Annotated in this window: 54 protein-coding genes (2 of these 54 only partly in view); 47 read left to right on the forward strand and 7 right to left on the reverse strand. The window is 44.7% G+C overall.

What is annotated here, in order from left to right:
- From SCJ97_04825 to SCJ97_04880, 12 genes are all read left to right on the forward strand, one after another.
- On the forward strand, positions 1-511 hold the 3' end of the coding sequence (locus SCJ97_04825; protein ID MDW7739366.1) for an ABC transporter ATP-binding protein. 767 nt of this gene lie to the left of the window's left edge; only the last 511 of its 1,278 coding nucleotides appear in the window; its start codon lies beyond the left edge, outside the window; it ends in the stop codon at positions 509-511.
- A complete protein-coding gene (cobU, locus tag SCJ97_04830; GenBank protein ID MDW7739367.1) occupies positions 504-1,100 on the forward strand; it encodes a bifunctional adenosylcobinamide kinase/adenosylcobinamide-phosphate guanylyltransferase in 597 nt (198 codons plus the stop codon). The genes SCJ97_04825 and cobU overlap by 8 nt, the downstream gene beginning before the upstream one ends.
- Positions 1,101-1,107: 7 nt before the next feature.
- On the forward strand, positions 1,108-2,091 hold the full coding sequence (gene cbiB / locus SCJ97_04835; protein MDW7739368.1) for an adenosylcobinamide-phosphate synthase CbiB: 984 nt from the start codon (positions 1,108-1,110) through the stop codon (positions 2,089-2,091).
- Positions 2,088-2,903, forward strand: a complete 816-nt coding sequence (gene cobS, locus SCJ97_04840; protein ID MDW7739369.1) for an adenosylcobinamide-GDP ribazoletransferase — start codon at positions 2,088-2,090, stop codon at positions 2,901-2,903. The genes cbiB and cobS overlap by 4 nt, the downstream gene beginning before the upstream one ends.
- Positions 2,887-3,981 carry a threonine-phosphate decarboxylase gene (locus SCJ97_04845; GenBank protein ID MDW7739370.1) on the forward strand — a complete coding sequence of 365 codons (1,095 nt, stop codon included), beginning with the start codon at positions 2,887-2,889 and terminating at the stop codon, positions 3,979-3,981. The genes cobS and SCJ97_04845 overlap by 17 nt, the downstream gene beginning before the upstream one ends.
- Positions 3,960-5,492 (forward strand): cobyric acid synthase, encoded by a 1,533-nt coding sequence (locus SCJ97_04850; protein MDW7739371.1) that lies wholly within the window; start codon positions 3,960-3,962, stop codon positions 5,490-5,492. Before SCJ97_04845 ends, SCJ97_04850 begins: the two co-directional genes overlap by 22 nt.
- Positions 5,493-5,528: 36 nt before the next feature.
- Entirely contained in the window at positions 5,529-6,638 is a 1,110-nt protein-coding gene (gene cobT / locus SCJ97_04855) for a nicotinate-nucleotide--dimethylbenzimidazole phosphoribosyltransferase (GenBank protein ID MDW7739372.1), read from the forward strand.
- Between the two features lie 3 nt (positions 6,639-6,641).
- Complete coding sequence (locus tag SCJ97_04860) at positions 6,642-7,283, forward strand: histidine phosphatase family protein (protein ID MDW7739373.1); 642 nt, start codon at positions 6,642-6,644, stop codon at positions 7,281-7,283.
- A complete protein-coding gene (locus SCJ97_04865; GenBank protein MDW7739374.1) occupies positions 7,273-7,944 on the forward strand; it encodes a hypothetical protein in 672 nt (223 codons plus the stop codon). Before SCJ97_04860 ends, SCJ97_04865 begins: the two co-directional genes overlap by 11 nt.
- Positions 7,945-8,047: 103 nt before the next feature.
- A complete protein-coding gene (locus tag SCJ97_04870; protein MDW7739375.1) occupies positions 8,048-8,971 on the forward strand; it encodes an RDD family protein in 924 nt (307 codons plus the stop codon).
- Between the two features lie 106 nt (positions 8,972-9,077).
- A complete protein-coding gene (locus SCJ97_04875) occupies positions 9,078-10,508 on the forward strand; it encodes an FAD-linked oxidase C-terminal domain-containing protein (protein ID MDW7739376.1) in 1,431 nt (476 codons plus the stop codon).
- Positions 10,509-10,567: 59 nt separating this feature from the next.
- Positions 10,568-11,764 (forward strand): M20 family metallopeptidase, encoded by a 1,197-nt coding sequence (locus SCJ97_04880; GenBank protein ID MDW7739377.1) that lies wholly within the window; start codon positions 10,568-10,570, stop codon positions 11,762-11,764.
- A gap of 38 nt (positions 11,765-11,802) precedes the next feature.
- On the opposite strand, the gene SCJ97_04885 is transcribed toward SCJ97_04880, so the two are convergent.
- Positions 11,803-13,116, reverse strand: coding sequence for a PucR family transcriptional regulator ligand-binding domain-containing protein (locus SCJ97_04885; GenBank protein ID MDW7739378.1), 1,314 nt, complete (start codon positions 13,114-13,116; stop codon positions 11,803-11,805).
- 300 nt (positions 13,117-13,416) lie between these two features.
- Between SCJ97_04885 and SCJ97_04890 the strand changes: the two genes are divergently transcribed.
- The 22 genes from SCJ97_04890 (at position 13,417) to SCJ97_04995 (ending at position 35,495) form a co-directional block, all read left to right on the forward strand.
- A complete protein-coding gene (locus SCJ97_04890; GenBank protein MDW7739379.1) occupies positions 13,417-14,460 on the forward strand; it encodes a hypothetical protein in 1,044 nt (347 codons plus the stop codon).
- A gap of 33 nt (positions 14,461-14,493) precedes the next feature.
- Positions 14,494-16,071 (forward strand): lysine 5,6-aminomutase subunit alpha, encoded by a 1,578-nt coding sequence (locus tag SCJ97_04895; GenBank protein ID MDW7739380.1) that lies wholly within the window; start codon positions 14,494-14,496, stop codon positions 16,069-16,071.
- A gap of 1 nt (position 16,072) precedes the next feature.
- On the forward strand, positions 16,073-16,822 hold the full coding sequence (locus SCJ97_04900) for an OAM dimerization domain-containing protein (protein MDW7739381.1): 750 nt from the start codon (positions 16,073-16,075) through the stop codon (positions 16,820-16,822).
- A 122-nt stretch (positions 16,823-16,944) separates the two neighbouring features.
- Positions 16,945-18,393 carry a Na+/H+ antiporter NhaC gene (nhaC, locus tag SCJ97_04905; GenBank protein ID MDW7739382.1) on the forward strand — a complete coding sequence of 483 codons (1,449 nt, stop codon included), beginning with the start codon at positions 16,945-16,947 and terminating at the stop codon, positions 18,391-18,393.
- Positions 18,394-18,453: 60 nt separating this feature from the next.
- Positions 18,454-19,683, forward strand: coding sequence for an ArgE/DapE family deacylase (locus SCJ97_04910; GenBank protein ID MDW7739383.1), 1,230 nt, complete (start codon positions 18,454-18,456; stop codon positions 19,681-19,683).
- Positions 19,684-19,834: 151 nt separating this feature from the next.
- Positions 19,835-20,773 carry a DMT family transporter gene (locus tag SCJ97_04915; GenBank protein ID MDW7739384.1) on the forward strand — a complete coding sequence of 313 codons (939 nt, stop codon included), beginning with the start codon at positions 19,835-19,837 and terminating at the stop codon, positions 20,771-20,773.
- 103 nt (positions 20,774-20,876) lie between these two features.
- Positions 20,877-22,004, forward strand: a complete 1,128-nt coding sequence (locus SCJ97_04920; GenBank protein ID MDW7739385.1) for a 4Fe-4S double cluster binding domain-containing protein — start codon at positions 20,877-20,879, stop codon at positions 22,002-22,004.
- Positions 22,005-22,170: 166 nt separating this feature from the next.
- On the forward strand, positions 22,171-23,703 hold the full coding sequence (hutH, locus tag SCJ97_04925; protein ID MDW7739386.1) for a histidine ammonia-lyase: 1,533 nt from the start codon (positions 22,171-22,173) through the stop codon (positions 23,701-23,703).
- A gap of 53 nt (positions 23,704-23,756) precedes the next feature.
- Positions 23,757-24,194, forward strand: coding sequence for a HutP family protein (locus SCJ97_04930; GenBank protein MDW7739387.1), 438 nt, complete (start codon positions 23,757-23,759; stop codon positions 24,192-24,194).
- A 156-nt stretch (positions 24,195-24,350) separates the two neighbouring features.
- A complete protein-coding gene (locus tag SCJ97_04935) occupies positions 24,351-25,016 on the forward strand; it encodes an ABC transporter permease (protein MDW7739388.1) in 666 nt (221 codons plus the stop codon).
- Between the two features lie 17 nt (positions 25,017-25,033).
- Complete coding sequence (locus SCJ97_04940) at positions 25,034-25,999, forward strand: ATP-binding cassette domain-containing protein (GenBank protein ID MDW7739389.1); 966 nt, start codon at positions 25,034-25,036, stop codon at positions 25,997-25,999.
- A gap of 2 nt (positions 26,000-26,001) precedes the next feature.
- Positions 26,002-26,646, forward strand: coding sequence for an ABC transporter permease (locus SCJ97_04945; GenBank protein MDW7739390.1), 645 nt, complete (start codon positions 26,002-26,004; stop codon positions 26,644-26,646).
- Positions 26,647-26,664: 18 nt separating this feature from the next.
- Positions 26,665-27,621, forward strand: coding sequence for a glycine betaine ABC transporter substrate-binding protein (locus SCJ97_04950; protein ID MDW7739391.1), 957 nt, complete (start codon positions 26,665-26,667; stop codon positions 27,619-27,621).
- 15 nt (positions 27,622-27,636) lie between these two features.
- Positions 27,637-28,263: a cyclodeaminase/cyclohydrolase family protein gene (locus SCJ97_04955; protein MDW7739392.1), complete on the forward strand. Its 627-nt coding sequence runs from the start codon at positions 27,637-27,639 to the stop codon at positions 28,261-28,263.
- A gap of 54 nt (positions 28,264-28,317) precedes the next feature.
- Positions 28,318-29,103 (forward strand): alpha/beta fold hydrolase, encoded by a 786-nt coding sequence (locus SCJ97_04960; GenBank protein ID MDW7739393.1) that lies wholly within the window; start codon positions 28,318-28,320, stop codon positions 29,101-29,103.
- 22 nt (positions 29,104-29,125) lie between these two features.
- Complete coding sequence (locus SCJ97_04965) at positions 29,126-29,584, forward strand: CBS domain-containing protein (protein MDW7739394.1); 459 nt, start codon at positions 29,126-29,128, stop codon at positions 29,582-29,584.
- A 3-nt stretch (positions 29,585-29,587) separates the two neighbouring features.
- The gene (locus SCJ97_04970) at positions 29,588-30,796 is read left to right on the forward strand and encodes an MFS transporter (GenBank protein ID MDW7739395.1); all 1,209 of its coding nucleotides are present in this window, start codon (positions 29,588-29,590) and stop codon (positions 30,794-30,796) included.
- Between the two features lie 62 nt (positions 30,797-30,858).
- Entirely contained in the window at positions 30,859-31,104 is a 246-nt protein-coding gene (locus tag SCJ97_04975; GenBank protein MDW7739396.1) for a hypothetical protein, read from the forward strand.
- 30 nt (positions 31,105-31,134) lie between these two features.
- Entirely contained in the window at positions 31,135-32,088 is a 954-nt protein-coding gene (locus SCJ97_04980; GenBank protein MDW7739397.1) for a cytochrome c biogenesis protein CcdA, read from the forward strand.
- Between the two features lie 60 nt (positions 32,089-32,148).
- Positions 32,149-33,852: a 2-oxoacid:acceptor oxidoreductase subunit alpha gene (locus tag SCJ97_04985; protein ID MDW7739398.1), complete on the forward strand. Its 1,704-nt coding sequence runs from the start codon at positions 32,149-32,151 to the stop codon at positions 33,850-33,852.
- Positions 33,842-34,684 carry a thiamine pyrophosphate-dependent enzyme gene (locus SCJ97_04990; protein MDW7739399.1) on the forward strand — a complete coding sequence of 281 codons (843 nt, stop codon included), beginning with the start codon at positions 33,842-33,844 and terminating at the stop codon, positions 34,682-34,684. The genes SCJ97_04985 and SCJ97_04990 overlap by 11 nt, the downstream gene beginning before the upstream one ends.
- Positions 34,685-34,715: 31 nt before the next feature.
- Positions 34,716-35,495, forward strand: a complete 780-nt coding sequence (locus SCJ97_04995) for an enoyl-CoA hydratase-related protein (GenBank protein MDW7739400.1) — start codon at positions 34,716-34,718, stop codon at positions 35,493-35,495.
- Between the two features lie 344 nt (positions 35,496-35,839).
- Here the strand turns inward: SCJ97_04995 and SCJ97_05000 are convergent, their stop codons facing one another.
- Positions 35,840-37,003 carry an iron-containing alcohol dehydrogenase gene (locus tag SCJ97_05000; protein MDW7739401.1) on the reverse strand — a complete coding sequence of 388 codons (1,164 nt, stop codon included), beginning with the start codon at positions 37,001-37,003 and terminating at the stop codon, positions 35,840-35,842.
- Positions 37,004-37,015: 12 nt separating this feature from the next.
- A complete protein-coding gene (locus SCJ97_05005) occupies positions 37,016-37,579 on the reverse strand; it encodes an SCP2 sterol-binding domain-containing protein (GenBank protein MDW7739402.1) in 564 nt (187 codons plus the stop codon).
- A gap of 321 nt (positions 37,580-37,900) precedes the next feature.
- On the opposite strand from SCJ97_05005, the gene SCJ97_05010 reads away from it, so the two are divergent.
- The 4 genes from SCJ97_05010 (at position 37,901) to SCJ97_05025 (ending at position 44,287) form a co-directional block, all read left to right on the forward strand.
- Positions 37,901-39,763, forward strand: coding sequence for an aldehyde ferredoxin oxidoreductase family protein (locus SCJ97_05010; GenBank protein MDW7739403.1), 1,863 nt, complete (start codon positions 37,901-37,903; stop codon positions 39,761-39,763).
- A 12-nt stretch (positions 39,764-39,775) separates the two neighbouring features.
- Positions 39,776-41,455, forward strand: a complete 1,680-nt coding sequence (locus SCJ97_05015) for an AMP-binding protein (GenBank protein MDW7739404.1) — start codon at positions 39,776-39,778, stop codon at positions 41,453-41,455.
- A 35-nt stretch (positions 41,456-41,490) separates the two neighbouring features.
- Positions 41,491-41,790: a MoaD family protein gene (locus SCJ97_05020; protein ID MDW7739405.1), complete on the forward strand. Its 300-nt coding sequence runs from the start codon at positions 41,491-41,493 to the stop codon at positions 41,788-41,790.
- Between the two features lie 103 nt (positions 41,791-41,893).
- A complete protein-coding gene (locus tag SCJ97_05025; protein ID MDW7739406.1) occupies positions 41,894-44,287 on the forward strand; it encodes a PAS domain S-box protein in 2,394 nt (797 codons plus the stop codon).
- Between the two features lie 70 nt (positions 44,288-44,357).
- Here the strand turns inward: SCJ97_05025 and SCJ97_05030 are convergent, their stop codons facing one another.
- Positions 44,358-45,695, reverse strand: a complete 1,338-nt coding sequence (locus tag SCJ97_05030; protein ID MDW7739407.1) for a putrescine aminotransferase — start codon at positions 45,693-45,695, stop codon at positions 44,358-44,360.
- A gap of 347 nt (positions 45,696-46,042) precedes the next feature.
- Between SCJ97_05030 and SCJ97_05035 the strand changes: the two genes are divergently transcribed.
- Positions 46,043-48,499: a PBP1A family penicillin-binding protein gene (locus SCJ97_05035; GenBank protein MDW7739408.1), complete on the forward strand. Its 2,457-nt coding sequence runs from the start codon at positions 46,043-46,045 to the stop codon at positions 48,497-48,499.
- Here the strand turns inward: SCJ97_05035 and SCJ97_05040 are convergent.
- Positions 48,486-49,391, reverse strand: coding sequence for a dihydrodipicolinate synthase family protein (locus SCJ97_05040; protein ID MDW7739409.1), 906 nt, complete (start codon positions 49,389-49,391; stop codon positions 48,486-48,488). The two genes, SCJ97_05035 and SCJ97_05040, sit on opposite strands and share 14 nt — an antisense overlap.
- A 223-nt stretch (positions 49,392-49,614) precedes the next feature.
- On the opposite strand from SCJ97_05040, the gene SCJ97_05045 reads away from it, so the two are divergent.
- From SCJ97_05045 to SCJ97_05055, 3 genes are all read left to right on the forward strand, one after another.
- Positions 49,615-50,028 (forward strand): hypothetical protein, encoded by a 414-nt coding sequence (locus tag SCJ97_05045; protein ID MDW7739410.1) that lies wholly within the window; start codon positions 49,615-49,617, stop codon positions 50,026-50,028.
- Between the two features lie 131 nt (positions 50,029-50,159).
- Entirely contained in the window at positions 50,160-50,849 is a 690-nt protein-coding gene (locus tag SCJ97_05050) for a hypothetical protein (GenBank protein ID MDW7739411.1), read from the forward strand.
- A gap of 50 nt (positions 50,850-50,899) precedes the next feature.
- Positions 50,900-51,631 (forward strand): hypothetical protein, encoded by a 732-nt coding sequence (locus SCJ97_05055; GenBank protein ID MDW7739412.1) that lies wholly within the window; start codon positions 50,900-50,902, stop codon positions 51,629-51,631.
- A 60-nt stretch (positions 51,632-51,691) separates the two neighbouring features.
- Here SCJ97_05055 and SCJ97_05060 read toward each other — a convergent pair whose 3' ends face one another.
- The gene (locus SCJ97_05060; protein MDW7739413.1) at positions 51,692-51,895 is read right to left on the reverse strand and encodes a nitroreductase family protein; all 204 of its coding nucleotides are present in this window, start codon (positions 51,893-51,895) and stop codon (positions 51,692-51,694) included.
- A gap of 98 nt (positions 51,896-51,993) precedes the next feature.
- On the opposite strand from SCJ97_05060, the gene SCJ97_05065 reads away from it, so the two are divergent.
- The 5 genes from SCJ97_05065 (at position 51,994) to SCJ97_05085 (ending at position 57,108) form a co-directional block, all read left to right on the forward strand.
- Positions 51,994-52,371, forward strand: coding sequence for a Rid family detoxifying hydrolase (locus tag SCJ97_05065; protein ID MDW7739414.1), 378 nt, complete (start codon positions 51,994-51,996; stop codon positions 52,369-52,371).
- A 43-nt stretch (positions 52,372-52,414) separates the two neighbouring features.
- Positions 52,415-53,845: a 4-hydroxyphenylacetate 3-hydroxylase N-terminal domain-containing protein gene (locus tag SCJ97_05070; GenBank protein ID MDW7739415.1), complete on the forward strand. Its 1,431-nt coding sequence runs from the start codon at positions 52,415-52,417 to the stop codon at positions 53,843-53,845.
- A gap of 54 nt (positions 53,846-53,899) precedes the next feature.
- Positions 53,900-54,796, forward strand: coding sequence for an MBL fold metallo-hydrolase (locus SCJ97_05075; protein ID MDW7739416.1), 897 nt, complete (start codon positions 53,900-53,902; stop codon positions 54,794-54,796).
- A gap of 19 nt (positions 54,797-54,815) precedes the next feature.
- Positions 54,816-56,090 (forward strand): cysteine desulfurase-like protein, encoded by a 1,275-nt coding sequence (locus tag SCJ97_05080; protein ID MDW7739417.1) that lies wholly within the window; start codon positions 54,816-54,818, stop codon positions 56,088-56,090.
- Positions 56,091-56,154: 64 nt separating this feature from the next.
- Complete coding sequence (locus tag SCJ97_05085; protein ID MDW7739418.1) at positions 56,155-57,108, forward strand: NGG1p interacting factor NIF3; 954 nt, start codon at positions 56,155-56,157, stop codon at positions 57,106-57,108.
- Positions 57,109-57,136: 28 nt separating this feature from the next.
- Here SCJ97_05085 and SCJ97_05090 read toward each other — a convergent pair whose 3' ends face one another.
- On the reverse strand, positions 57,137-57,671 hold the 3' portion of the coding sequence (locus SCJ97_05090; protein ID MDW7739419.1) for an acetate--CoA ligase family protein. 1,577 nt of this gene lie beyond the right edge of the window; only the last 535 of its 2,112 coding nucleotides appear in the window; its start codon lies off the right edge, out of view — the gene reads right to left on this strand; its stop codon occupies positions 57,137-57,139.

Genomic DNA, 57,671 nt, shown 5'->3' on the forward strand with positions numbered 1-57,671 from the left:
TGTAATCAGAAGTAAAGATTCTGAAAAGCAGCAAAACTCAGGGTTTAAAGTGCATGTAATCGGTGGTGGGGAGGAAGCCCTACCGGTTTTGGAATTGCTAAACCAGGAAGGATTTCGGATAACAATTGGCCCGGTTTCGACCCAGGACAGCAGCTGCCGGTTTGCCCATTTTCATAGTTTGCCGGTAATAATATTCCCCCCCTTTACCAGCATGAATAGCTCTCATAAGGAGGAGCATCTTAAACTTTTAAGGGAAGCCAGTGTGGTAGTTATACCGCCAATTCCCTTTGGTGAAGGGAACCTGCCGATTTTTGAAGAAGTAGAGACGGTCTTAAAAGAAGGAAAGCAGTTATTTCTTATTGACCCCGCCGGAGTAGCAAAAAGGGATTATAGTGATGGAAGAGCTGCAGAGATGGTCAAGCGATTTATTGATGAAGGGGCGATACCTCTGGCCGATATAAACGAACTGTCATCGGTTTTATCAACAGGAGGATATTTAAAATATGAATGAATTCCGGAAGGGTCAGTTGATATTGATTACAGGCGGCGTTCGCAGTGGGAAAAGCACCTTTGCCGAAGGGCTGGCCGCTAATAGTGGGAAAAAGACGATATATCTTGCAACATCCCGGATCGAAGATGATGAGATGCGCGAACGGGTGGCCCGGCACCGGATGAGAAGGCCTGCAGATATGAAGACAGTTGAAGAAGCGTTTAAACCGGATCGTGTTTTGACTGAAGAGGGTAAGGAGGGAACCTTTATACTGATCGACTGCCTGACTATGCTTTTGAGCAATCGTCTTTTAGAAGACCTGAACAGCCATGGAGCGGTAATGCAGGGAGAAGATATTTTTGCTGATGAAAAGTTACTGAAAGATTCTGCTCAACGAGTGCTGAGCTATATTAAAAATTTTGCAGAAATAGCAAAGAACTGTCCTGCAGATGTCGTTATTGTTACAAATGAGGTAGGGATGGGTGTCGTACCGAATTATCCGGTTGGGCGTGTATTCCGCGATCTCTCAGGCTGGGCCAACCAGGCAATAGCAGCTATTGCCGATCAGGTTTGGTTGGTTATCTGCGGTATTCCGCAGCAGATCAAGTAGAAATTAAATGGACCGCCTCGGTTTATTTTTAACAGCATTGATACTAGCCGGTATTTGTGATTGGTTATTCGGTGATCCCCCCGGGCTTCCACATCCTGTTCGCCTTTTGGGCCGGGTTATTACCAGACTTGAAAGTATTGCAATCAGATTGTTCGTATCGCCCGGAAATTTGATCTTCGCTGGATTTTTGATTACCGCTGTTACAGCAGGCGCTTCGGTATCAGTGGTGTTGTTGGTCATTTCAGCTGCATATAAAACGCATCCTATCGCCGGTTTTGTTGTAGAAACTTACTTAATCTTCACCGTGATCGCCGGTGGAGATCTCAGAAATCATGTCGTCAGGGTTAAAGAGGAGCTTGAAGGGGAAAATCACGTAAGGGCCAGATCACAGGTGGCCATGCTGGTCAGCAGGGACACTGAAATGCTTGATGAAAACGGTATTTCAAAAGCTGCATTGGAAAGCTTGTTTGAAAATAGTGCAGATGGATTTGTTTCCCCATTATTCTATATAGCATTGGGCGGACCGGCCGGGGCAGTTTTATTCAAAACTGTGAGTACGCTTGATTCAATGTTAGGTCATAAAAGCGGGCATTATTATTATCTCGGAAGATTCCCTGCCAGGTTGGATGATCTGCTGAATTTTATACCGGCGAGACTTACAGCGCTATTAATATTACTGGCCGGGGCTGGACAGGGAAGATTTACCAGGGGATTAAAGGTTTTGCAGCAAGATCACGGCAAACATGAAAGCCCAAACAGCGCCTGGCCTGAAGCTGCAGCTGCCGGAATTCTCAATGTCAGACTTGGTGGGGTTGATAGCTACAAGGGCAGGGTAAAAGAACGGCCTGTGATCAATGAAACGGGAGATATGCCCCGTAAGGATGATCTGGGTAAAGGTCTTTCATTATATTTTCGAACAACCCTAATTGCTTTTCTATTATTAGCAAGCCTGGCCTGGTGGCTGAGATATATGGAGGGAGTTTATTTTTGAAAAATTACCTGCGAGCATTGAGCTTTTTAACCGTTTTACCTCTGCCTTTCGTTTTGTTTAAGGAAGGAAGTGATGACCTTTCATCATCTGCTTCTGCTTTTCCACTGGCTGGTGCAACAATTGGCCTGATTATCGGTTTTATTTCCCGGGTATCATTGAATGTTCTTCCAGCAGCCTTTGTTGCAGTACTCTATCCCGTTTTCAGTTTCTTTCTGACCAGGGGAATTCATTTTGACGGGATGGCCGATACAGCCGATGGTTTGATCGGAACTACCAGCAAAGAGAAAGCTTTGAAAGCGATGGAAGATAGTGCTGTCGGTGTAATGGGCGCTGTTTCTGTATTTTTAATCTGCCTGTTAAAAATATCCTTACTGGCCAATTTACAGCTTCAGGCTTTTTTGCTCGCAGTGTTATTTATGCCTATGGCTGGAAGGTGGGCGATTGTTTACAGTGGTACCTGGTATCAGCCTGCAAGGAACAAGGGATTAGGCGATCTATTTTTAAGGGGGCTTACCGTGCCGATCTTGTTGAAGGCTTCTCTGGGTGCCCTGGTCTTACTAGTTGCTATTCTCTGGTTTAACGCTTCCTATGCAGTATCCGTCCTGGCCGGATTTGCAGCTGCTCTCGCTTCAGCTCATCTACTCGCGTGGTATGCCTCCCGGCGACTTGGCGGCTTAACCGGAGATATCCTCGGTGCGGCAAATGAGATAGGGGAACTGTTCTTTATAATTTTCTTTTATATACTGCTGAATAGTTCTCTTGCTGCAGATGGTTCAAGTTGGGTGGTGAATATAGTTGCTGCTATTATTTAATGAGGAAACAGGTGGGCACGGTGGAGATTTAGCGGAGGCTTTGGAAAAATGGAATCCACCGGGAGGTAAATTCATCGATTTCAGCAGCAATATCAACCCACTCGGTCCGCCCCCCGGTTTACTTAAACATCTGCGCAATGTCATGCCTGAAATGATCTCCTATCCTACTCCCCAGGCCCGGATACTCCGTGAGGAATTGGCGCGATTTTTTGAAGTCTCAGCTCAAAGACTCGTGGTGGGCAACGGGGCGAATGAATTAATACACTTCATCATCCTCCACAACAAACCGGGAAGGGTATTTGTCCCCGCGCCATCTTTCTCGGAATATGAAAGAGCAGCAAATTTATCCGGATCTGAGGTAATCTATTATTCAATCTTTCCGGAAGAGAAAATATACCTGGAAAAGCTCCCGGTAAAACCGGCTGAACAGGACCTGATTGTAGTCTGCAACCCAAACAATCCAACCGGCACTATTTTCCCCCGTTCTGATTTGCTTGAATTAATTGATCATGCCGAAAAAGCCGGTGCTTCAGTTATGCTGGATGAAAGTTTTATGCTTCTGACTGGAACAAATAGTGATAGCCTGTGTAATTTCCCCTCGGATAACTTGTGGGTGGTGGTTTCTTTAACAAAGCTTTGGGGTTTGCCGGGCCTGCGCCTGGGGTGTATGATTGGCCCCGCTGAAGAAATAAACCGGATAACCCGTTACAGCGACCCCTGGCGGGTTAATACCATTGCTCAGAAAGCCGGACTCTACTGTATTAAATGTCATGATTATCTTAATAAAACTCTCGAATTGATCAATACTGAACGAAGCTACCTTGTTCATCAGCTAACGGGATTGAAATGTTTTGAGATATATAAGGGTGCGGCCAATTACCTCTTAATTAAAGGAGTTAGCGACGGCTTTAATGTGATTGAGCTGCAATCCTACCTTGCCGGCAAAGGTATTCTGATCAGAAGAGCTGATAACTTTAAAGGTCTGGATCACCGGTTTTTCAGAATAGCCATCAAAAAAAGGATTGAAAATAAAGAGTTAGTCCGGGAGTTGACCAGATGGGTTCAAAAAGAAGTTTAAAAACAAATAATAAGATTATGGTTCAGGGTACCGCTTCTTCAGTGGGGAAAAGTGTTTTATGTACTGCATTATGCCGCATATTCAAACAGGATGGTTATAGTGTAGCACCCTTTAAATCTCAGAATATGGCATTGAATTCTTATGTTACCGCAGATGGGGGTGAGATGGGTAGAGCCCAGGTAATGCAGGCCGAAGCAGCCGGAATCGCGCCGTTGGTTGAAATGAATCCACTATTGTTGAAGCCAACCTCTGATCAGGGCTCACAGGTTATAGTGATGGGTAAACCGGTAGGCAATATAACTGCGATGGATTATCAGGAGTGGAAGAATAAATTACTGCCGGTAATTGACGACGCCTACAATAGACTCTCCAATCAATTTGATGTTATCGTAATTGAAGGTGCAGGCAGTCCGGCCGAGATAAATCTGAAAGATAATGACTTTGTTAACATGGGGCTGGCGAAAAGAATCGGAGCCCCGGTTTTATTGGTCGGGGATATCGATCGCGGTGGTGTGTTTGCTTCGCTTTTCGGTACGGCTGCTCTTTTAGATGATGATGAAAGAAGCTTGCTGAAGGGAGTGGTTATTAATAAGTTCAGGGGAGATCCGGAAGTGCTTAAACCCGGATTGAAGCAGCTTGAAGCACTGATTAACCTGCCGGTATTGGGTGTAATCCCTTATTTTAATATTGTTTTGGATGATGAGGATAGTGTAACGGATAGGTTTAAAAATAATCGTATGGAAAAAGTCTTAAATATTCAGGTAGTACTTTTACCGCGTATTTCTAACTTTACTGATTTTAACCCGCTTGAAATTTTTGAAGATGTGAATCTGGCATATATCCACAAGCCGGAGGAGATTGACAATCCGGATCTTTTAATAATACCGGGATCCAAAAACACTATAGAAGATCTTTTATTTCTGAGGGAAACCGGCTGGACAAAGCCTATTCATGATTATGTTCAAAATGGTGGTTTTCTGATGGGAATATGCGGTGGATTTCAAATGCTGGGAATGAAATTATCAGATCCCCGAGGCATGGAAAGTTCATTAGCTGAAATAAGCGGTTTTGGCTTTCTTGATTTTGAAACAAAAATAGAGAAAGAAAAATTAACGCAACAGGTAGAAGCCTATTGGGGTTACAGTGATGATCGGTTTTTCACCGGAATGAAAGGGGAAAAGATAACCGGATACGAAATTCACATGGGTCAGACTACTTATTTTGATACAGATAATATTATTTTAGTGCAACCGGAAAACAGGTGGGATGGTGCTGTCGGAGTGAATGGCCAGGTTTTCGGTACATATATTCATGGAATTTTTGATAATCTTTCATGGACAGAAAAATTGTTGAATCGGCTAAAAGCGCTCAAGGGGATAAGTAAAAAAAGCCAATCGCCCTATAAAAATTTCAGAGAATTCAAGGAAATAGAGTACAACAAACTTGCAGATCTGGTCCGGGCTAATATTGATATGAATGAGATTTACAAAATAATTGGTTTAATTAACTAACAAAACTTCAATGATCGTGAAAGGAGATTGATGCAAATGGAAGAAATAAAAATTCTTGAGCATAAATTAATGGAGACTGTTAAGACCATAACAATACTTGATGAGACTGCCACAGAAAAGACAAGGGCACGGATGGACATCCTGACAAAACCGCAGGGCAGCCTGGGGCGGATGGAAGACCTTGCCGTTCAGCTTGCTGGAATACATGGTGATTTTTTCCCCTGCGCAACACGTAAACGGGTAGTGGTAATGGCAGCCGATCACGGGATTACCGAAGAAGGAATAAGCGCCTACCCTTCTGAAGTTACAGCTCAGATGGTAGCCAATTTTACTGCCGGTGGAGCAGCCATAAATGTTTTGGGCCGCCAGGGAGATGTTGAGGTTCAGGTAGTTGATGTTGGTGTAAAAGTTGATAATGTACTGCCTGAAGTAAAACGGGTGAGGATAAAAGCGGGAACAGATAATTTCCGTAGAAAAAAGGCAATGAGCCGCAAAGAAACACTGCAAGCTTTACTGGCTGGAGTAAAATGTGCAGAGGAGGCAGCAGAAGAAGGTGTAATGATACTGGCTACCGGAGAAATGGGTATAGGTAATACCACTGCCAGCAGCGCAGTCATGGCTGCACTGACCGGCTATGATATTTCCCTGGTTGTCGGTCGCGGAACGGGGTTGGATGATCAGAAATTACTGCATAAACAGAAAGTTGTTGCAGAAGCCCTTGAGTATCATAAGCCGGATCCAGCCGATCCAATAGAGGTACTCAGCAAAGTGGGAGGACTCGAAATTGCCGCTTTGGCCGGCCTGATTTTAGGGGCAGCAAGAAATCGAATTCCAGTGGTCATAGATGGTTTCATTTCAAGTAATGCTGCTTTAACGGCAGTAAAAATCTCTCCGCTGGTATGGCACTACCTGGTGCCGTCCCATCTTTCGGCTGAATCAGGTCATGCTCTACTTATGGATTATCTTAATTTGAAACCTTACATTAATATGGGCATGCGCCTTGGTGAAGGAACGGGAGCAGTACTGGCCATGCATCTGCTTGAAGCAGCCGCCCGGATTACTCTTGAGATGTCTACATTTGAGGATGCAAAGGTCAGCAATAAAGAAGACGAGAATATCGGTTCAGATCTGAAGGGAGCAAACTAAGAGATGGAGTTATATCTTGTTCGCCATGGTGAAACAGAATCAAACCTGGAAAGGCGATATCAGGGATGGACTGAATCACCCCTTTCCGACAATGGTATTCGCCAGGCCGAACAAACTGGTTTTTTCCTGGCCGGCGAAGGAATAGAGCTGCTCTACTGCAGCGATTTGAAAAGAGCTGTGAATACTGCCAAAGTGATCGGTTCAAGCTGTGGAGTTCAGCCCGAGATTTCACCGCTACTCAGAGAAATTAATTTTGGAAAATGGGAAGGACTGACCTTTAATGAAATTGAAGCAGCCTGGGGAAAGGATATCAGCCTGTGGTTGGATGATCCCTTTCGGCGCTCCGCACCCGAAGGCGAAACCCTGGGGCAGGTTTGTTCCAGAATGTATACCTTTCTTGAAAATCTAGACTCAACAATACCGGAGGGAGCCCGAATTGCTGCAGTCAGCCATGGCGGGTCAATTAGAGCCTTGCTCTTCAGGGTTCTCAATCTTGACAACGCAAGCTTTTGGGATATAAAAATTGATAATGCTTCGGTGAGTCTTATCCAAAAAGAAAACGGCCGCTTCAAGGTTGCTTATTATAATCGAACCCAACACCTGGAAAGCGGTAATTATTCGGAGGAAATAATAGATGCTGATTAATAGTAAAACAGGTGATAAAGTTTTTATATCCTGGAGCGGCGGTAAGGATTCATACCTCTCACTGCTTATGGCCAAAGAAAAAGATTTACAGATTGCCTGCCTGCTAAGTTTTGTAGGAAGTGACGGGTTTAGCCGTTCTCACGGTTTGAAGAACAACATCCTCTACGAGCAGGCAAATTCCCTGGGTATTCATCTCGAAATTGAAGAAGTAACCTGGGAAAGCTATGAAGAAGGGTTTGAAAATGCTGTAAAAAGGTTGAAAGATATTTACGGAATTACCGGAGGGGTTTTTGGTGACATCAACCTTAAAGAACACCGGGAATGGATCGAAAAGATGAGCGATCGCTGTAATATAAGCTATAATTTGCCACTGTGGATGATGGAAGAACGGGATGTTTCTGATGAACTCATCCGGCGTGGTGGTAAAACTTTACTGGTTTCAATCAGAAATGATCTGGTTGATGAAAAATGGCTGGGTAAAGTGATGGATCCAGGTTACGTGGAATATTGCGAAAAGATTGGAATTTCACCATGCGGGGAAAATGGAGAAGCCCATACCCTGGTTGTTGACGGTCCCATGTTTAAATACCCGCTTCCCTTTAAAACCGGAGATATAAAGCGGAAAGAGAAAATGTCCCGGATAGAAATTATTTTAACCTGAATCAGGTTTATGCCAGGAATGCGCCATGCGGCAGGAAACGTTCCTGATCAAGGAGAACTATACCCAGGTTATCCTATCAAATATCATGAAGGAGGCTTTTATTATGGCTGAAAAACGGGAAGTAAAAGATTGCCCCTATTGCGGTGAAGAAATACTGGCCAAAGCAATAAGGTGCAAACACTGCAGGTCTGATCTTGAACCGATGGAACCCAAAGCAGCAGAAACACCACAGCAAACCTTGATACCGGCTACACCGCCACCAGTACCGGATATGCCTTCAGATCCAACACCACCTCCGGTTACACCACCACCGTCACCAGTTCAACCTGCTGCTCCCACTCCACCACCGGTTACACCGGAAATGACTGCGCCTGAACCTCCGGCAGCTTCGCCACCAACTTTAAGCCAAGGAAGTATACCAACCCCACCTCCTGCACAGGGAGAATCTCAATCATCAGGCAGCGGTGGAGTAACACCCCCGGCTGGTCCTGTTCAGGGTTCGGGTGGCTTATATGAATACCCCAAGGCAAACATCGGCAAGCGGATTCTGGCCTACATTATAGATGCTCTTATCGGAGGGTTACCGATTGCCATCCTGACGCCGATAGCCCTTATTCCGGTATTCAGGCATGCTTCGACTTACAGCTATTACGGTGATTACTATTCAGTCGGTCCCAATATAGGTTTAATTATATTTGCGGTGATAGCTTCAGTTATCGGCGGGGGTTGGGCTCTGTTTTACTTCCTGTTCCGTGACGGTTTTGCCAACGGCCAGAGCTGGGGTAAAAAAATCAGCGGCTTGATGGTTGTTAACCTTGAAGACAACAACCCGTGTACAAAAGGTAAATCTTTTGTCCGAAATGTATTTGCCTGGATCATTGCCATTGTTCTTGGATGGATACCGGTTTTGAATTTCCTGGCCGGAATTGCCGAGCCGGTTATTGCCTTGATTCATGCCAGGGGACACAGGGTTGGTGATATGGTAGCTAAAACACAGGTGATTGATCTTGAGCATTATAGTAAGTAATTCGCGCCGGTTGTTAAATGTAAATTCTGCCATTAGAAAAGGCGAATCTGATCTACGTGAAAAAACGATCAGTCTTTTGCATATTACCAAAAAGGCGGAGGTTTAATTGCATTCAGAGTGTGCTGCTTTCAACAGGATAACTCCTGATATTCTCAGCGAGCTGATCTCTATTACCGGTAAAGATTTTATTTTATGCGGTGATGCAGAAATACTGGAACCTTATTCTCATGATGAACTCTCCGATCCAGCTTATTTTGCTATGCCTGAAGTTGTAGTAAAGCCGGGCAGCGCTGATGAAATATCCTTGATCATGAAGATTGCTAATCGCGAATACATTCCAGTTACCCCACGGGGAGCGGGAAGTGGATTATCAGGTGGCGCCATTCCTGTCTGTGGGGGGATTTTACTTTCTCTGGAAAGGATGAACAGGATTCTTGAGATCGATCAAGACAATCTTATAGCAGTTGTAGAGCCGGGAGTTGTAACCAATGATCTGAACAAGATGGTCGAAAAAGAGGGACTCTTCTTTGCCGGTTACCCGATGAGCCTTGAATCGTGTTTTATTGGGGGTAATGTTGCTGAAAATGCTGGCGGAGGACGGGCTATTAAATATGGTGTGACCGGGCGTTATATAACCGGCCTGGAAGTTGTAATGCCAACCGGGGAAATTTGTAATTTCGGCGGTAAGAGAGTTAAGGATGTTTCCGGTTATAATATGGTTCAATTGATGATTGGTTCAGAAGGCACCCTCGGTATATTTACTAAAATATTTGTAAGGCTTATGCCATTGCCCCGGGCAAAAATAGATATGCTGGTAATGTTTAAGGATATTGAGACGGCAATAAGTGTAGTACCCATAATCATGACTAAGACAAGAATCATTCCAACCGGAATTGAATTTATGGATAAACTTTCACTTGACACAGCCAGCGATTTTATTGGTGAAAAAAAGCGTTTCAATGAATGTGGGGCAATATTAATTATAGAATTGGATGGCAATGATCCGGACCTTGTCCGCGAAGATTGCCTTTCAATCGGAGAACTCTGCCTCGATAAAGGGGCTCTTGATGCTTTTATAGCTGAAGGCCCTGTAGATCAGGAAAAAATCTGGAATGTGAGGCGACGGGTAGCCGAAGCTTTCAAGGCGATCAGCCCTGAACAAAGCTTAGAAGATATAGTAGTGCCCATGAATAATATCCCGAGATTAATGCCGCGTTTAGGTGAGCTATCCGAAAAATACGGGGTTTTAATTCCTTGTTATGGCCATGCCGGTGATGGCAATTTACATGCTACCATCGTAAAAAAACCGGAAACGTCTCTCGAAGAATGGCACAGAACTTTGCCTTCTATACTAAAGGAGTTGTATACAATTACCCGTGAATTAGGTGGAACGATTAGCGGAGAGCATGGTATAGGCCATAAACGCAGAGATTATCTATCGGTTGTTCTTAAGGAAGATGAAATTATGGCAATGAAAAAAATAAAGCATGCGCTTGATCCTTTTAATATTCTCAACCCGGGTAAAATATTTATATGAAGTTTTCTTATTCCGATTTCCATGTTCAACTCAGTTTAACTGGTGAGGTACTCTTTTTTATGGTTCAGGATAACTTAAAGTTAATTCTAAAAGAAGTTAATGAAAAGAGAATTATTGAATTAACTGAAAAACTGATTTCCATTCCAAGTCATCATGGACTGAATGAACCGGAGAAAGGAATAGGGAAATTTATTTATAACTACCTTTGCGAAGAAGGTCTTGATGCAGAATTGATTCCTGTAGCCGGATCAAGATGTAATGTTTTAGCTGGGTATGGTTCAGGAAAGAACAATGAGAAAACTTTAATGCTGGAAGGGCACATGGATACGGTAGATGTAAAAAACATGAGAATAGATCCATTTAAAGCCATTATTAAAGATGGCATGATCTATGGCCGTGGTGCAGCTGATATGAAAGGGGCTCTTGCTGCTATGATCTCAGCCCTGGTTGCCTTGAAAAAAAGAGGAGTTGAGTTGAACGGCAGAGCATATTTTGCCGGGGTGATTGATGAGGAGTTTTGGTACAGGGGTGCTGCTTACCTTGCTCAAAATGGACCAAAAACCAGGTATGCAATAGTCGGGGAACCGACTGGTTTGGATATACATAATGGCCACCGGGGTTTGGTGTGGGTTGAGGTTAAGGTAAAGGGGAAGTATGCTCACGGAGGAACACCTGAACTGGGAATTAACGCGATTGAAAAGATGAATAAGATTATAACCGAAATAAAAGAAGTACTATATCCGAAAATAATAAATAGAACTCATCCGGTCACCGGTCCCTCTTATTTGAATCTTGGCTATATCCATGGTGGAACCCAACCAAGTACGGTTGCCGGAGAATGTATTTTGCAGATTGACAGAAGATGGGTCCCCGGTGAGAGTCAGGATTCGGCTGTTCGGGAAATCCGGGAAATAATTACCGGATTGGTTTCTAAAGATCCGGAATTATCTGCAGAAGTTTCAGTAATGGACTATGGGCTGGGTATTGAGTTTCCACCTTTAGTCTGTGAAGAAAATTCACTCCTGATAAGCGTTTTAAAAGAAGGATCCATTCAGATAACCGGCAGGGAAAAGATATCACATTTTCCGGCCTGGACAGACGGTTCAATATTAAGCAGGGATGGTGGAATAGAAACAGCTGTTTTAGGACCCGGCAACCTGGAATCAGCCCATTCAGATGTAGAATTCTGCCCGGTCCGGGATATAATTAATGCTGCAAAAATATACATTTATTCCATTTTGAGGTTATGTGGTTGAGGCTCTTATTGGACAGGACGGACTCAGTATTGAAGCGATCATAAGATTGGACTGGCCTGATAATGGTCCACCAGGTTTAAGGCGGCCAGGTATTTCAGAATATAAAATCCCAGGGTCAGCTGAAGTAGATCTGAGGGAAGTAATGGGTTATAGCCGGTAAGCAGATTAATCTGCTCCAGCCTGTAGCGCATGGTATGTCGGTGTATGAACAGTTCTTCAGATGACTTTTGAATGTTACAGTGTTTAATATAGGATTGAAGAGTATGAACCAGTGATCCTTTGCAACGCAGATCGTAATCAATCAGGGGTCCGATTGTTTCATGATAGAGTTTTTTCAACGTCTCCGGATTTTTGGTGTCAAGAATTAAACGAAAGAGGCCGAGTTTTTTATACATAATAACTTCAGATCTATCCGCTAATCCGAGTAAACCTGCCTGAAGGGCTTTTTCTGCTTCATCTTTTGCTTGCTTCAATTCAAGGAGATTAGCGTGAATACCGCTACACCCGGTAATAATAATATACTCCGGAAATAGAAATTTTATTTCTTCAATAAGTCTGTAAATAATGCTGTTGCGGGAAGCCCCTGGATCATCATCCAATGCCTTTCCCTGAACCATAAAGCAGGTATAATAATCTGACTGCCCCATTATATAAGGGGTGTAATAGTGTAAAAGTATTCTGGCAGCATTAAACTCCAACTGGCTGAGGAATATTTGCCTGTTATCACCCTGCAGTTCATTTCGGGGATTTCCGGGTGGGCCTATGGATAAGGCGAAGGTCATAATTGGTTCATGATAACTAATGTTATATCTTTCCATGTCAAGCATCGTTTCTTCAGGGTTATCATCCATGATTAATTGGTTCCATAATTTTTTCATATCATCGATCATTAATTCAATTTGTTTGTTTGCCGAGTATTCATCGGGTTTATGAGCGCTTTTCTGATCAGTTTGAACCAGTTCGTTTAATAGGGCCCTGGTAAGGGTTTTAAAACTAACATCGGGAGGAATTTCAATCAGTGGTAACTTATATTCTTCCGAAAAATGTATAAAAGTTGAGGGAATTTCTTTCAGATAGTGTCCTGTTTGTATTGCCATTGCAGCGAGTTTTTTGGCAGCAAAAAACTCTAAAATACCCTGCTGCATACTTATGCTGTGAGAATTAAAATCATGGGCTGTAGTGATTAAAAACTCACCGGGTTCTATGTGGCTGAGATCATCCAGAATTTCAAGAATGTTAACCCATAAAATTTCATTGGTTAACCCTGCCTGTCCGGTTAATAAACGGCAATCTTTAAAAACTTCCATTTTCAATGCTTCGGCAACCGTGATAGACATCCATACCAACTCCATGATCAATTTTGCGCCTGCCGATTATTCTTTGCTTAAATTCTTTTATGGTATCTTTATATCCTCTATTTTATACATTATGTATAAAATAAATGTCTAATTTTTGTCATTGAGAGACAATGTGATTTTGTATCAGGTTTAGTAAACTATAGATGATTCTACTGCTGAAGTAATGATTGCGGTTAAATAGATAGATTATTTTATTAAAACAGATATTGATGGAGATACCGCAACAGGATCATGTACATTTATTCAGCCGCGGTAGAATCTTTTTTTATCAGAAACGCCCAATGGGGTATTGTTATGTCCGAACTTTTTCAATTGATTTTAGACCGAAGTTATAAAAAGATCGCCATTGTTGGGATGACCAAGAATGTCGGTAAAACTGTTACTCTGAACTACCTGGTTCAGGAGTTTGAAATCTCCGGTTTGAAGATAGGGTTGGTTTCAGCGGGCTATGACGGTGAACGTTTTGACAGATTAACATTGAAGGAAAAACCCCGGATCTACGCACCCCGGGATTCTATAGTTGCCACGGCAAAGGCATGCTTCGATGCAGCAGAAGCAGAGCTGGAATTAATTGAATCCAGTTTTTTTTCAACTCCCCTGGGGCCGGTTTGTATTGCCAGGGTAAGAAAAGCCGGTTTGGTTGAACTGGCGGGGCCGGGCAGTGTTAACAGCCTGAAAGAACTGACCGATAGAATGTCCCTTGCCGGAGCAGATTACATCATTGTTGATGGGGCAATTAACAGGCTTGCGTCAGCCTCCCCTAAACTGACTGAAGCTACAATTCTGGCTTCAGGCGCTGCACTTGGTCCGACCATGGATGATGTTATTCGAAAAACCAATTTTCGCAGTGCGTTAATGAATCTTAATCGGGTAGAGAATGAAAAACTTTTCCGGATGGCCCTGAAAGGCTTGGATCATGGTAATGGAGTGCTCCTGCACAGGGAGGGAGAAGATTTCAGAATAGAAACAGTAGAAGCATCAATTCCACTTATTGCCGGAGCTTTACTTATCGACCGGTGCAGGCAGAATACGGAAGCGTTGGTTTTTGGAGGCGCCCTGGTTGACAACAGTTTGGTTGATATCATGGAATTATATGATCGGCCACCGGGAATAATTCTTTTTGATGCTACCAAGTTATTTATTTCACCAGAAACTTACAACAAATATACTAACCGGGGTGGCAAAATAGAAGTTTTAAAGGAGATTGACTTGATTGCTGTAACGGTTAATCCCACGGATCCCTGCGGAAGGGGCTATGCTCCTGAAATGTTTTTGGAAAGGATGCGTGAGAGCCTGGCGCCCTGCCCGGTTTTTGATCTGGTATATGAGAGGCCTTAACAAGTTTTATTAATTTGGAGGGAGAGTGAGTCGGTGGATAAAAAGCTGAATATGGATGAGGCCAAGGTAGAATTGGCCCGCAGGACTGCCGGAAAAATTGCAGATCGTCTTCACTCCTGGATCGGCGATTATACAACTACCACTACAGAACGAGCTGCAGCAAGGCTGCTTGGCATCGATGGTGTTGATAAAGCGGGAGTTCCCCTGTCTAATGTTGTGGTTGACAAACTGCACCGTGAAGGCCTTCTGGATCGTGGAATAGTACCCTGGCTGGCGCAGGCTATTGCTGCCCGTGATGAATCGCCGCAGGTAATCGTAAAAAAGATTTCCGAAGAAAAACTGGAGGTAACTTCTGTCCCGACCAGTTCAGAGGAAGAGTGGCGGGATATTGCAGATAAACTGGCAAAAGAAGCTGCAGAGAAGATTCGGAAAGTCAGAGAAACCAGGGAAGAACTGATTCGGAATGCAGCATTGCCGAAGAAACCGCTCTCGTATGTTATTGTCGCGACAGGTAATGTTTACGAAGATGCGGTTCAGGCCAAAGCGGCAGCTCTTCAGGGGGCGGATATAGTTGCTGTTATACGGCATACCGGCCAGAGCCTGCTTGACTATGTGCCTTACGGTCCAACCACTGAAGGTTTTGGCGGTACATATGCAACTCAGGAGAACTTCAAGATTGTCCGCAAAGCTCTTGATGAAGCTGGAGAACAGGTCGGTCGATACATTAACCTGGTGAACTATGCTTCAGGGCTCTGCATGCCTGAAATATCAGTAATGGGAGCTTTTGAACGTTTGGATATGATGCTTAACGATGCAATGTACGGCATTTTGTTCCGTGATATTAATATGCGCCGGACTTTCATCGATCAACACTTCTCGAGGATGATCAACGCCTATGCCGGTATTACAATTAATACGGGAGAAGATAATTATCTTACCACTGCCGATGCTTTTGAAAAGGGCTATACCGTACTTGCCTCACAATTTATTAATGAGCAACTTGCTTTACGTTCAGGCCTGCGGGAAGAACAGATTGGTCTGGGGCATGCTTTTGAAATAAATCCTGCCATGGAAGATGGGCTGTTAATGGAGATAGCACAGGCCCAGCTCTGCCGGGAACTTTTCCCGAAGTCACCGCTTAAATATATGCCACCGACCAAGCATGTTACCGGTGACATCTTCAAGACGTATCTGATTAACGGTATGTATAATTTGGTTTCAGTGCTAACAGGGCAGGAGATACAGTTATTAGGAATGCTTACTGAAGCTATCCACACGCCTTTCATCAGTGACCGTTACCTCAGTATCAGTAACAGCCGTTATATATTTAATAATGCCCGTCATCTGGGTGAAGAGATAAATTTCAAGAAGGACGGAAGTATCTATAAGCGTGCAGAATACCTTCTTGACGAAGCTTGTCGTATGTTGAAAGAGATTGAAAAGATAGGCATTGAAACAGCTTTGGAAGAGGGTATGTTTGCCGATATTAAAAGGCCAAGAGAAGGTGGAAAAGGCGGAAACGGCGTTATAGTTAAGCACAAAGACTACTATAACCCATTTTATGATTTATTCATGAAGAACCCGGTAGAGACGGAAGGGAGGCTTTCCTGATATGGATGTTGATTTCACCAAAGTAAAAACCTACGGAGATACCCTGAATGATGGTGCTATGCAGGTTAGTTTCACCCTTCCGGTACCGGCCGGGGATGAAGCAAAAGAAGCTGCCCGGCAAATGGCTTTAAAACTCGGTCTTGATGCTCCTGCTGTCACAGAAATGGCCGATTTGGGGGCAGGTTTTACTTTCTTTGTTCTCTATGGTAAATGTATGCACACTGTTGATTATTCGGCGATAAAGATTCCGAAGCAGCAGCAAAAAATAATGAGTTTCAAGGAAATAAATGCAATGATCAAGGAAAAGCTTGGGCGAAAAGTTGTTGTGGTCGCAGCCTGTACCGGTAGCGATGCGCATACGGTTGGTATCGATGCTATCGTTAATATGAAGGGGTATGCCGGTGAATATGGACTGGAACGTTATCCTGAAATCGAAGCATATAACCTGGGCAGCCAGGTTCCAAATGCCGATCTTCTGGCCAGAGCTGTTGAGTTAAACGCGGATGCTATCCTGGTTTCCCAGGTGGTAACCCAAAAAAATATCCACCTGGAAAACCTGACAGAACTGGTAGAGCTTTCTGAAGCAGAAGGAATCAGGGATAAAGTACTGCTTATTTGCGGTGGCCCCAGGATATCTCATGAATTGGCTATTGAATTGGGTTATGATGCCGGCTTCGGTCCGGGCACATTACCCAACCATGTTGCTTCATATATTACTGCCGAACTGGTGCGGCGGGGAAAGAAAAAATAAAAAAACAGCGCAGGGCAGACCGGTAGGTCTGCCCTGCGGGTTTATAGGGGGTGATTACCGGTTTCTTACGAGCTTTACAGTGTTTCCATTAATTAAACTTATTAAACAGGAGGTAAGAAAGCATGACAACTGAGCAAAAATCAGTAACGGACAAAAAACCCAGTTTTGCAGGTGCACTGTTTGTCATCCTGTTTCTCTGTGTGGCTCTCTTTGTCCAGGTTTTCGTTATTGATGAACCCTGGGTAACTCACATTACCCTGATCCTGGCCAGCGTGGTCGCCATAATCGTGGCAACTCGGTCAGGGTATACTTACAAGGAGTGCCAGGATGCAATTTTATATGGATGTAACCTGGCTATGCTGCCGATGATGATCCTGATGATGATCGGGGTTTTAATTGGCTCGTGGATTCCTTCCGGAACCATTCCTTCACTGATTTATTACGGGATGTTGATCTTGACACCGTCAATATTCCTGGCCACTGTTTGCCTTGTTTGTGCGATTGCTTCGGTAACGACAGGCAGTTCATGGACAACCGGCGCAACTTTCGGTGTTGCTTTCATGGGCATAGGGATGGGCCTTGGCATCCCTGCAGCCATGACTGCCGGTGCTGTTATTTCCGGAGCGATCTTCGGTGATAAAATGTCACCGCTATCCGATTCAACAAACCTGGGTGCTGCAGTAGGAGAGGCGGACCTGTTTGACCATATCAAGAGCATGATGTATACTACAATACCCGCCCTGGTTTTGGCCTTAATCCTATATGCAATAATGGGCGCGCGGTTTGCCGGTGGAACGATTGACGCAGCCCAGATCTCTATGGTTCTTGATGGCCTGACAGCAAACTTCCATATCAGTCTTATTCATTTCATTCCCCCTATTCTGGTTGTTGTTCTGGCGGTCAAGAGAATTCCGGGCCTGGCAGTAATGATCATTGCTTCGCTGATTGGTGCAGCCTTTGCCATGATCTTCCAGGGTGTTGGACTTGCCGAAATGCTGAACTACATGAATTACGGTTATATTGCAAATACAGGTGTTGAGGCTCTGGACAGCCTGCTGAGCCGTGGTGGCCTGCAGAGCATGATGTGGACAATATCCCTCGGTTTTATTGCACTGTCTTTTGGGGGCATAATCGAGAAAACCCAGATGTTAAACGTATTGTTGGAAAAAATGGGTTCACTGGTGAAAAGTGTTGGAGGACTGGTTACTACCCATGTCATCTCCGGTATCCTGGTAAACCTCTTTTCTGCCAGTCAGTACATGGCGATTATCATTCCCGGCCGGATGTACCGTCCTGCGTACAAGAAGTTAGGGCTTCTGCCGCAGGTGCTTTCACGGACTTCCGAAGACTCTGGAACTGTAACCTCACCGCTGGTTCCCTGGGGACTGTGCGGGGTATTCTTCTATGGATGCCTGGGAGTACCCACCCTTGAGTATCTTCCATATACCTTCCTTTCATTCCTCGTTCCGATCATTGCTATAATCTATTCCTGGGTAGGATTTGCTATGTTCAAGGAAGGCGATATCAAAAGTGTCAGCCATTATAAAGAAGATGAGGAATCAGCATTTTAATTGTTTTTCCAACTGATGACTGAGGGGAGGCTTGCCTCCCCTCTGAAGGAGGTGTCAGGCATGGCTGTAGATATGAAACTCTATGAAAAAGCCTCGGACATGATTAAACGAGATGACATGGTTAAACTCCTCAGAGAACTGGTGAACATAAAAAGCCCATTTTTTGAAGAAGCGGAAATCATCGATTATCTTCGGGGTCGATTGTCATACTACAACAGGCTTGAAACAAAAATACATCATTACAGTGAGCACAAGATAACAAATTTTAACGGAGAAAACCTGATAGTGAAATTAAAGGGCAGCGGAAGCGGACCTAAATTGCTGATCAATGCCCATGTTGATACAGTTCCCCTATGCGATGGATGGACAGTCGATCCTTACCAGGGGATGGAAAAGGATAACCGGCTTTATGGTCTCGGGTCTCTGGATATGAAGTCCGGGGTTGTTGCTTCGGTATTTTTGCTTGAAGCTCTGGTAGAAGCCGGAATTGATCTGAAAGGTGACATTATTTTCACCGCAGTCAGTGATGAAGAAGGGCCTTTCGGTCTGGGTACGCATTACACAATTATTGATAAGATAGTGACTGATTGTGATTATGCAATTATTCCGGAACCTACAGGACCTTTTGCTCCGGGCGATGAGAAATTTCCCTGCATTGCCCTTGGGAGCCGCGGCACTGCTGTTTATTATGTTGAAGTTAAGGGTAAATCGGCACACGGGGCGACCCCTGAAAAGGGTATCAATGCTATTGAAGATGCAGCCCGAATTATTACTGCACTGATTGAAAATTTGGACCTTGGTCAGCATCCTCTTTTAGGTGAGGGAACAATGTGTATCACAAACCTGCGTGGTGGCGAAAAATATTTACTTGTTCCCGAGGCAGCCAGCTTTACAATATACAGGCATACGGTTGATGGTGATGCCGACATGGCATTGCGTGAAGTAGTGGATATTGTTAACAGCTTGAATTTACAGAGTGAAGTAAAGATAAAACTGCGGGATCTTCCACACCCTGAAGCATATTTTTTACCCTGGATTGTCGATGAGGACGAAGAAATAGTGCAATCCTTAAAACAGGGGAGTGCGGAAATTCTCGGGAAAGAGATGCAGACGACCTATTTCCGTTCAGAGTCTGATGCAAATCATATCGCTTCCCGCTTGAAGATACCAACAGTAATCTTTGGGCCGGATGGAGCCAACTACCATGCTGCAGATGAATATGTAGAGATAGATACCATGGTAAATACAGCGAAAATCATGCTTTATACTGTGCTTGACCTTTTAACCTAATATAATATTATTGTCATCCAGCTTTTGATAAGGGCATTTTATGATCATTAAAAATCTTCTTTCTCTTGCTGTTATCAGAAGGTGTGATACAATATCTTTGTCCGGCTGTTAAGATTTAAGATAGCCGGGCAATATTTTTGTGAGGACAGAGATGAACGAAACAAACGATAGAAAAAAAATGATCCTGGCTGATATATCCCTATTATTCGTGGCATTGTTCTGGGGATCCAACTTTGTGATCATGAAGCATGCTTTCGAGGTTATCGAACCTTTCACATACCTGGGAATAAGGTTCTGTATTGCTTCGGTACTGCTTGCATTATTTTTCTGGAAGCGACTTCGGAAAGCACCTGTTGGAGATTATCTTGCCGGATGTCTGATAGGATTCTTTTTGTTCACCGGTTACCTGTTTCAAACTGTAGGGCTTTTGCATACAACACCGGCTAATTCAGGCTTCATTACCGGGATGGCCGTTGTGATCGTTCCTTTCCTTTACTATATAGTAACCAAACGCTCTCCAGGTTGGTTTGCATTTACCGGCGGCGGCTTGGCGGCTCTGGGGCTCTATTTTCTTTCCACAACCGATACTGTAGGACTTGGGTTTGGGGATGGGCTGACCCTGATCGGTGCTTTTCTTTTTGCAGCTCACCTGATAGCGATCGCAATTCATGTTCGGAAGCGTGACCCGATAGTCCTGGCAGTAACCCAGATCGCATTTACAGGCTTTGCCAGTTTTGTAGTTGCGCTAATTTTTGAACCTAAAACAGGAATGTTCGATCACCCTTACCTGATTTGGGCAGCTATATTATATGCCGTTATCTTCTGCACTATCGGTGCCTTTGTCACCCAAACCGTAGCTCAGCGATATACTTCACCTACCCATGCTGTATTGATCTTGTCGACAGAGGCAATTTTTGCCGGTCTTTTCTCTTACCTCTTCTGGGGTGAGACCTTTTCATTCCGCAAACTCTTTGGGGCAATGATGATCCTGATCGGGATCCTTGCAACCGAACTACAGCCGGTTCTTTCCGCTAAATTTGCAGCCAGACGCGCCGAGATGATCAGCAGAAGTTTACCTCCAGTAAAATAGGTTATTAATAGTCAACCTGATTCATGATATAATTCAGATAAATTCTATATTATCTTATAAATAATAAAGACTCATTCGAAAAGAGTCAGGCCGGGGTAAATCTATGGAAAAAGAGATTCGTGAATATGCCCTTGAAATAGGATTTGATGATGTCGGTTATACTTCAGCTGAACCCTTTGATCAGTTATCTGAAGCACTGGTGGAAAGAATCAGCGGTTACAGCTGGATAACCGATGATTTGATGCAGCTGGCTCGTATTGCAGACCCACGTTACGTGCTTCCTTCCGCGAAATCGGTCGTGGTTATGATTTACGACTACTTCAAACTGGCTTACCCGGAAGAACTGAACGGTTTAATCGGTAAAGCTTACCAGTCACGTTTATATCCCGGGAAAAAACGTCTTTTTGGCAGTAGAATCCGATTGATGAAAGAGTTCCTGGAAAGTAAGGGTATGGAAGTTGGTATGAGACCTGCTATGGCTGATCGTCAATCTGCCGTGAGGGCTGGTGTCGGTAAATTTGGCTGTAATACTTTTGTTTTTGCTCCCGGGAGGGGCAGTTTTGTAGCCATTATAGCCATGGCTGTCGGCAGGGAACTTGAACCTACAGGAACTAATAGACATGAGAAACAAACAACATGCCCTGATGGCTGTAATCGCTGCCTGGAGGCATGCCCGACGGGAGCCCTTTATGAACCTTTCAAGATAAACCCTTTAAGATGTATTGCCTTTAATACATACGGAACGGGGAATTTCCCGGGTGCACCGGAGGATATCCCAATCGATATCCGTGAAAAAATGGGTTCATGGTTATACGGGTGTGATATATGCCAGGATGTATGCCCTCAAAACCAGCGGAGATTAAAAGTAAAACTTGTTCCTGATGCTTTTCTGGAAGAAATAGCCCCGAAATTTGCACCGGAAATTTTACTGAATATGGACGATCATTATTATTTCGAAACAGTCCAGCAGTTGCTTTACGGTTATTTTTGGGAGAAAAAATTTCTTCAACGTAATGCAGCTATTGCCCTGGGCAATAAGATGGATCGAACAGCAGTTGAATACCTGTCGAAGTCTGTAAGAGAACCTGAGAATATGGTTAGGCAGTACAGCTGCTGGGCTCTCGGACGACTTGGCGGCATGAAGAGCAAGAAATTACTGGAAGAAGTCCTGGCAGTTGAAGAATCCGATAGAGTTCGGGAAGAGATTTTGCTGGCGCTTGAGAACTGCTGAATAATTGTTCTGTTGACAGTACCAGTTGGCTGAATTAAGATTAAGTTGATAGTGTAGATAAATGTTATGTTTTATTTATCCTGCTGCTCAAAGTTATTAGACACGAGGGAGCGCCGGGGGTTTAAACCCTGCGCTCTTTTCTATTGATGGGAGGAATCAAGATAATATGGAATTACTTGTAATTAATGGGGTCGGACTTGAAATTCAGGATGTTCTGGATGTCAGCAAAAAGAAACGTATGGTTGCAATTGATGCCAGCGCTCTTGATAGAATAAACCGGTCTAGAAAGATGCTTGAAGATCTTGTTGAAAAAGAGGCCGTTGTTTACGGGATTACTACAGGATTTGGTCGTTTCAGCGATGTCCGGATTTCACGAAAAGATGCTATATTGCTTCAGAAAAACCTGATAGCCAGCCATGCAGCGGCAGTCGGTGATCCACTGCCTGAAAATGTAGTCCGCGCTGTTTTACTGCTGAGGATTAACGCGCTGGCAAGAGGTTTTTCCGGTGTGAGAGCCCTTTTGATGGATAAACTGGTTGAACTTTTAAATCGCGGTATTGTTCCGGTGATACCCGAACAGGGCTCCTTGGGCGCCAGCGGTGATCTTGCTCCACTTTCACACCTTGCCCTGGTCCTGACAGGTCAAGGTGAGGCATTCTTCGAAGGAATCAGAATGAGCGGTGCTGAAGCTCTGACATCTGCCGGTATTGAACCGATTACACTCCTGGAAAAAGAAGGCCTTGCCTTAATAAATGGCACCCAGGTAATGACAGCAATAGGTGCTTTGGCCTATGCCGATGCGGTTAACCTATACAAGGCAGCTCTGATAACCTCTGCTCTTACACTTGAAGCCCAACTTGCTGTTATCGATGCTTTCGACCCTCTGCTTGCCAGAGTCAGACCTTACAGCGGACACCGGCTTACTGCCGCGGCTATACTGAGACTGCTCGATGGGAGTAAATTAATCGGCAGTGATCGAAGCAAGGTCCAGGATGCTTACAGCCTGCGCTGCATACCCCAGGTACACGGTGCAACCGCGAATGCACTTGAATATGTAAGAAGTATTTTATCGGTTGAAATCAACTCTGTTAATGATAATCCATTGCTTTTCCCTGATCAGAATAAAGTTTTATCAGGAGGCAATTTTCATGGTCAGCCGGTAGCACAGGCCATGGATTTCCTGGCCATTGCCACCGCTGAATTGGGCAGTATAGCAGAGAGACGTATTGAAAGGCTTGTTAATCCTGCGCTAAGCAGCCTGCCTCCATTTTTAATCCGGGAAGGTGGTTTAAATTCCGGCTTAATGATCGCCCAGTACACGGCCGCTTCTCTAGTCAGTGAAAATAAAGTACTCTGCCATCCGGCCAGTGTTGATTCAATTCCCTCATCTGCAAACCAGGAAGATCATGTTAGTATGGGTACAACGGCTGCCAGAAAAGCCCGTAAAGTTGTGGAAAATACAGCCCGGGTAATCGGGATTGAACTTCTTGCAGCGTGCCAGGCTGTTGATTTCAGGAACCCTGAATTGATGGGATGTGGAACATCAGCCGCCTACAATCTGCTGCGCAGTAAGGTTGAATTTCTCGAAAAAGACGCTGTGCTTTATCCCCTGATTGAACAGGCAGTGGAATTTATAACAAACGGAAGTTTGGTTGAAGCTGTGGGGAAAGTGGTAGATCTCGATATTTCGGCAACCTAATGATAAAATATAATCATTAATTCATTGAAAATAAGAAATGGGAAGTACCTACTATGGAGTCTATAGGCAAAACAGCAATCATGTATGCTCTTTCAGCGGATGAGCTGGAGGAGCAGATCAAAATAACTGCTGAAAGCAGCGGTTTTCTCCTGATCAAGGGTAAGGTGGGTTCAATGAGTACCGAAAAAATTTTTGCCGCCGTTGAAACTGCCGCCCAAAGAGAAGGACTGATCCGCAAGGATTGCTACAGGGATACTCATGCCCTATATCATGCCATACTTGATGCTTTCGTCGGCATATGCCGCGGGCAGCTTGGCCTGGGTAATATGCTGAGAACAGTTGGATTGATCTTTACGGTAGTTAGAGGTCCCCGCAGTACGGAACAACGTGAGGATGGCGATTGGCTCGCCGTCGTGCTTTATGGAACAATTGGTGCTCCGGTTAAAGGTTATGAACATGAAACGATCGGTCTGGGAATCAATCACCTCTAAGTTTTTGCAGATTTTTCAAAAAGCCACTTACCGAACCTTTTATTAATTTTATTCAATCTTAAAATCCAAAATTATACGTTTAATTCTTTGACTTTTTCAGTATTAATTGAAATAATAAATTGAAATATTAAATTAGTGACACAGTGGGATAATGCAATGGAACTGATCACGGGCGTTTATAATTTTTTTGTCAGCAACAGCAGCAGGATTGTTGACTATGCAGGCAATCATTTTGCATTAGTGCTGATAGTAATTGTCCTTTCACTGGCAATCTGGATTTCTGTGGGACTTATAATCAGCAAGTACGAACGTTTTGCCGGAAGTGTAATTGGAATGGCCAATATTATTTTTGTTATACCGAGCATTTCTCTTTTTGGTTTATTCGTGACCATTCCCCAACTCGGCCTGGGCCGAAGATCTGCTGTTCTGGCACTTGTTTTATATGCCATGATGCCGCTCGTCGGAAGTGTATTCCGCGGCATCAAATCAGTAGATCTATCAGTTATTGAAGCGGGAAAAGGTATGGGGATGACCGATAACCAGATTATGTTTCAAATACAGGTCCCTATTGCCTGGCCTGTCGTTTTTGCCGGTCTCAGGGTTGCCGTGGTTATGATTACCGGTATGGCTACAATTGCCACTTTTATCGGGGAGCGCAATCTGGGCCGGCTGATTCACCATGGAATAACCAGGGGCAATGCAGAAATGATTATCACCGGTGCCCTGGTAGTATCGTTTATTGCCCTGGCTCTTGATTTTTTGTTTGGCTGGATTGAAAAAAAAGTTACATCACCCGGCCTTCGCTATGATGAAAACAGGTAATCATGGAGAATAAAATAATGATCGAAGTCAGAAAGCTTATAAAAATTTTCCCCAATTCGGTTTCTCCGGCAGTAGATGATGTAAGCTTTACGGTTGGGGAGGGTAATATATGTGTGTTTGTCGGTCCATCAGGCTGCGGGAAAACAACGATCCTGAGAATGATCAATCGCCTCGTGGAGCCAACAAGCGGTGAGATATTAATCAATGGTGAAAATATAAAGAATATTGACGGTAACCTGTTAAGGAGGCGTATCGGTTATGTTATTCAGCATATCGGTCTGCTTCCTCACCGTACCGTTGAGCAAAACGTTGCCCTGGTTCCAAGGCTTCTGCAGTGGCCCGAAGCCCGGATCCGGGAAAGGAACAGAGAACTTCTTGAGCTTGTTGGTCTCGATGCTGATGAAGTTTGCCGAAAATATCCTTACCAGCTCAGCGGTGGACAGATGCAGAGAGTAGGGGTAGCGCGGGCCCTTGCCGTGGATCCGCCGATAATGCTCATGGATGAACCCTTTGGAGCGGTTGATCCGATAATCCGCAGCCGTTTGCAGGATGAGTTTATCAATCTGCAGCACAAAGTCCGGAAAACAATATGTTTTGTAACCCATGATATCAATGAAGCAATAAAAATGGGAGATCACTTGATTGTCCTGCAAGCGGGAAAATTGATTCAAAGTGGTTCGCCCCTGGAAATACTTTCTAATCCGGTCAATGACTTTGTTGCTGATCTAATCGGAGACGATCGCGGGGTTAAACTGCTGGATTTAACCAGGTGTGAAATATTAATGAAAGCTCCAGGGAAAATTTCCCAGGCGATCAAAGACTGCACCTGCCAAATTGATGCAGCACAGCCGGTAAAAATAGCGCTGGAAGCGATGATGAAAAATGATACAGATCTGGTGGGCATACGACGTAACGGACAGATCATCGGAACCCTGTCGTGGGATGAAATAAAGAAGCACATTAATAAAATCAGTGGTGAATGAAGATGAACTTTGATTCAGGACGCTTTATAGAAGCTCTTGTTAGCCGCTCAATTCCTCATATTCCGGAACATCTCCAGCTGGTTCTCATACCACTGGCTATTGCTACAGCTATTGCTTTTCCGGCAGGGGTACTATTAACCCGCAGCCGGTACCAACGATACAAAACGGTGATCATGGGTATTTTTAATGCCGGCCAGACCATACCCCCGCTGGCGGTTATTGCTCTATTTTTCCCATTTCTGGGTTTGGGATACCGACCGGCGGTTATAGCCCTGACTCTCTATGCGCTTCTGCCTATTGCCCGCAATACTCTGGCCGGGATATCTGCCGTACCGCGGGAGGTTAAAGAAGCCGCCAGGGGAATGGGTATGACAGAATGGCAGATCTTGAAAGAGGTTGAAATACCCCTGGCTTTGCCGGTTGTTATTTCGGGGATCAAAACCTCTGCTGTTTTAACTGCCGGAACTGCAGCTTTGGCTGCCCTTATTGGCGGAAAAGGAATGGGAGCGGTTATTTTTGCCGGCATCAATTTCTTTAGGGTCGAGCTTATTCTGGCGGGAACCATATATATTGGAATGATGGCGGTTTTATTTGATCGGGTGCTGACTTACCTGGGACACAGGTTCACAGCCCCGCATATGAAATAAAAAAAAGGAGATGAAGAAATGAAAAAGCATTTTACCTTAATTATGTTGGTAATATTGCTCTGTTTGGCTTTTGTAGTTATCGGTTGTGGATCTGAAGGGAGCTACAGGGGACCGGAAATGCGTTTGGCCACTTCGGCTGAATGGACCGAAAGGGCTGATGGGCTCTCAAATTTTGAAGAACACTATGGTTTCGAATATCCCCGCAGTCAACTGGTCATCGTTGAACTGGGATTATCGTACCAGGCGGTTGGGTCAGGACAGGCTGAAATTGGTGTCGGGGATGCAACCGAAGGCCGGATTGCCCAGTACAACTTGGTTGTTCTTGAAGACGATCTCCTTTTCTTCCCGGCATATAATCCAGCCCCGGTGATCAGGGGAGATGTACTGGAGAGATATCCGGAGATTGCAGATATCATGATGGAAGTTTCGCAGCTACTGGATCTTGAAACTCTAACCCTCCTTAATAAGAACGTAACTGTCGAAAATAATCAGCCTGAAGATGTTGCAAGGACTTTCCTGATCGAGCAGGGTTTAATTTCCTCAGGCGAGCCGGAGGCTGATCCGGCAAAAGATACACCGGTGATTGTCAGTGGCAAGACCTTTGCCGAAGCTCTGACCCTGGGTTATATGACAGCCTACCTTCTCGAAGACAGAGGTTTTACTGTCATTGATGAGGTTGGTCTGGCAGAGGTAGCGCTGATCCGCCCTGCCCTTGAGGCGGGAGAGATCGATATCTACTGGGAGTATACGGGGACAGGCCTGATTAATGTCATGGGACATGACGAAGTGGTCACCGATCCTCAACTCTGCTATGAACTGATTCGCGACTGGGACCTGGATAACAATGATATTATCTGGCTTGATTATGCACCTGCGAACAATACTTTTGTATTGTTTATTTCACCTGAGGTGTATGAAGAATACGGCTGGACTAAATTATCTGATCTCGCCGAATTTTTCAGGCAGAATAAATAGAAAGGACGTTTTTTGGTGCTGACTGATCTGACAATTGAAGAATTTGTAAATGAAGTTGCTTCTTCCTCACCTGCCCCGGGAGGAGGCAGCGTAGCTGCTTTTGCAGGGGCTCAGGCGGCAGGATTACTCTCCATGTATTGTAACCTGAGTCAAAAACGGGATAAACTTGGCGATGTGGTTGATCTAATCCAAAAAACCGGGGAGGAAGCACGATATATTAAAGAGAAGCTGCTTGAAGCCATTGATGAAGACACCCTGGCCTTCAATAAGGTGATGGACGCTTACAGGATGCCAAAAGATGATGAAAAAGCGAGGGGTGAACGCAATAATGCTGTACAAAAGGCCGTATTATATGCAGCAGAAGTACCGCTTCAAACAGCACGCCGTTCACTTCGCATTCTCTCGCTGATTAAAGACATTGAAGCGAGGGGCAATCCGTCAGCCATAACGGATCTCGGAGTGGCTAATCTTCATGCATATTCGGGGCTAATCGGTGCCTGTTATAATGTTCAGATCAACATCAGCCTGCTAAACGATAATAAGACAGCAGCAGACTTTAACCACGAAGTTGCAGAGCTTCACAGGCAGGGTGAAAACTTGTTTATTCATAACAAGGCTTTGATCGAGAATAATCTCAGCTAGGTTGGTTATACAGGAAGAAAAACCCTGGGTCACAAGGTCGGAAAGGTGAGGACGATGAGTGATTACTATAAGATAATCGACGATTCTCCGTCTTTGCTTAATTATCTCTTTTATCCACGCCGTCAACACAGCAAACCACCGGATGGAGCATATGATCTGAACATACCGGTTAGTGAAAATGTCGTAATTGTATGCCGGGCATTTTTATCTGACAGCAAGGCTCCCTGGTTATTGTTTTTTCACGGGAATGGTGAGGTTGTTAGTGATTATGACCACATGGCGCCTCATTATAATAAGGCTGGCCTAAATCTGCTGGTAGCAGACTACAGGGGATATGGTGCGAGCGGAGGCAGACCTACATTTCAGAATCTGGTTAACGATGCTTATCTTATTTACCAATTTGTATCAAAGGAGATCAATAATCAGGAAGGTTTATCAGAATGGTTTGTCATGGGCCGATCCCTGGGCAGCATATCTGCGCTGGAATTAGCGGGACGTTTCCCTGACCAGATAAAAGGAATTATTATTGAGAGCGGGTTTATCAGCGTAGCCGGTTTGATATATCACCTCGGCCTTCCTAACCCCGGTGATCTCTCATCCCTTGAGGAAACATACAGAAAGATGGCTGCTTCTATTAAGATACCGGCTCTTGTTATTCACGGCAGCAGAGATCGCCTGGTTCCGCTGTCCCAGGGGAAAGTTCTTTATCAGGCGCTTGGTTCTGCAGAAAAAAAGTTGGTTCTTATCCCCGACGCTGATCATAACGATATAATGTTTGTAGACACCGTCAAATATATCAAAGCCGTCAAGGAATTTGTAAATACATATAGTGATCGATAATTCAAGGAGGTTTCAGATTAGAATGAAAATCAAAGATATAATGACGACTGAAGTGGTCACCGTCTCAACCAGTGATTCTGTTGAACAGTGTGCAAAGTTACTCCAGGAGCACAACATCAGCGGCCTTCCGGTGTTAAATGAAGCAGGCAAGGTTGTTGGGATGGTTACCGAGGGAGATCTGATCAGAAGGGCGTCACGTGTAAAGGCTCCGGGTTACCTTGAAATATTGGGTGGGTTGATTTATCTTGGCAGCCCCAAAAAATTTGTTGAGGAACTGCAAAGAGCGATGTCCCTGGAGGCAGGACAGCTTATGACAAAAAAAGTGATATCGATCCTGCCCGATGATTCAGTTGAAAGGGCCGCTACCCTGATGGTTGAAAATAATATCAGCCGCTTACCCGTAATAGATAGCAGTGAAAAATTGGTCGGCATCGTTTCACGAAGAGATATTATGAGCTGTCTTTACTCCGATGGGAATTAGAAAGTGACAACTGTTGGGAATTTTATTAGTAAAGGGGTCAGGGTCACTGCAGCCGGCGCCCTGGTTAACTTTTCACTTGGCATTTTTTATGCTTGGTCTGTATTTGCAAATGGTCTGATCAAGGAGTTTGGTTGGACAAAGACTGAAGCAATGCTTCCATACACTCTTGAACTGCTTGTTTTTTCCATAGCGATGATCTTTGGGGGACGATTTCAGGATCGATATGGTCCCAGGAGGGGAATTATATACAGCGGAATATTTACCGGTCTTTCTTTAATACTCTGTTCCCTGGTGGCAAGCCCCCTTGGAGTGACTTTATTTTTTGGCGTTATTTTCGGATCAGCAGCAGCTTTTGGCTATTCGGCAGTTACACCGGCAGCAATAAAATGGTTTCCTCCTGAAAAGCGTGGTTCGGTAACCGGATTTGTTCTTATGAGCCTGGGGGCTGCGGCCTTAATTTGGGCTCCTGTAATAAACTTCCTCATTAACCGGTTAGGTGTTCTCAATACATTTTTCCTCGCCGGTATATTAGTCCTGTTGATTATAACCCTTTCAGCAAGGGCGATCGAATTGCCGCCTGTGAGTGAGCCTCCGGATAGAGATGAAATATTTACAGCCGTAATTCAAGAAACCGGTTGGCGTGAAACTGTCCGAAATCCTTCTTTCCCGATTCTTTGGGTGATTATAGGATTAACAAGTGCAGTTGGAACAATGTTTATTGCCCATATGGTGCAAATTGCCGAACTGAGCTTTAATGTGCCCTGGGGTTATATGTTAGTATCTTTATTTGCCCTGACCAATGCTTCCGGCAGAATGATTGGCGGAGCTCTCTGCGACAGGATCGGGTATAAAGGCAATATTAATGCAGCATTCATATTGATGGGGATGGCGATGATCCTCTTTTTCAGTGGGATTCACTGGTCATTGCTGGTAATTGCCGCCGCTTTTCTCGGGTTTAGCTACGGCAGCCTTTATGCTTCATTTCCTAACATAGTCGCAACCCTGTATGGGTTGAAAAATTTTGGCCGTGATTACGGATTGGCCTTTACGGCGGTCGGTGTAATTGGAAGTTTGGGTCCACTATCTGCGGCGATTTTGGTGGAGGTAACCTCCAGTTACAGGACAGTATTTATTGTCGGATTTTTAGCGGTTTTAGCCGGCCTTTATCTTATTTCCCGGCTTGCCCGTAAAACATCCGTCGAACTGACATAACATCGCCTGTTATGATATGATGTGACAATAAGTTATTGCATGGTAAATTGGGAGGTAGTTAAGTGTCACGTAAAAATAAAATAATTATACTGGTTATTGTAGTAATAGCTGTTACTGCGGTTCTGCTGATTTCGAGCTATAATCAGAATGTCCCATTGACCGAAACGGAAGGCATTGAGCCAGTTGAGACGTCTCCGGTTGAAGCTACTGCGGATATAGAATTTTTAACTGAAAATCCCTATGAAGCATACCTTGCTGCGTTGCAGGAGAGTAAGCCGATTGTTGTTGAATTTTATGCAGATTGGTGACCTGCCTGTGTAAGTATGGAGCCCGTGATTATGGCTCTGAAGCAGCACTACCAGGATGAAGTAAGAATAATTGTTGCTGATCTGGATAACCCGAATACCGAAGCACTGCTTGAAGAATTTCCGGTGCTTTATATCCCTGCCTTCTTCTTTATCGATACCAATGGGGAGATTGTCACTTCAGAAGCGGGTACTCTTGATTTTGAAGATATGGTAGCCCGTATAGAACCGCTTATTGTAAAAGTTTCCGATGAAGGTGAAGTTGGTGGAGATATGCCTGATAACAGTGAGCTGTCAGGCCTGGAATATTTTTTTTCTGTAGTAATTCCCGACATTGTTGAAGAGCGTTCCTTTCTTGCTGTTATTTTGATTTTTGCGGGAGGGGTGGTTACAAGCATCAGTCCCTGTATACTTTCGATGGTCCCACTGCTGGTAAGTTATATCAGCGGCTACGGTGAAGGAACCCGTTCAAGGGGTTTTTCACTTTCTCTTTTCTTCGTTGTCGGAATGGCTATAACTTTTGCTATTTTAGGCTTCATTGCTGCCAGTCTGGGAAGCGTTTTCGGTCAGATTGGTGAAGTCTGGTATTACATATTAGCTGCAGTAGCAATCATCATGGGCCTCCAGCTATTAGGGGTATTAACTCTTGATTTACCCGGTTTTAAAAAAATACCCCTGAAAAAAGCCGGCCTGGGTGGATCGCTAATTATGGGCTTGCTTTTTGGCCTGGTAGCATCACCCTGTGCCACACCTGTACTGGCTGTGATTATTACTTATGCTGCTATGCAGGGAGAGCCTCTATACGGAAGTGGGTTGCTGTTTATCTACGGACTTGGGCACGGTATTCCTCTATTGCTTGCAGGTACTTTTACGGGTTTAGCCAGAAATTTACCGAAAATAAATCGATACACCCAATATCTCAGCTATGCCAGCGGTGTTATTTTGATAGTTCTCGGTCTGGTTTTGCTGATATGGGTCAACAGGTAAACAGTTTAAAAAAAATTCTGTTATTATCAAGCGGTTAATCAAAAGGAGTTGAGATCTGTTATGGATGTAAATATTCTTGTTGGAGGTGCAGCCGGTCAGGGGATGGATACTGTCATGAACCTGCTTGGCAAGACCCTGGTCAGGCACGGGTACGAGATTATTTATACCAAGGACTACATGTCCAGGGTTCGGGGAGGGCATAACTTTTCACGCTTGAGGATTGCTGCTCAAACACCCTGGACACCGGTAAATATGATCGATATCCTGGTTGCCCTGAATGAAGAGACGTATCTTAATCATATAAGTAATCTCAGTCCTACCGGGCGGATAATTTTTGACCCTGATTCATTTTCTCTGCCTGCAGAAGAAAGACGGGGATTGCCTGTAGAACTGCTGAAATTGGCCAAAGAGCATGGCGGTCCTGTAATGGCCAATACAGTTGCAGTCGGGGCGCTGTTGGTGATGATTGGGCTTGAGACCGGTACTACCGAGAAACTGCTGGAAGAATTTTTTGCCGGGAAAGAGGGAATTGCTGAAGAGAACATCAATGCCCTGAAAGCGGGATATAAGAGTGCATCACGAAAATGCGACGCCTGTTTTGATCTGCCTGCAGTGAAGTCGGATGTAAAAAAACTTTTTATTGAAGGCAACCAGATTTTGGGTATGTCTGCCCTGGCCAGCGGTTGCCGTTTTTTGTCAGCTTATCCGATGACTCCTTCAACTGGTATTATGAATTACCTGGCGTCAAAAAGTGGTGAGCTGCCCCTGGTGGTAGAACAGGCTGAAGATGAGATTGCCGCTATCAATATGGCTCTGGGTGCTTCTTACGCCGGTGTCAGAGCACTTACGGTTACTTCTGGTGGAGGATTTTCTTTGATGGTGGAAGGTCTTTCTCTGGCTGGAATGACCGAGACGCCCCTTGTTATTATAGTTGCCATGCGGCCCGGCCCGGCTACCGGATTGCCGACCCGGACCGAGCAGGGCGATCTATCTTTTGTTGTCAGCGCCGGTCATGGTGAGTTCCCCCGGGCGGTATTAAGTGCCACTTCTCATGAAGATGCTTTTTACCGTTTAAATAAAGCATTTGATTTGGCAGATCGTTTTCAGGTCCCCGTAATATTTTTATCAGATCAGAATTTTGCCGATACACACCGTTCTCTTGAACCATTCGATTTCGGGCGTTTAACCTATAACCGCTATTTAGTTGAAGAAAATGAGATTAACAAACCCTATAAAAGATATGAAATTACTGAAAGCGGTATTTCCCCCCGGGCTTTACCCGGGCAATATCCCGGTGAAGTAGTTCTGATAGATAGCGATGAGCATGATGAAAAGGGAAATATAATCGAAGATGCCAAAACCCGCAACTTAATGGTCGAAAAGAGGATGCGCAAACTGGCTCTGCTGGCAGATGAAATGGATGAGCCGGATCTTTATGGAGATACTCAGCCTGAAAGGCTTATACTGGGTTGGGGATCCACTTATGGAGTTTTACGTGAAGCGGTTGATGCTCTTTCTGCCGCGGGAATAAAAACCGCGATGCTTCATTTCAGTGATCTTTGGCCTTTGCCCCGCAGAAGATTGATGAGTCTGCTTCCTCATGTAAAGAAGAGTTACTGTGTTGAAAATAATGCCGGTGGTCAGCTGGCGGCCCTTGTCCGCAAAGAAACCGGGATACCTGTGAACCGATTGATTCTTAAATATGATGGCAGGTCGTTCATGCCCGATGAAATTGTAAGGGAGGTGGAAAGAGATGGTAAATAATTTTATGCTCGGTGAAACTGCCTGGTGTCCGGGATGTGGTAACTTTTCTATCAGGGAAGCACTGGCAGAAGCATTGGATGAACTCGAATATAAACCCCATGAAGTTCTGATCTGTTCCGGAATCGGTCAGGCTGCAAAAATTCCTCACTACCTGAAAGTAAACGGGTTTAATGGCCTTCATGGCAGGGCGCTTCCGCCGGCAATCGGAGCCCGGATAGCCAACACCCGTTTGAAAGTAATAGTTGAATCAGGAGATGGAGATAGTTACGGTGAAGGGGGGAACCATTTTATTCACAATATCCGCCGAAATCCGGATATTGCACATTTTGTACACAACAACCAGGTGTACGGGCTGACCAAAGGGCAGGCAAGCCCGACCAGTGATCCAGGTATGAAAACCGGGATTCAGGTAAGTGGTGTTGTTCATCCGGCATTTAACCCGCTTTTAACAGCCCTGGCAATGGGCGCAGGATTCGTAGCACGCTGCTTTAGCGGAGAGAAAGAACATTTAAAGGAAACAATGAAAAAGGCCCTTGAGTTTTCGGGGTATGCACTGGTTGATATTCTGCAGCCCTGCGTTTCATTTAATAAGGTTAATACCTTCGGGTGGTACAGGAAGAGAGTGTTCTTCCCCGAACTGAATGCCCTTGATGACTGGAGTCAGGCAGTAAAACTTTCTCTGCAGTGGGGTGAGAAAATCCCGCTGGGTATATTTTACAATAAACCACGCCCGACTTTTGAGTCATCGCAAAAAGTGCTTACTGGAAAAGCTTTGATCGACATTCCTTTTGAACCGAAAGAGCTTTCAAAGATTCAGGAAGAGTTTATCTAAAAACTTGTATTTCACTTTATGGGGTGAGAAGATGCAATATGAAACTATCCTGGTTGATGTAAAAGATCGGGTAGCCAGAATCATATTTAACCGCCCGGACCGGTTAAATGCGATTAACAGCACTTTGGGCCGGGAATTGAAAGAAACGCTGGAGATGATTGCTTCTGACGATGGGATCAGCGTATTAATTCTGACAGGCAATCCACGAATCAGGGAAAAGGAAGGAAGGCAGGAAATTAAACACTGTTTTTCTGCTGGATGGGACCTGGTGGAGACTGCTCCCGTGGAACCTGTTGTAGAAATAATTGCGGCCTATGAAAAACCGGTAATTGCTATGGTGAATGGTTATGCTTTAGGCGGGGGTTGTGAACTTGCTCTTGCCTGCGATTTTATATTTGCCGCAGACAGTGCTGAGATTGGTCTGCCTGAAATTAACCGGGGCCTGCTGCCGGGTTGGGGAGGAACCCAGCGTTTGCCCCGCAGGATTGGTCTGGCCAAAGCGAAAAAAATGATCCTGAGTGGTGATACTGTAAGTGGAACAGAAGCTGGAGAGATCGGCCTGGTCGATCTGGTAACCAGTAAGGAGGAACTCGACAGGGTTGTATCTGAATTTGCAATCAAACTTGCCGGTAAACCGCCTCTAAGTCTGAAAAAAATTAAGTCGGTGATCAATAGCTCAATGGAGTGCGATTTACAGTCGGGGCTTAAGCTGGAGCAGGAAGCGCTGGGTTTTTTGCTGCAGACCGAGGATTTCCAGGAAGGGATCACTGCGTTTATGGAGAAAAGGGAACCGCACTGGAAGGGACGCTAATATAAAATTACCCGGTTTCGATAAAATAGATTTGTCTGAAAACCTATTTACGTATATAATGGTTAATAACCGACATGAGTAGGCATACTCCTTACCAAAGACGAAGGGATGATTTTTATTGTTTGAATGGGAGTGTCCGCATTGTCACCGCAAGTTTTACAGCTCATGCCCGGAGAGAGATAAAGAACATATTGAATGCTGTTACTGCGCTGAAGAAATGAAAAACCCTTTTTACGATCCCGATTAAAACTGAAGTAAAAGTCCAAGAGTTTTTCAAGATGGGATCAGAAAAAGCAGGAGCGCCTGCCTTACAAAGGAGTCAGGAGTCCCTGCTTTTTTCTTGATTACCAGGCAGCTTTGTATACTTCCAAAACTTCTTCAGCGCCTGTTACCACTCGGGGATTATAGATAATATTTCCATCAGAAAGAGAGAGTTCCGCTGCTTCGGCTAAACCTTCTTCAGGCACACCGACTTCGCGGAGGCTCTGGGGTAAACCAATTTTTTGGGTTAGTTTTTTTACCTCTTTAGCTGCAGCCATGCCTGCTTCACTGCTGTTCATATCCCGGGTATCCACTCCCATAGCCCTGGCAATGCCGGCATAAAGATCTGCACATTCGTCCATGTTAAAGTTCATCACGTGCGGCAGAAGAATACTGTTGGCTATTCCATGCGGAACCTCAAATAGAGCGCCCAGGCAATGGGCCATAGCGTGATTTAAACCGAAAAAGGCTGTACTGCAGGCAATACCGGCAATCGTTGCCGCCAGTAGTTGCTGACCGCGGGCAAACAGGTTGCTTCCGTCCTCTATACATTGGGGCAGGTACTGTACAATCAACTTAATTGCATGCAGGGCCATGGCATCTGCTAGCGGCTGTCTTTCCATGGTATGGATCGCTTCCAAAGCATGGGTAAATGCATCCATTCCTGTCCCGGCAGTCAGGATTGGGGGCAGCCCGGCTGTCATTGTTGGATCAAGGATTGCTTTGTCAGGGATTATATGATAATCAAAGATGAAATCTTTTATATTTCTGTCCCAGTCTTTAATAACAGCGTACCTGGTTACTTCGCTCCCGGTTCCGGCTGTCGTGGGAATTACAATATGGGGTGTTTGAGATCTGGTCAGTTTTTGGGCGCCGGCATGGTCTTCCAGTTTGCCACCTTCCTTCATCACCATGGCCATGCCTTTTGCTGTATCTATAACGCTGCCGCCGCCTACACTGATCAGGATGTCGGCACCGTATTCCAACCCCAGGGCAGAGCCTTCGTTAACAAGATGAAACCCGGAATCCTGGATGCATCGGTCATAGGTCCCGATGTAACGTTTTCCAAGAGCTTTGATCACTCTTTCAGCAAGTCCTGCATCTACGATTCCCATATCGGTAACTACCAGAGCTCTTGTGCAACCCAGACTGTCCATCTCCAGGCCGACTTCATTTATACTGTTTTCTCCATAAATTATTTTAGTTGGACTGAAATATTCAAATGACAGGCTGCGATCATATTCCATGTGAGTACCCCCTTAAAAATCGAATTTTGAACGCAGATCGTTAAACCAGCTCAGGTATTCATTTTTTTCAGCGTCGCTCATATCGGGATGAAAGCGGGTTTCAATTTGAGCTGAAAGATCAACAAGCCTTATCGAAGCCTTCACATATCTCACTATCGTTGGGAGGGCTCCTTTAAGTTTTATTTTGCCCTGCATCATTGCTTTAACAACATCAAGTTCTTTTTTCATAACTGCCTGCCAGCGTTCAAATTCACCGGTTAAAACAAAGTCAGCATTTTCACCTACCTCTTTTGGGACCAGCCGTACCGAACGGCAATCTCCATGCCAGAGGTCCATTAACATAAAGATGTCGCTGTTTAAGCCTATAGAGGGGTTTGCCAGAATATGAATCACCACTGTTCCTTCCCAGGTTTTAGCTACTTCCTTGTACTGTTCATCCTCCTGGATCAGTTTTTCAAAGGTTGCTACCCATTCCGGAGTCCCCATAATATACGGCTTCTCTGCTTTTTTCAGCCTGTCGTTGACCATCTCCCGGTAAGCATTTTCCCATTCCTCTGTTCCATAGGTGTAAGACATCAAGCATTCCTCCCGATTAGTTTTTATCAATCAAATGTTTGGATTATTGCTCCCCAAAAAGATCAGATATCAGGTATGGGGACAAGTTTACTCAATTATATCTCTTTTACGAGTAATGCGAAAGTAGTTAAGAATAACAAAAATATTTCTTTTTTATAGATTTTATTTCAAACTGTTTGCTCAATTGCGTTGTTTTTTTCAGCAAAGAGTTGTATATTAATAATGAATTGTGGTAATGTTCTTTATGTTAATTCCTATTTATCTTATCAACGATGTTCTTCCAGGTGACAAACAGTCTTTTAAATCTTTGGGGGTGCTCTTATGTCTGGTTATCATGGTAAACTATTAAGGGTAAATCTTACAAGCGGCCATATAGCTGATGAAGAAATACCGGGTGATCTGTTCAAAAAGTACCTGGGTGGCGCAGGCCTGGCAACAAAATATCTCTGGGATGAAGTTCCCAGGGGAGCCGATCCTCTCGGCCCCGAAAACCGGCTGATCTTTATGACCGGCAGTTTGACAGGGGTTGTTGCCCCGAGTACCGGGAGATACAGTGTGGTTGCCAAATCACCACAGACAGGAATCTGGGGTCAGGCTAATTCCGGAGGGCGTTGGGGAGTCGATTTCAAAAAATGTGGCTATGATGGCATAATTTTCGAAGGGATTTCTCCGAGGCCAGTTTACCTGGTGGTCGAAGATAATAAGGCTGAACTCAAAAACGCAGAACATCTCTGGGGGAAAAATGTGCCTGATACGACCAATCTGATCAGGGATGAACTGGGAGAAAAATATAATGTGGCCTGCATAGGTCCGGCTGGCGAAAACCTGGTCAAATATGCTGCAATAATGAATGATTTTGGCCGGGCAGCCGGGCGATGTGGTCTTGGCGCGGTGATGGGTTCAAAGAATCTAAAAGCGATTGCAGCTTTAGGTAAACAGAAAATACCTGTAGCACGGCCGGAAGAATTCAGGGAACATTCTAGAAAACAATACGAGTTGATGGATGAATCTATGATGAAGATGGCTATGCAATCTTTCGGAACCAGCGTTGTTCTCGATCTGGTAAACGTCAGGGGCGGGTTTCCCACCAGGAACTGGCAGAGTGGTGTATTTGATCAGTCCGACGATATTAATGGACCAGCCATTTCGGATAAAATTCTAACAAAAAATATTACCTGCTTTGCATGTCCCATTGAATGCGGCAGGGGAACCGAGATAAGGGATGGGAAATACACCGGTCATAAAGGCGAAGGACCGGAATATGAAACGGTGGGTACATTTGGCGGTATGTGTCTGGTCAACGATCTGGAAGCTATAACGATGGCCGGTTATCTTTGCAATGACTATGGTGTTGATACAATATCTGCAGGGAGTACTATTGCCTTTGCCATGGAGTGTTACGAAAAAGAGATTCTGACTGAACAGGATACCGGTGGCAGGGCGTTCAATTTTGGAGATGCTGATTTAATAGTTGACCTGATCCCCTTAATTGCAAAACGGGAGGGAATCGGCGATCTGCTTGCTGAAGGAACCATGCGCATGGCAGAAAAACTCGGTAAGGGTAGTGAACATTTTGCCATGCATGTAAAAGGCCTCGAGCTTCCTGCTTATGACAGCCGGGCTGTACAGATGACCGGGCTTACTTATGCTACAGCCAATCGTGGTGGTGATCATGTAACTGCATATGTTCAGGGCCCGACTTTTTCAGATGTGCCATTTCTCATTGTCGAGGACAGTGAGATAAAAGATCCCTTTATTGCTGATCCCGAAGAAGTTAAAGTTGCCCGTGACCTTGAAGATATGCTGACAACATTTGATTGTGTAGGAGCATGTAAATTTATGGGGCTGTGCCTGCAGGCTGATGACTGGGTACAGTTAGTTAACCTGGTAACCGGTTGGGATTTGAGCACTGCTGAATACAAGCAGGCCGGTGAAAGGGTATATAACCTGGCGCGCGCCTTCAGCAACAGGGAAGGTCTGACTTCAGCAGGCGATACCCTGCCAAAGAGATTACTCGAGGATCCATTACCGGATGGCCCGGCAGAAGGACATGTAAACGAACTGCCGATTCTCCTCGAAAGATACTATCAAATGCGCGGTTGGGATAAAGAAACCGGAAAACCGAAACCCGAAAAACTAGATGAGCTTGAACTTGGCGATTTAACTTCAGAAATCTGGAGTTAGAGGAGGTTTGTCATGAGTGATCCTTTAATAAGCAGGCCCTGGTTAAAGAGTTACAAATTGGGACCATATAAACTGGTACAAAGCCTTGAGCCTTATCCGGAACTGCCTCTGTATAATATTCTTGATCAAACAGCAGAAAGCTTCCCGCGAGCGACTGCCATAGATTATTACGGGGTCAGAACTACCTATCAGGAATTTAAACAGGCAGCTGACAGCCTGGCCAATGCCTTAAATTCCCTCGGAGTGAAGAAAGGGGATAAGGTGGCGACGATATTACCGACATGCCCGCAGTACCTGATCGCAAATTTTGCCATACTGAAATGTGGGGCAGTCCATGTTCCCTGCTCTGTTTTACATAAAGAGCTTGATCTTGAGTATGAGATTGGTGAGTCGGGAACCGAAACGGTTATCTGTCTTGAGGAGCAGTTGGGAAGAATCGAGAATATCAAGCCGAAAACAAACTTAAGAAACATTATCGTTACATCATTTCTTGAATATGGGCCAAATGAACCGGAAGTGGATTCCGTGCCGGAAGGAACGGTCAGGTTCAAAAATTTAATTGCAACACATGTGGCTAAGCCCCCGCAGGTCCAAATCAACCCATGTGAAGATCTTGCATACCTGGCTTTTACCGGCGGTGCAACCGGGGTTCCAAAGGGCGTAATGCTTACCCACTACAACCGTTATAGCAACATATTACAGCAAATGCCCTGGGCAATGGCCAGTCTGGAAAAATCAATCAGGGGCAAAGCCTCGGCATGTATCGGAGTGCCTCTTTTCCATTCATATGGAGATGCTTGTGCGCTTTTTGCTGTTTACTGGGGATTAAGAATGATTCTTATTCAAGACCCTCGGGATATTGATTATATCGTAAAGGTACTCGTTGAGAACCGGCCTTTTCTGGCCGCTCTGGTTCCCACCCAGCTGATGAAACTCAGGGAAAAAGATCTTCCACGGATGCCCATCCAGATTGTTTCGGGAGCATCGCATCTGCCCATAGATGTCAGGGAGGCTATTTCAGAAAAAATAAAGATGCCGGTTTCAGAAGGCTATGGATTAACTGAAACAAGCCCACTTACCCACCTTGACCTGACCGGCTTTGCAAAAATAACCGGTTTTTCTGCAAAGCAGAAATACAGCATCGGACTGCCGGTCCCCGACACGGATGTTAAATTGATTGACGAAGATACGGGAAAGGAAGTTGCTGCCGGAGAACCAGGACATATGTATATCAAAGGGCCACAGGTCATGAAAGGATACTGGCCTACAGAAGGAGACGGACTGGTTGATGGCTGGCTCCCAACTGGTGATATAGCTTACATGGATGAGGATGGTTATTTCTTTATCGTCGACCGGATCAAGGATATGGCTAATGTTTCAGGTTACAAGGTATATACGAGCACAGTCGATGATGTATTACATCAGCATCCGGCAGTTTCAATGGCAGTGGCTATTGGCATTCCGGATCTCCAGCGTGAGGGTAGTGAAAGAATCAAGGCCTTTGTCGTACTGAAAGATCAATATAAGGGGAAGGTAGAAGAAACAGAGATAATCGAGTTTTGCCGTGAGAAACTTACTTCCTATGCAGTTCCACGTTATGTAGAATTCAGGGAAAGTTTACCCTTTACTGTGACTGAAAAAATTTTTAAAAGAGAGCTTCGGGAAGAAGAGATCAGTAAAATGAGTAAATAATGAGCCCTACTTAGGCCTGGACAGGGGTGACCTTTTTGATTGTAACAGTCAAACCTTATTTGTTTTTACGGGAAGCGATGGGAACAAAAGAAATAAGATTGGAACTTCCCGAGAATACTACTGTTGCAGATCTCATAGCCGAACTGGCTGAACACTATGGGCTGCCGGAAAGTTTTGAATCGAAGTCGGGAAGTCTGGTTTTTTTTGACCGGGAAGTTATTTCCGGTCTTATTATTTTGATCGATGGCCGTAATATCAATTTGCTGAATGGAAAGGATACAGTTCTTAAAGAAAGTTCCGTTATAACACTTTTCCCCCCTGCAGCAGGAGGCTGATCAGTGGTCTAAACCTGCTGGAAGGTATTTTCTGGTTTATGCCGAAGAGTATTACACCCCATTCAGCAATATTTAATATGTGAATTTGAATTGAGGGCAGTTTATGAAGATCCCTAAAAAGCAGATAAATTTGTCTCAGCTCGATGTAATTAATTTTGAAGTTGATTATGATCCCGCTATGGATGATTCCGGCTGGATTTTGTCGGCTATCAGCAGTTATTCCAATGGGTTAACCCGGCTCAGGGATAAAGACCTTTATTCTTTCATAGTCAGGAACTTTAAAGCAATTACCGGGGCCAGGGCGGTTTTTCTAATTATCTGCAATGATGAGAAGACTGGACTTTTTTGCTGCCAGACTAGCCTTTCTGAACAAACCAACGATCAACTGGTTAAATTGCTCGGCCGGAATATTGTCGGACTGGCTATTCCTATAGACGAAGAGAAACAAAGGAAGATGAAGGAAAAAAGATTAAGAAAGTATCAACGTCTTTCTGAAACTGCTTTCGGTTTGGCTCTCCCTAAAATAAGCACCGCTATAGAAAAACTTCTCTCAATTGATTCTTATATTGCTGTCTCTCTGATTTATGATGAGCAGGTTATCGGGTCTGTAATGCTAGCTGGAAGGGAAGTAGAGATGTCCTGCTCTTATCAGTTGCTGCTTCCATTTGCTTCAGTAACGGCAAATGCTCTGGAACTGAAACAGGCGGAGAAACGTCTTGAAGAAAGCAGTGAGTGGTATCGGACAATTGCAGAAGATATCCCGGCCCTGGTGACCAGGCTGTCCCCTGATTACCGGTTTACCTTTGCCAATAATGCATACTGCAATTTTATGGGTAAATCAGCCGGAGAAATAATCGGGATGAAACTATCCGATTTCGTGCCGACGGAAAACTACAGACAGGTTGTCAATCATTTTTCTTCCTTGACCAGAGAAAACCCTATAGCAACACATGAACATTCGAATATAAACTACGAGGGAAATGAACGTTGGTTAAGATGGACTAACCGGGCTGTTTTTAAACCGTCGGGAGAGACCCGGGAGTATGTTTGTATCGGCGAGGATATAACCGATTACACGAAAGCCTACCAGCTTTTAAAAGAAAGCGAGGCAAGGTATAGGGAAATTCTCGATACAATAGAAGAGGCTTACTACGAGGTTGATTTAAATGGGATCTTTGTAAATTGCAATCAATCAACACTTCGCATGCTCGGCTACAGCCGGGATGAATTGATCGGTAAAAGCTATAAAGATCTTTACCAGGACCCAGAGACAGTATATCGGACATTTAACAAGGTATATATGTCAGGAAAATCTGATCGGGGTTTTATCCTTGATCTGAGGCGCAAAGATGGGAGTAGGGCTGTTGGTGAGCTGTCCATATCACCTATTCGTGACAAGCAGGGTTATATTACCGGTTTCAGGGGTCTGGCCAGGGATATTACAGAAAGAATTGAGTTTGAAGAAAAACTGAAATATATGAGTATGCATGATCAGCTTACCGGCTTGCATAACAGAACTTACTTTGAAGAAGAACTTAATCGTCTGAGCAGAAGCCGAGATTATCCGATAACGATGATATCTGCCGACCTTGATGACCTTAAGCTTGTCAATGACACCCTGGGGCATACTGTAGGAGATGAGCTGCTGAAAGTGGCTGCCGGGATCTTGAAGCAGTCAATACGTGAATCAGATGTTCTGGCCCGGATCGGGGGTGATGAGTTTACAGCCATCCTGCCGAAAACCGATGAAGATACCGGCGAAAAAGTAGCAGCCCGGATCAGGAGAAGTGTAGAACGGTATAACCGTGAACATGAGGATCTACCCCTGGGGCTCTCAATTGGTGTTGCCACAGCCGAAGACAGAAAAACCTCTCTGCTCGATATTTTTAAGGAATCGGATGACCTGATGTACCGTGATAAACTTTACCGGAGCAACCGGGTACGGACAAAAACGGTTGAAGCGCTGTTGGCTGCCCTGTCTGAAAGAGATTATGTTACTGAGGGGCATACTCAACGTGTTTCTGATCTCTGTCTCAGTATTGGGGAAAGGGTAAATCTTTCCTCCAGGCAGCTTTCCGATCTTGCCCTTCTTGCCCAGGTCCATGACCTCGGAAAAGTCGGTATTCCTGACAGTATCCTGTTCAAGGAAGGAACTCTCAGCAAGGAAGAGTGGAAGGTTATGCGCCTTCATCCTGAAAAAGGTTACCGTATTGCGATTACCTCTCCCGATCTTTCCGGGGTGGCCGATCTGATTTTGAAGCACCATGAACGGTGGGATGGGAAAGGGTATCCCTTGAAGTTAGAGGGCAATGAGATACCAGTAGAGTGCCGTATATTGGGGATTGTTGATGCTTATGATGCGATGACAAATGATCGACCCTACAGCAAGGCGGTATCTTCTTCAGAGGCTCTGGAAGAGATCCGTAGGTGCGCCGGGTCACAATTTGATCCGGAACTTGTAGAGGTATTTCTTTCACTATTTGATGTTAAGGAATAAAAAGCTCTAAATAGTTTAAACAAAGAGGCTGCCCCATGTATGAGGCAGCCTCTTAAGCTATAAGTAGGAATTAATGTTTGCTTAACTGATCGAGAGTTCTTTCCAGTGCTGCAAGCACTATGTCGATTTGCTCGTAAGATATTACAGCAGGCGGTTCGATCCGGATAACCCGGGCATTGTTAAGAGTTCCTCCGACCAGGACACGCTGGTCAAATAAACCTTTGGCCAGGGCAAAGCCTGTTTCATCAGATGGAAACTCCATTCCGATCAGCAGGCCTTTGCCTCTGACCGCTTTCAATACCGGGTATTTCGATGTCATATTATTTAATTTTTCCAGGATATAATCCCCTTTATCTTTAGCCATTTGCGGTACATCCAGTTCTACCGTATACTTTATGGCAGCAATAGCGGCCGAACAGCTCAGGGGGTTGCCTCCGAATGTTGGTGATCCGAGGATCCAGGGGTTCTCCAGCATATTTTCCCAGAGATGCGGACGGGCAACTATTCCGGTAATCGGCATTACCCCACCACCAAATGCTTTACCCATGATCAGAATATCTGGAACAACGTCAACCTGTTCCACGGCCCACAGGGTACCTGTTCGGCCCATACCGGTCTGGATTTCATCGGTGATTAGATAGACCCCGTATCGATCGCATATATCCCTTAGGGCTGGAAGGTAGTCAGTAGGAGGAACAATAATTCCCGCTTCACCCTGGATCGGTTCAACGATAACCCCGGCTACCGATTCTCCGACGGCAATCAGGTTGCGTATAGCTTTTTCCACAGCATCGGCGTCAGCGTATTCTACATGTTGAAAACCTGGAATAAGGGGAATATAAGGCTTACGGTATACTCCTTTGCCAGTTGCCGAGACTGCCCCCATAGATTTTCCGTGAAAAGCGTTAACCGTTGAAATAAACCAGGTTTTACCCGATGCAAGGCGGGCCAGCTTTAAAGCCATCTCAACTGCTTCAGCTCCGCCGTTGCAGATGAAAGAATACTGCAGATCACCGGGGGTGATCATGGCCACCAGCTTCGACAGGTAACCACGCAGCGGTTCGACAAGTTCCTGGCTGTGCAGGGCATAGCGGTTTAGCTGGGCCTGAACCACCTCAACTACTCTGGGGTTTCTGTGACCAAGCATATAAATACCGAATCCGCCAAGGCAATCGATAAATTCAACCCCGTGGGTATCGCGGAATATGGCTCCTTCATCTTCCCACTCAACGAAAGAATAGTCTGATGAAACAGACTTGCGGGCGCTCAAGATGGCTGGATTGACATACTCCGCATAGTTTGTTACCGAATCTGATACTACGCGGTCCTTTTCTTCTTTTGTCAGTTCATCTTTCAAAATAATATCGATAATACGTGAGCTTTCCTGAATAACTGATTCACGATCCATATTTGACTGGCTCCTCCCCTATCGGTATATATTTACCTGTTAAAATATTATGCAAAAACAATGCCAAGAAAAAGGCAAAGATTAATACTTATAAATATAGGTAAATGATAAAGTACTGTAAATTTTCAAGGTTATAATTATCAAAAATGAGACATGATTGCAGGGGAACTTTAGATTTTGAGAAATTGTCAGTTAAGTAGTACCTCAACCTGGGTGTGATATAATAATCAGGTAAACCTCTTTTGCACAGCAGATGATAGTTAGCTGGATGAATGCTAATACGCAGCGGCATGCAAAACGAGGTTCTTCTGTAGTACCGGCTTTAACTATACAGGAGGTAAAAATATATGGCAGAAAAGAAACGCCCTTTGGATTTTAATAAAACAGAAACTTCTATACGAAAAAAAGGATCCAGCCTTGGTTTTGGGTCGGTCCTGAAAATATTCTTAACATTAATGATTGTGTTACTGATCATTGCCGGAGGAGCTGCAGCTGCAGTCGTGGTTAACTATGTTAACGAAGCACCTCCCTTTGATCTATCCCGACTGGCAACAGTGGAAACATCATATATTTATGACCGCGATGGAAGAGAGATTACTGCCCTTCATGAGGAACAGAACCGTATTGTGGTCAGTCTTAATGAAATACCGGAACATGTCCGGAATGCTTTTATTGCTATTGAAGATGAACGATTCTACAGCCACTTCGGTTTTGATATCATTGGGAGCATCAGGGCTGCAATGGTAAATCTCAGAGCCGGGAGTATAGTTCAGGGAGCCAGCACTATATCACAGCAGCTTGCCCAAAACGCTTTTTTAAGTACGGAAACTACATATCAACGAAAAATACAGGAGATCTGGCTGGCTATTCAACTGGAACGCAGTTTCGGTAAAGAAGAGATCCTGGAGATGTATCTTAATCGTATTTATTTCGGTAACGGTGCGTACGGCGTTGAAGCCGCTGCACAGACCTATTTCGGGAAAAGTGTACAGGAGTTAAACCTGCCTGAGGCAGCAATGCTGGCCGGTGCGGTTCGTTCACCCAATTACTACAACCCCATCGATGGTGAAGCTGAAGCTGAATCAAGAATGCAGCTTATTTTATCAAGCATGCACAGGCTTAACTTTATTTCATCAGCAGAATATGAAAATGCATTAAGGCAGGAGCTGTTTTACAGTGAACCTCCCGATCGTGAATATCCGTATCCGCATTTTGTCGACTATGTTGTTCATCATGAGTTAATTCGTATCCTGAGTGACGTTCCCGGTATCGGTTCCCGTGAAGAAGCCTATCGGGCTATATATACAGGGGGGCTGCGTATTTTTACAACATTGGATCCTGAACTGCAGTCTCATGTTGAGGAAGTGTTGGGCAGAACGGAATTATATCCTACCACTGCCTATTACAGTATGCCGGCAGTTAGAGAAGCTGTGGCTGCTCTCCCTCCCGGACGCGATCTTAGCCGGACTCAACTTCAGGAACTTGTCGATGAGGAAGGTGGTATACCCCAACCACAGGCAGCAATAGTTGTTGCCGATCCGACTACCGGTCAGATAAGAGCCCTTGGCGGAGGCAGGGAATACAGCAAGAAAACCGATGAAGTATTGAGGTTTGCTGCTCTGCGCCAGCCTGGATCGGCAATAAAACCGATTATCACTTACGCTCCGGCCTTTGAAGAAGGTACTCTTGCCGGTGCCGGTTCAACCCTTGATGATTCCCCCTTTACCGGTCCACAGGGCTGGCAGCCCAAAAACTTCGATAACCGGTTCAGGGGAATGATATCAGCCCGGGAGGCTCTTTATTTTTCTTATAATGTTCCGGCAGTTCGCGCATTTCAACAGCTGGGACCCCGGGTGGGAGTCAGCTATGCCCAGCGGATGGGCATATCAACTATTGACCCTTCCGAGATTGATAACCTGGCCCTCACGCTTGGTGGTTTTACCTACGGTGTGAGCGCTATCGATATGGCCCAGGCTTACAGTGTTTTAGCCAATGAAGGGATCAAGGTTGATCTGTATACCATAGAGAAAATTGAAGATCGCCATGGCGCTGTGCTGTACGAAAACAGAATCAATCCACAGCAGGTGCTCAGTCCCCAGGCAGCTTTCCTGGTCAACGATATTTTACAGGATTTTGTCCGTCTATACCTGGGCAGGGCTTTACAGATTGACCGTCCTGTAGCGGCAAAAACAGGAACAACTGAAAACTGGAAAGATGTTTACCTCGTAGCCTACACGCCAAACCTGGTTGCTTCATTCTGGATGGGATTTGATGAACCGAAAATGGGAGGCATTCAACAGGGTTGGCGCTATTCCACGGCGTTTTTAAGGGAGGTATTTCTCGATGCTTTTCAGACGCTGGAGGTAAGAGAATTTATCCGGCCATCGGGAATTGTCCGTTTGGAAGTGTGCTCGGTTTCCGGACTCCGGCCTACCGAACTTTGCCGGGCAGCTGACAGTGTGAGGTACGACTATTTCATTGAAAAACATGCACCCCGGTTAACCTGTGATTTTCACCTCATCCCTGAGCTTGATCCCGATGAACTGGATGATGAGATTGAGGAACCCGAGGATCCGGTAGATGAAGAACCTGATCCCGGAGAGGATCCACCGGATGACGGCGGAGAGCCTCCGGATGACGATGAAGTTCCGCCGACCCCTCCCGGGGATGATAACGGAACCGAACCACCGCCTGGTGATGAGTCAAACGGACAGGGTGGTCCGGGAGAAACCGACCCGGGTAACTGGTGGGAAAATTTTCTGGTGTTTATCTGGCGGGCAAACAACCTTTTTAATTTCCTCTAGGGTCAGTTTGGCTGCATAAACCCAGTTCAGCCATGATTCTTCCCAAAGTTGTTATTGAAGGTTCACTAAGGGGAAGCAGGGGAAGGCGCGGGGGGCCACCATAAAGTCCGATCAGATCGAGCGCTGCTTTTAAGCCGGCTGCACCCCAGCGGGCAGTTACCGCATTATTTATTTTCAGCAGCGATAACTGTATCTTTCTGGCCTGCTCAATATTTCCGGACTTATATAAGCGGTATATTTCACAACACTGGCGGGGCATAATATTAGCCAGGGCAAGAGTACCCCCTTTTGCTCCCATGATAAGAGCAGGCAAAAGAAAGCTTGCTGAACCGGCAAAAACTGCGAAATCATGCCTGCAGTTTTTGATAATTTCTCCAATCTGGGTTAAATTGCCCGAACTATCCTTTATGCCGATAATATTGGGGTGTTCAGCAAGTTTGATCACCAGCTTTGAACTTAGGTTCAGGTTGGTATTGCGGGGCATGTTATATAATATCACCGGTAAAGGAGAACTATCTGCAACTATCTGGTAATGGTTTGCCAGTGTATCTTCATCAAGGTTGTTCTTAAAATAGCTGGGATTTAAAACCAGTACTGCATCAGCTCCGCATTTATATGCTTCCCTATTCAATTTAATAGTTTCCCTGGTTGACTCACAACCTGTTCCCACGATCAACTTTTTCCCCGGAGTTAGTTTTTCCCTGATAAATGAATATAATTTAGTTTTTTCATTAACATCGAGAAGTGCGGCTTCTCCATTTGTCCCCGCAGCGACTAAGCCTTCAAGAGGGCTTTCTGAATACCAATGCATATTGTCAGCCATTTTTTCCCAGTAAATATTGCCTGCGGTATCAAAAGGAGTCGTAACCGGAGCATAGATTCCGGAGATCATTTGAAACACCTGCCTTAATTTAGAATAATCGAAGTTCTGTTAGATAGAAAGGAATCATTGTACCTATTATAACCGGAAAAAGGTGAAAGGGCAGCTTTATTTACCAAGTATTTGAAAAAAAGTGATTATCATCGTAAATTGGTGTTGACAGGAATAACAGAAAATTGATATAATAATATACCTTCTATATATTTAATAAAAGAGAAGAAGGTGTTGGCTTCCAATGAGTAGATTGGAAAGTGCCAGGGAGAAAAAGAAAAAACAAAAGGTACTAAAGAGGCAAATACTGCTCTTCTTTATTGTGCTTGCATTAATCCTCAGTGTTCTTGCGTTTACTTACCGAGACCAAATTTTCAACCTGAACAGACAACCAGCTGCTGATCTTATCGATATGGAGAGATCTGTTGCTGTCTTAGATATATTCGACTTGACTTATGTCTGGATATTTCTGAAAGATGGAGTTGACGCCGGCTCTGTTACAGCAAATGGGGAAAATCTTGCCTACAATGGCCTGTATGATCGGTGGGAAACCGTTTTCAGCGATTATCGGGAAGGAGATACAATCATACTGGTAATTACCGATAAAAATGATGAAAGCAGAATACAGGAAGTTGAAATTATTATCCGCAAGCTCTAGAAATTACTGGTTTATCGACGGTTTATAAGAGAAGCCGTCTGTTTTTATAAAAATTGTATTTTTATAAAAGGGAGGGGTAGTGGAGTATATATATAGCCTTTTGAAAATATTAAAGAAGGGAGAAAAGTATTATGCTTTATTTCAAAAAGTATGCCAGCGTTGTCATTTTTATAGTTGTACTCCTTTTTCTTTTCTCCGCAACAGCATTTGCAGCAGACTCAGATCCCAAGTATGTCCTTTTTCAGCGGTCTGATTTAAAGTATATAATTGTTGATTATGAACAGGCAGTTTTCGATGCTACGCAACCGCTGGGGGATAAACTTTATAATGCTGCGGTTGAAGGTATTCAGGATGCGCTTTCAAACCACAGGAAAGTATACGTGGAGACAAAGGGCGGAACAAAAATTGATTACAGTAAAGCAGTTGATGACGGACTGACATTTCAGCAGGCTTTGAGCAATTCAGCATATCATGTGTCGGCAATGCCTCAGCCTTCCTATGAAATGTACATGGATGGAATCAGGGTGGCACTGAGGGCTCCCATTCCGCTTGAATTTCCTGAATGGATGACTGTTACTGAACCCTGGTCGGAAATAGCAAATTGTTTCTTTGTAAATGTCACGATTGATGAAACCAGGCTGGGAGAAGCGTACCTGGGTAGAACGCTCGATAACATTGATGCTGTTACGGTGAAAAGCATACCGGCTGTCCGCGGCGGAGAGAATAACAACATCTGGCGGGTAAAAATCATTGGTACTGTCCAACCGAACATTAAACCTGCTGATGTCAGGGTAATGCTTGATGGTTCCTGGCTCTGGTAATACCTGTTTACGGTAATTTGGATGATGAATATACCGGGGAGGTGATAAATGTGAGAAAATATTTTAAAGCAATCGGTTTGCTTTTTGCTGCAGCATTTCTGATTCTTTGCCTGTCCGGCACGGTATTTGCAGCAAGCTATATTGTAACTGATGTATATTACGAGAATGCCGGAGGAGATATAGTAAGGATCGATTATTCTAAAGCGGTTGAAGATACTGCCCCATATCCCACCCCTGATTATACTCTCTACAACGCAACAGTGGCTAAAATAAGGGAAGCCCTGGAAAACTTCCGCGATGTTTGGGTTATTGTGCTTATTCAGGGTGATACAGATCCGGTCATGATTCATTATAGTGAAGCGCTGAAAAACGGACTGACCTTGAAGCAGGCTGTTGATGATCCAGATCAGGCTTATTTCCTTGAAGATGAAGAATGGCCTGAGTATACCATGGAACTGGTTGTGGATGGTGGCGTGGCTGTTGAAAAACCGTCCGGAGATCTTTACTGGTTAAAAGACCTTTATATCGTACCCGATGAGATCGGCAAACAGTGGCTAATCTATGCTATATTGGATGCAGATAATTTGCCGGGTAATTACTCACTAAACGATGTTGATGCAGTAATGATCAAGGGTGAGGCGGCAAGCCAGGATCCTGATTTGCCGGAAAGATGGCAGCTGCGCATTGAAAAAGATCCCGATCAATTCTGGGAAACTGTCACCGTTAATACCGGAGAAGTTGTCTTGGTAATCGGCGGTCAGGAGTATTATCTCGGAAGCTGATAATAATTTAACATACATGGATCCGGAAAAGTGGTGTTCCGTGAAGATGGGGCGCCACTTTTATATTATTTCTCCGATGGCTGCCATATAAACTGCAGTTTCGTTGACACCGTCAACATCGATTATAAGGTTTACTTCATCGTCAAAGAATGCCCCTACCTGGCATGAACCAAGCCCGCAGGAGACTGCAGCCAGGGCAGCATTTTGGCCGATATGCCCCGCATCAAGATAGATATAACGGCAAGCGCGCTGATCATATCTGATATTTTTGCAGGAGTTTGATTAACTAAATGGAAATAATTAGACTACACATCTTTGAAAGCATATTTAGACAAATTTCAGTCATTTGGGAGGCAGTTAAAATGGAGAAAAAATGTATTGATATTGAAGGAATCAGTAAGGCCGGCCCCTATTCGCATGCTGTTGAAGTGGGGGAGATGCTGTTTCTTTCCGGCACTGTACCGGTTGATCCAAAAACCGGGGAAGCTGTCCGGGGTGACATTAAACGAGCAACGGCAAGAGTTCTCGAAAACATCAAGATGATTCTCGAAGGTGCCGGCAGCAGTCTTGATAATGTGGTCAAAGCGGGTGTTTTTTTAACAGATATGGCTGATTTCTCTGATATGAATGAAGTTTACAAAACCTACTTCACGTCTGAACAACCTGCCAGGACCTGTGTTGCTGTTAAGCAGCTTCCAGGAAACTTTGAAGTCGAGATGGATATCATTGCAATCAAATAAAGGTGCATTACAAGTTCTTACCGAAAGGAAGTGATTTCCGTTAATGACCATAAAAAGTGCAGAAGAATATAGGGAAAGAATGTACAGGTTGAATAAAAATATTTTCATGGGTGGAGAATGCATAGGCCGTGACGATCACCGGTTAAAGCCAGGTCTGGATTTGATCGCCGACAGTTTTGAGAAAGCAAATGATCCTTCCCTGAAAAGTTTAATAACAGCTGAGTCACACTTGACCGGGGAAAAGATCCACCGCCTGTGCCATATCCACCAGAGTTCAGATGACCTTTTGAAAAAACAGGAGCTCACCAGGCAGTTATGCCGGAAAGCGGGGGGATGCATTCAGCGCTGCATGGGCATTGATGCCCTGAATGCCATATCGGTCGTTACAAAAGATTGCGATGATGCCTTTGGAACAGAATATTATCCCCGTTTTGTCGAATTTATGAAGTATTTTCAAGCCAATGATCTTGTTGGCAATTGCGCTCAATCTGATGTGAAAGGTGATAGATCCAAACGTCCTTTTGAGCAAAGCGACCCGGATCTCTATTTGCGGGTTATTGAAAAGAAAAAAGAAGGGATAGTTGTCCGGGGCTGTAAGGCACATAACTCGAATGCTCCTTTTTCGGATGAAATCGTAGCTGTTCCAACCCGCCTTATGACGGATAAAGATGCTGACTGGGCAGTAGCCTTTTCAATGCCGGCTGATACTCCCGGTATAAAACAGGTAGTCAGGATTACCACCCCCAGGGAGCGAAAGCAGATCAAAACTAAAAATTTCTTTGGCCTTGCCGATTCAATGACTGTATTTGACGACGTCCTTGTCCCATGGGAAAGGGTATTCCTCTGCGGCGAAACATATTTTGCCAGCATACTGGCCATGCTCTTTGCAACCTACCACCGCCACAGCTATACAGGGTGTAAACCGGCAATGACTGACCTCATCCTTGGAGCATCAGCATTGGCCGCGGAATATAACGGCGTGGGTGATGCCTCACATGTTAAAGATAAACTCTCAGAACTGATTGCTACCGGAGAACTTGTTTATGCAGCCGGTATAGCTGCCTCGGTTAAATCAACTCCGGCCAACTCGGGAACCCACATCCCCAATATCATATATACTAATGTTGGGCGCTACCATGCCGGTGTAAAACTCTACCACGAATATGAAATTCTGGCTGACCTTGCCGGAGGCTTGCCGGCAACCCTGCCGTACGAAGATGAATTCTTTGCTGATGAGACTAGAGATCTGATGGAGAAATATATCAAGCGCAAAGATGGAGTATCTGCAGAAGATCAGCATCGACTGTTCCGCACCCTTTCCGACATGCTCTGCAGTGCCCATTCAGGTGTGGCCCAGGTCGGTGGTCTGCATGGTGGAGGTTCGCCGATTATGGAAAAGATTGCAATCCGTAATAATTATGATATTGATTCCTGCATCCGCCTGTTTAAAATGCACTGCGGAATAGACTCCTGATAAGACGAGTAAACTTGCTTGTGGAATTTAATTTTAGGGGGGTATAGTTAGGCCATGGAGATGCTGTCTGATGAAAATAAATTTGGTTTAATCGACAGGGTTGAAATAACAGTTTTGATGGACGATTACGCCGGATTTGACAGCGCCATGATTGCTGTCCATGGCGCTTCATACCTGGTCGAAGTAACAGCCGGCAAACACACAAAAACCATCCTGTTTGATACCGGACAGTCAACCGATTCCTTACTGCATAATATGGCGCTGCTGAAGAAAGATATAAAAGCCATCGATTATATCATACTCTCTCACTGTCACTATGATCATACAGGCGGGCTGCTTGGAACTCTGCAGGCAATTGGTAAAAAAAGTTTGCCCATAGTAGCTCACCCGGATATTTTCAGGCAATCTATTGCTCTTGATCCATGTTTGCGGTCCATCGGGTTCTACCCCGGTCATAACAGAAGTGCCTTGGAAGCTGCGGGTGGTGAACTTATCCTTACAACTGATCCACTTAAAATAATGCCCGGGATTCTTACAACGGGAGAAATTACCAGGCGTGTTGAGTTTGAGAATCAGCCTACCCTGTCAACCTACACATTAAATGAAGGCCAGTTAGTTCCCGATCTTTTAACAGATGATCTTTCCATGGTCTTATTATTTAACGACAGCATCGCGGTGCTCACCGGTTGTTCACATGCCGGAATCATCAGCATAATTCAGACTGCCGTAAATATTACCGGTGTAGATCGGATTAAAGCTGTTATCGGTGGCTTTCATCTTCTTAGTGCGGATGCACCGAAAATTAAAACAACGGTGGAAAAAATGAAAGAGATCAATCCAGCTGAAATATTTACAGGACACTGCAGTGGACTTAAAGCGGAAGCTGCACTGCAGAATAGTTTTGGCAGTCGTTTTCATAAACTAAGTACCGGTCTTGAGATCAAACTATAGCAGAAAGAGGTTGTGACCTATGAATTATGATGTAAATTATGTGCGAAACCAGTTTCCAGCCTTAGCCCTTAAAGTTAATGGCTATCCGGCAGCATATCTCGATGGACCGGGAGGCACACAGGTACCCCAGAGAGTAATCGATGCTGTGGTTAATTATCTCGTAAAATGCAATGCCAACTCCGGAGGTTTTTTCAAAACCAGCATGGAAAGCGATAATATTATCAATAATGCCAGAGCAGCTTTGGCTGATTTTCTGGGGTCGGATCCCGATGAGATTGCCTTCGGGCAAAATACAACTAACCTGATGTACCAACTGGCTTTTGCCCTGGGCAGAAATCCGGGTAAAAGAAAGGAAATTATTATTACTGAAATTGATCATGAAGCAAACCGCGGGCCTTGGTTAGCTTTGGAAGAGAAAGGTTTTGTGGTCAGGGAGGTTAAGATTAATCCTGAAAACTGCACGCTTGATATGGAAGATTATCGTTCTAAATTATCGGAGAACACCCTGGTTGCTGCATTCAATTATGCATCAAACGGTGTGGGTACTGTCAGCGATGTTAAAGAAATGGTCAGGTTGGCTCATGAAGCTGGAGCACTGGCCGTGGTTGATGCAGTCCACTATGCCCTGCATGGTCCGATCGATGTGAAAGATTTAGGTGTAGATTTTCTGCTTTGCTCGGCATATAAGTTCTTTGGGCCGCACCTGGGAGTTCTCTACGGCAGGCGTGACCAGTTTGAGAAGCTCCCTGCATATAAACTGAGGGTTCAGTATGATAAAATTCCCTGCAAAATTGAAACGGGGACCTTAAACCATGAAGGGATTGCCGGGGCAGCGGAAGCAGTGGAGTTCATAGCTGATCTAGGCAATAAATTTGGTTCAATTCTGAATCCAGAACCTGCGGAGCTTTCTGCTAAGCAGAATAATCGCAGAGAAATGGTTATCGCCGGCATGAAAGTTATGGAACAATACGAACAGCCTTTAGCCGGAAAATTGATCAATAATTTGTCGCAGGTAAATGGAGTCAAGGTATATGGACCACCTCAGGGTCACCCTCGAACTTCGACTGTATCTTTTTCTTTAAAAGGTTTAACTGCAGAAAAAATAGCAAAAGATTTAGGCGAAAAAGGGATATTTGTCTGGGATGGTCATTTTTATGCTATCCGGTTGGTTGAAAGACTCGGCCTCATACCCCTTGGCGGTTTGGTCAGGATTGGTCTTTCACCTTACAATACTGAAGGTGAAATTGACCGCCTGGTAGACGAGGTGTATAAAATGGCAAAAGGTAGCTCCTGAGTCGTCATTATGATTCAGGCAGCTCTTGAATATGCAGATAAAGAATAGAGAGGAGAGGCTAAACTTGAAGATTTGCGATATTTATGAATATGTTGTAAAAAAAGGAATCGAAAAAGATCCCAGGGAACCTGCAGGAGTAACTGCAGCCCTGGAAAAGGCAAGAAAAAAATATGAAGATCTGAAGGAAGCTGAAAAAAAGGAATTTGATCTTGAATCGCTTACCAATCCGTACAGCGATACGAGAATTCTTTGTGGAGATCCGGATGCAGAGGTAAAAAGAATGATGGTTGGAGTTGATATAGAGGTTGGTGAAGTCCTTCTGGCAGATCGACTGGCCGGGAAAGATAAACAAATAGACTTGATAATGGCTCATCATCCTGAAGGTAAAGCACTGGCAGATCTCCATTATGTTATGCACCTGCAGGAAGACATTCTGGCTCGTTTTGGTGTCCCTATAAACGTTGCAGAATCAATTCTGTCATCACGAATCAGTGAAGTGAAAAGAGGTTTAATGCCGGTCAACCATAACCGGGCAATTGATGCTGCTAAAATTCTGGGGATTGCCATGATGTGTGCTCATACAGTTGCCGATAACCAGGTAACAGCTTTTTTACAGACCATGTTTGATCGGGAAAAACCTGATACTTTGATCGATGTTTTGAAGCTGCTGAAAGAAGTTCCCGAATATGCCGAAGCTGTAAAAAGCAGTGTAGGTCCGAATATTATCTTAGGCGCCAAGGAGAGACGGGCCGGTAAGGTTCTGGTTGATATGACCGGTGGGACCAGTGGGTCGGAAGATGCCTATGCCAAGCTGTCCCAGGCCGGGATAGGAACAATTGTAGGTATGCACATGAGTGATAAACACCGTAAGCAGGCAGAAGAGAATCATATAAATGTTGTTATCGCTGGTCATATTGCCAGTGATTCACTGGGTATGAACCTTTTACTCGATGGACTGGAGAAGCAGGGCATTGATATTATACCCTGCTCAGGGTTAATCAGGCACAGCAGGAATTAACCCTTGAGAAGTGATTATTTACTAAAAGTTATTGTATGGCGATCCGGACCCTGGCATCGAGAGCTAATGATCCCTTCCCTTCAGAAAATACCCGGACCGGATTAATATCCAGCTCTCTGATGCCGGGGAAATCGGCGAGCAGCATTGATACCCTGACTACCAGATCGATGAATGATTCAATATCGCCCGCAGCTTTGCCGCGAGTACCTTGAAGAACCTGGAATGACTTCAGGTTCTTTAGTTTTTTCCTGATATTATCGGGTTCAGCAGGACAGATCATATTCGCTGTATCCTTAAAAACCTCGATAAAAATTCCGCCCATTCCGAAAAATATCACGGGTCCGAATGAAGGGTCCTGTTTGCCACCGATGAACATATCATAGCCTTCGGGTGCCATTGGTTGAATCCTCACTCCTCCGAAATGAGCATTCTTCTTGAAAGACTGAAGATTACTGCGGATATTTTCAAACCCTTCGGCAACTTCTTCATTATCGGAGAGGTTGAGCAATACTCCTCCCACATCAGACTTATGAAGAGCATCAGGTGAGATTACCTTCATTACA

The sequence above is a fragment of the Bacillota bacterium genome, assembly GCA_033549065.1.
Taxonomy (GTDB): Bacteria; Bacillota; Dethiobacteria; order DTU022; family DTU022; genus JAWSUE01.

Excerpts from the sequence above, each read along its gene's own strand:
- cobU (MDW7739367.1), top strand. The coding sequence starts at position 504 with ATGAATGAATTCCGGAAGGGTCAGTTGATATTGATTACAGGCGGCGTT.
- cbiB (MDW7739368.1), top strand. The coding sequence starts at position 1,108 with ATGGACCGCCTCGGTTTATTTTTAACAGCATTGATACTAGCCGGTATT.
- SCJ97_04850 (MDW7739371.1), top strand. The coding sequence starts at position 3,960 with ATGGGTTCAAAAAGAAGTTTAAAAACAAATAATAAGATTATGGTTCAG.
- cobT (MDW7739372.1), top strand. The coding sequence starts at position 5,529 with ATGGAAGAAATAAAAATTCTTGAGCATAAATTAATGGAGACTGTTAAG.
- SCJ97_04860 (MDW7739373.1), top strand. The coding sequence starts at position 6,642 with ATGGAGTTATATCTTGTTCGCCATGGTGAAACAGAATCAAACCTGGAA.
- SCJ97_04865 (MDW7739374.1), top strand. The coding sequence starts at position 7,273 with ATGCTGATTAATAGTAAAACAGGTGATAAAGTTTTTATATCCTGGAGC.
- SCJ97_04870 (MDW7739375.1), top strand. The coding sequence starts at position 8,048 with ATGGCTGAAAAACGGGAAGTAAAAGATTGCCCCTATTGCGGTGAAGAA.
- SCJ97_04880 (MDW7739377.1), top strand. The coding sequence starts at position 10,568 with ATGGTTCAGGATAACTTAAAGTTAATTCTAAAAGAAGTTAATGAAAAG.
- SCJ97_04885 (MDW7739378.1), bottom strand. The coding sequence starts at position 13,116 with ATGGAGTTGGTATGGATGTCTATCACGGTTGCCGAAGCATTGAAAATG.
- SCJ97_04890 (MDW7739379.1), top strand. The coding sequence starts at position 13,417 with ATGTCCGAACTTTTTCAATTGATTTTAGACCGAAGTTATAAAAAGATC.
- SCJ97_04900 (MDW7739381.1), top strand. The coding sequence starts at position 16,073 with ATGGATGTTGATTTCACCAAAGTAAAAACCTACGGAGATACCCTGAAT.
- nhaC (MDW7739382.1), top strand. The coding sequence starts at position 16,945 with ATGACAACTGAGCAAAAATCAGTAACGGACAAAAAACCCAGTTTTGCA.
- SCJ97_04910 (MDW7739383.1), top strand. The coding sequence starts at position 18,454 with ATGGCTGTAGATATGAAACTCTATGAAAAAGCCTCGGACATGATTAAA.
- SCJ97_04915 (MDW7739384.1), top strand. The coding sequence starts at position 19,835 with ATGAACGAAACAAACGATAGAAAAAAAATGATCCTGGCTGATATATCC.
- SCJ97_04920 (MDW7739385.1), top strand. The coding sequence starts at position 20,877 with ATGGAAAAAGAGATTCGTGAATATGCCCTTGAAATAGGATTTGATGAT.
- hutH (MDW7739386.1), top strand. The coding sequence starts at position 22,171 with ATGGAATTACTTGTAATTAATGGGGTCGGACTTGAAATTCAGGATGTT.
- SCJ97_04930 (MDW7739387.1), top strand. The coding sequence starts at position 23,757 with ATGGAGTCTATAGGCAAAACAGCAATCATGTATGCTCTTTCAGCGGAT.
- SCJ97_04935 (MDW7739388.1), top strand. The coding sequence starts at position 24,351 with ATGGAACTGATCACGGGCGTTTATAATTTTTTTGTCAGCAACAGCAGC.
- SCJ97_04940 (MDW7739389.1), top strand. The coding sequence starts at position 25,034 with ATGATCGAAGTCAGAAAGCTTATAAAAATTTTCCCCAATTCGGTTTCT.
- SCJ97_04945 (MDW7739390.1), top strand. The coding sequence starts at position 26,002 with ATGAACTTTGATTCAGGACGCTTTATAGAAGCTCTTGTTAGCCGCTCA.
- SCJ97_04950 (MDW7739391.1), top strand. The coding sequence starts at position 26,665 with ATGAAAAAGCATTTTACCTTAATTATGTTGGTAATATTGCTCTGTTTG.
- SCJ97_04960 (MDW7739393.1), top strand. The coding sequence starts at position 28,318 with ATGAGTGATTACTATAAGATAATCGACGATTCTCCGTCTTTGCTTAAT.
- SCJ97_04965 (MDW7739394.1), top strand. The coding sequence starts at position 29,126 with ATGAAAATCAAAGATATAATGACGACTGAAGTGGTCACCGTCTCAACC.
- SCJ97_04980 (MDW7739397.1), top strand. The coding sequence starts at position 31,135 with ATGGCTCTGAAGCAGCACTACCAGGATGAAGTAAGAATAATTGTTGCT.
- SCJ97_04985 (MDW7739398.1), top strand. The coding sequence starts at position 32,149 with ATGGATGTAAATATTCTTGTTGGAGGTGCAGCCGGTCAGGGGATGGAT.
- SCJ97_04990 (MDW7739399.1), top strand. The coding sequence starts at position 33,842 with ATGGTAAATAATTTTATGCTCGGTGAAACTGCCTGGTGTCCGGGATGT.
- SCJ97_04995 (MDW7739400.1), top strand. The coding sequence starts at position 34,716 with ATGCAATATGAAACTATCCTGGTTGATGTAAAAGATCGGGTAGCCAGA.
- SCJ97_05000 (MDW7739401.1), bottom strand. The coding sequence starts at position 37,003 with ATGGAATATGATCGCAGCCTGTCATTTGAATATTTCAGTCCAACTAAA.
- SCJ97_05005 (MDW7739402.1), bottom strand. The coding sequence starts at position 37,579 with ATGTCTTACACCTATGGAACAGAGGAATGGGAAAATGCTTACCGGGAG.
- SCJ97_05010 (MDW7739403.1), top strand. The coding sequence starts at position 37,901 with ATGTCTGGTTATCATGGTAAACTATTAAGGGTAAATCTTACAAGCGGC.
- SCJ97_05015 (MDW7739404.1), top strand. The coding sequence starts at position 39,776 with ATGAGTGATCCTTTAATAAGCAGGCCCTGGTTAAAGAGTTACAAATTG.
- SCJ97_05025 (MDW7739406.1), top strand. The coding sequence starts at position 41,894 with ATGAAGATCCCTAAAAAGCAGATAAATTTGTCTCAGCTCGATGTAATT.
- SCJ97_05030 (MDW7739407.1), bottom strand. The coding sequence starts at position 45,695 with ATGGATCGTGAATCAGTTATTCAGGAAAGCTCACGTATTATCGATATT.
- SCJ97_05035 (MDW7739408.1), top strand. The coding sequence starts at position 46,043 with ATGGCAGAAAAGAAACGCCCTTTGGATTTTAATAAAACAGAAACTTCT.
- SCJ97_05040 (MDW7739409.1), bottom strand. The coding sequence starts at position 49,391 with ATGATCTCCGGAATCTATGCTCCGGTTACGACTCCTTTTGATACCGCA.
- SCJ97_05045 (MDW7739410.1), top strand. The coding sequence starts at position 49,615 with ATGAGTAGATTGGAAAGTGCCAGGGAGAAAAAGAAAAAACAAAAGGTA.
- SCJ97_05050 (MDW7739411.1), top strand. The coding sequence starts at position 50,160 with ATGCTTTATTTCAAAAAGTATGCCAGCGTTGTCATTTTTATAGTTGTA.
- SCJ97_05065 (MDW7739414.1), top strand. The coding sequence starts at position 51,994 with ATGGAGAAAAAATGTATTGATATTGAAGGAATCAGTAAGGCCGGCCCC.
- SCJ97_05070 (MDW7739415.1), top strand. The coding sequence starts at position 52,415 with ATGACCATAAAAAGTGCAGAAGAATATAGGGAAAGAATGTACAGGTTG.
- SCJ97_05075 (MDW7739416.1), top strand. The coding sequence starts at position 53,900 with ATGGAGATGCTGTCTGATGAAAATAAATTTGGTTTAATCGACAGGGTT.
- SCJ97_05080 (MDW7739417.1), top strand. The coding sequence starts at position 54,816 with ATGAATTATGATGTAAATTATGTGCGAAACCAGTTTCCAGCCTTAGCC.